28 protein-coding genes are annotated in these 48,184 nt (G+C 43.0%); 11 read left to right on the top strand and 17 right to left on the bottom strand.

All coding sequences use genetic code 11. The annotated features are described in order from the left end of the window. Nucleotides 1-182: 182 nt before the first annotated feature. Complete coding sequence (locus BXY_RS15395) at nt 183-2,708, top strand: AsmA family protein (protein WP_015532392.1); 2,526 nt, start codon at nt 183-185, stop codon at nt 2,706-2,708. 80 nt (nt 2,709-2,788) lie between these two features. Then, a complete protein-coding gene (locus BXY_RS15390) occupies nt 2,789-3,403 on the top strand; it encodes an L-threonylcarbamoyladenylate synthase (RefSeq protein ID WP_015532391.1) in 615 nt (204 codons plus the stop codon). Nucleotides 3,404-3,496: 93 nt separating this feature from the next. On the opposite strand, the gene nagB is transcribed toward BXY_RS15390, so the two are convergent. From nagB to BXY_RS15355, 7 genes are all read right to left on the bottom strand, one after another. Then, a complete protein-coding gene (nagB, locus tag BXY_RS15385; RefSeq protein WP_004301540.1) occupies nt 3,497-4,309 on the bottom strand; it encodes a glucosamine-6-phosphate deaminase in 813 nt (270 codons plus the stop codon). 51 nt (nt 4,310-4,360) lie between these two features. Beyond that, complete coding sequence (locus BXY_RS15380; RefSeq protein WP_008020770.1) at nt 4,361-5,557, bottom strand: FprA family A-type flavoprotein; 1,197 nt, start codon at nt 5,555-5,557, stop codon at nt 4,361-4,363. Between the two features lie 54 nt (nt 5,558-5,611). After that, nucleotides 5,612-6,592 (bottom strand): TIGR01212 family radical SAM protein, encoded by a 981-nt coding sequence (locus tag BXY_RS15375; protein WP_009040076.1) that lies wholly within the window; start codon nt 6,590-6,592, stop codon nt 5,612-5,614. A gap of 437 nt (nt 6,593-7,029) precedes the next feature. Beyond that, on the bottom strand, nt 7,030-7,848 hold the full coding sequence (locus BXY_RS15370; RefSeq protein ID WP_004312817.1) for a LytTR family DNA-binding domain-containing protein: 819 nt from the start codon (nt 7,846-7,848) through the stop codon (nt 7,030-7,032). A gap of 3 nt (nt 7,849-7,851) precedes the next feature. Then, nucleotides 7,852-8,646: a LiaF transmembrane domain-containing protein gene (locus tag BXY_RS15365; RefSeq protein ID WP_015532389.1), complete on the bottom strand. Its 795-nt coding sequence runs from the start codon at nt 8,644-8,646 to the stop codon at nt 7,852-7,854. A 173-nt stretch (nt 8,647-8,819) separates the two neighbouring features. After that, nucleotides 8,820-10,397, bottom strand: coding sequence for a pectate lyase (locus BXY_RS15360; protein ID WP_049702319.1), 1,578 nt, complete (start codon nt 10,395-10,397; stop codon nt 8,820-8,822). 47 nt (nt 10,398-10,444) lie between these two features. Next, a complete protein-coding gene (locus BXY_RS15355; protein ID WP_015532387.1) occupies nt 10,445-12,085 on the bottom strand; it encodes a hypothetical protein in 1,641 nt (546 codons plus the stop codon). Nucleotides 12,086-12,382: 297 nt separating this feature from the next. Here BXY_RS15355 and BXY_RS15350 point away from each other — a divergent pair, with 297 nt between their 5' ends. The 3 genes from BXY_RS15350 to BXY_RS15340 are packed head-to-tail and all read left to right on the top strand — an operon-like array spanning nt 12,383 to nt 19,259. Continuing rightward, nucleotides 12,383-15,604 (top strand): SusC/RagA family TonB-linked outer membrane protein, encoded by a 3,222-nt coding sequence (locus BXY_RS15350; protein WP_015532386.1) that lies wholly within the window; start codon nt 12,383-12,385, stop codon nt 15,602-15,604. A 13-nt stretch (nt 15,605-15,617) separates the two neighbouring features. After that, a complete protein-coding gene (locus tag BXY_RS15345) occupies nt 15,618-17,645 on the top strand; it encodes a RagB/SusD family nutrient uptake outer membrane protein (protein ID WP_055234949.1) in 2,028 nt (675 codons plus the stop codon). 18 nt (nt 17,646-17,663) lie between these two features. Next, the gene (locus tag BXY_RS15340) at nt 17,664-19,259 is read left to right on the top strand and encodes a fibronectin type III domain-containing protein (RefSeq protein ID WP_015532384.1); all 1,596 of its coding nucleotides are present in this window, start codon (nt 17,664-17,666) and stop codon (nt 19,257-19,259) included. Between the two features lie 227 nt (nt 19,260-19,486). On the opposite strand, the gene BXY_RS15335 is transcribed toward BXY_RS15340, so the two are convergent. From BXY_RS15335 to BXY_RS15315, 5 genes are all read right to left on the bottom strand, one after another. Continuing rightward, on the bottom strand, nt 19,487-24,061 hold the full coding sequence (locus BXY_RS15335; RefSeq protein ID WP_208946825.1) for a hybrid sensor histidine kinase/response regulator transcription factor: 4,575 nt from the start codon (nt 24,059-24,061) through the stop codon (nt 19,487-19,489). Nucleotides 24,062-24,151: 90 nt separating this feature from the next. Next, entirely contained in the window at nt 24,152-25,492 is a 1,341-nt protein-coding gene (locus BXY_RS15330) for an ATP-binding protein (protein ID WP_004315064.1), read from the bottom strand. A 332-nt stretch (nt 25,493-25,824) separates the two neighbouring features. After that, nucleotides 25,825-27,573, bottom strand: a complete 1,749-nt coding sequence (locus BXY_RS15325; RefSeq protein ID WP_208946824.1) for a pectinesterase family protein — start codon at nt 27,571-27,573, stop codon at nt 25,825-25,827. Nucleotides 27,574-27,932: 359 nt separating this feature from the next. Beyond that, nucleotides 27,933-28,904: a pectinesterase family protein gene (locus BXY_RS15320; RefSeq protein WP_004309409.1), complete on the bottom strand. Its 972-nt coding sequence runs from the start codon at nt 28,902-28,904 to the stop codon at nt 27,933-27,935. A 9-nt stretch (nt 28,905-28,913) separates the two neighbouring features. Continuing rightward, nucleotides 28,914-30,113: a glycoside hydrolase family 88/105 protein gene (locus BXY_RS15315; protein WP_004320969.1), complete on the bottom strand. Its 1,200-nt coding sequence runs from the start codon at nt 30,111-30,113 to the stop codon at nt 28,914-28,916. A 301-nt stretch (nt 30,114-30,414) separates the two neighbouring features. Here BXY_RS15315 and BXY_RS15310 point away from each other — a divergent pair, with 301 nt between their 5' ends. From BXY_RS15310 to BXY_RS15300, 3 genes are all read left to right on the top strand, one after another. Beyond that, nucleotides 30,415-31,821 carry a PTS galactitol transporter subunit IIC gene (locus BXY_RS15310; protein ID WP_004301502.1) on the top strand — a complete coding sequence of 469 codons (1,407 nt, stop codon included), beginning with the start codon at nt 30,415-30,417 and terminating at the stop codon, nt 31,819-31,821. A 67-nt stretch (nt 31,822-31,888) separates the two neighbouring features. Continuing rightward, entirely contained in the window at nt 31,889-32,809 is a 921-nt protein-coding gene (gene kduI, locus BXY_RS15305; protein WP_004301501.1) for a 5-dehydro-4-deoxy-D-glucuronate isomerase, read from the top strand. 327 nt (nt 32,810-33,136) lie between these two features. After that, on the top strand, nt 33,137-34,654 hold the full coding sequence (locus tag BXY_RS15300) for an MFS transporter (RefSeq protein WP_004301500.1): 1,518 nt from the start codon (nt 33,137-33,139) through the stop codon (nt 34,652-34,654). Between the two features lie 399 nt (nt 34,655-35,053). Here BXY_RS15300 and BXY_RS15295 read toward each other — a convergent pair whose 3' ends face one another. The 5 genes from BXY_RS15295 to BXY_RS15275 form a co-directional block, all read right to left on the bottom strand. Continuing rightward, the gene (locus BXY_RS15295; RefSeq protein WP_015532380.1) at nt 35,054-38,545 is read right to left on the bottom strand and encodes an AAA domain-containing protein; all 3,492 of its coding nucleotides are present in this window, start codon (nt 38,543-38,545) and stop codon (nt 35,054-35,056) included. Then, nucleotides 38,508-39,344 carry a twin-arginine translocase subunit TatC gene (gene tatC, locus BXY_RS15290; RefSeq protein WP_004324871.1) on the bottom strand — a complete coding sequence of 279 codons (837 nt, stop codon included), beginning with the start codon at nt 39,342-39,344 and terminating at the stop codon, nt 38,508-38,510. Before tatC ends, BXY_RS15295 begins: the two co-directional genes overlap by 38 nt. Nucleotides 39,345-39,361: 17 nt before the next feature. Then, nucleotides 39,362-39,583, bottom strand: coding sequence for a twin-arginine translocase TatA/TatE family subunit (gene tatA, locus BXY_RS15285; RefSeq protein WP_004301497.1), 222 nt, complete (start codon nt 39,581-39,583; stop codon nt 39,362-39,364). Nucleotides 39,584-39,740: 157 nt separating this feature from the next. After that, entirely contained in the window at nt 39,741-42,281 is a 2,541-nt protein-coding gene (locus tag BXY_RS15280) for a bifunctional UDP-N-acetylmuramoyl-tripeptide:D-alanyl-D-alanine ligase/alanine racemase (protein WP_015532379.1), read from the bottom strand. Next, nucleotides 42,257-43,276 carry a GSCFA domain-containing protein gene (locus tag BXY_RS15275; protein ID WP_015532378.1) on the bottom strand — a complete coding sequence of 340 codons (1,020 nt, stop codon included), beginning with the start codon at nt 43,274-43,276 and terminating at the stop codon, nt 42,257-42,259. The genes BXY_RS15280 and BXY_RS15275 overlap by 25 nt, the downstream gene beginning before the upstream one ends. Nucleotides 43,277-43,443: 167 nt before the next feature. Between BXY_RS15275 and dxs the strand changes: the two genes are divergently transcribed. The 3 genes from dxs to BXY_RS15260 are packed head-to-tail and all read left to right on the top strand — an operon-like array spanning nt 43,444 to nt 48,181. Next, nucleotides 43,444-45,348 carry a 1-deoxy-D-xylulose-5-phosphate synthase gene (gene dxs, locus BXY_RS15270; RefSeq protein WP_015532377.1) on the top strand — a complete coding sequence of 635 codons (1,905 nt, stop codon included), beginning with the start codon at nt 43,444-43,446 and terminating at the stop codon, nt 45,346-45,348. A 1-nt stretch (nt 45,349) separates the two neighbouring features. Then, nucleotides 45,350-46,690, top strand: coding sequence for a Trk system potassium transporter TrkA (gene trkA, locus BXY_RS15265; protein ID WP_015532376.1), 1,341 nt, complete (start codon nt 45,350-45,352; stop codon nt 46,688-46,690). A 39-nt stretch (nt 46,691-46,729) separates the two neighbouring features. Continuing rightward, on the top strand, nt 46,730-48,181 hold the full coding sequence (locus tag BXY_RS15260) for a TrkH family potassium uptake protein (protein ID WP_015532375.1): 1,452 nt from the start codon (nt 46,730-46,732) through the stop codon (nt 48,179-48,181). Nucleotides 48,182-48,184: the final 3 nt, after the last annotated feature.

Raw genomic sequence — 48,184 nt, 5'->3', positions numbered from 1 at the left:
ATCTCATTTCTGCACCGATTTGAACTAAAACCGGAAGTTCGGATTAAGCCAGAAGCCAGTCCTTTGGATTCCGCTTAATTTAAAAATAAGAATCCCTAAAAATTTCTCTTTTATCTCTTATTATCAAAAAGTTTTATTAGTTTTGCTCTTCATTATATCTCAAACTCTTAAAATAGAAGCAAATGAAAAAAGGTTTGAAAATCGCAGCTATCACCGTAGGAGTAATTATCATTCTGATGTTCCTTCTTCCTTTCGCCTTCCAAGGAAAGATAGCCGACATTGTAAAAACAGAAGGCAACAAGATGCTTAACGCACAATTTGACTTTAAGAACCTTAACATTAGTCTGTTCCGCAATTTTCCACAGGCTTCTGTCACTCTCGAAGATTTCTGGCTGAAGGGTACGGGTGAATTTGCCAATGACACCCTTGTACAAGCCGGAGAAGTTACCGCCGCAGTCAACTTATTCTCCCTTTTCGGAGATAGCGGTTACGATATTTCTAAAATATTTATCGAAGACACGAAGTTACATGCCATTATCTTGCCGGACGGACGTGCCAACTGGGATATCATGAAACCGGATACAATAGCAACAGTCGAAACGCCTGCAGAAGAAGAAGCCTCTTCTCCTTTCAAAGTCAAACTGCAACGCTTTGTTATCAAAAACATGAATCTGATTTATGACGATCAACAAGGAAAGATGTATGCTGATATCCGCGACTTCAACGCTATTTGTGCCGGAGACTTAGGAAGCGAACGTACCACTCTGAAACTGGAAGCGGAAACCAAATCACTCACCTACAAGATGAATGGAATCCCTTTCCTGGCAAATGCCAATATCTCCGCCAAGATGGACGTAGATGCTGACCTTGCCAATAACAAATACACATTAAAAGACAATACCATCCGCCTCAACGCCATTCAGGCAGGCATCGACGGCTGGGTAGCCTTGAAAGACCCGGCTATCGACATGGACTTGAAACTTAACACGAACGATATAGGCTTCAAGGAAATATTGTCATTAATTCCCGCCATTTACGCCACAGAATTCTCCAGCCTGAAAACAGACGGAACTGCAACGCTTACCGCAACGGCCAAAGGTATCCTGCAAGGAGACACCGTTCCGGCATTCAATATTGACATGCAAGTCAAGGATGCTATGTTCCGCTATCCGGCTCTACCGGCAGGAGTAGATCAAATCAACATCAGTGCCAACGTTCAAAATCCCGGAGGAAATATCGACCTGACTACGGTCAACATCAATCCGTTCAGTTTCCGCCTTGCCGGAAATCCGTTTAGCCTGACTGCTACAGTGAAAACACCGATCAGTGATCCGGATTTTAAAGCAGAAGCGAAAGGAGTACTCAACTTAGGTATGATCAAACAAGTCTACCCGCTTGGAGACATAGAGTTGAACGGTACCATCGACGCCGATATGCAAATGTCGGGACGCCTCTCATCCATCGAAAAAGAAGAATACGAACGTATACAAGCCTCGGGCACTATCGGACTGACGGGCATGAAACTCAAAATGAAAGATATGCCGGATGTAGAAATTAAAAAGTCTCTCTTCACCTTCACTCCGAAATACCTCCAGTTGAGTGAAACAACCGTCAACATCGGAAAGAACGATATCACCGCCGACAGCCGGTTTGAAAACTACATCGGTTATGTATTGAAAGGTAGCACATTGAAAGGAAACCTGAATATTCGTTCCAACTACTTCAATCTGAACGACTTCATCACCGCTTCTGCCGATGAAGCCTCCACATCAGAAGCTGCGTCCACCGACTCTGTAGCTACAGCCGCCACAGGTATTGTTGAAGTTCCCCGTAACATCGACTTCCAAATGGACGCTAACCTGAAACAGGTGTTATTCGACAAGATGTCTTTCAATAATATGAATGGCAAACTTGTTGTAAAAGATGGCAAAGTGGATATGAAAAACCTTTCCATGAACACCATGGGTGGTAATGTAGTGATGAACGGCTACTACTCCACCGCCAACATAAAGAAGCCGGAAATGAAAGCCGGATTCAAGCTCTCCAATATCGGTTTTGCACAAGCATACAAAGAACTGGATATGGTGCAGAAAATGGCTCCTATCTTCGAAAACCTGAAAGGTAATTTCTCCGGAAGCATCAATATCCTAACAGATTTGGATGCAGCCATGAGCCCCGTACTGAATACGATGCAGGGTGACGGTAGCCTTTCCACGCGCGACCTTAGTTTAAGCGGAGTAAAAGCAATCGACCAGATAGCCGATGCCGTGAAGCAACCCAGCCTGAAAGACATGAAAGTGAAAGACATGACATTGGATTTCACCATCAAAGACGGTCGCGTAGAAACCAAACCGTTTGATATCAAGATGGGAGACTACACACTGAATCTTTCCGGCAGCACAGGACTCGATCAAACCATCGACTATTCCGGTAAAGTAAAACTGCCCGCATCCGTAGGCAATATCTCTAAGTTAATGACTCTTGACTTGAAAATCGGAGGTTCGTTCACCTCTCCGAAAGTCAGCGTAGATACTAAAAGCATGGCCAACCAAGCTGTCGAAGCCGTAGCCGATGAAGCAATCAGCAAACTCGGACAGAAACTTGGCCTGGACTCTGCCGCTACCGCCAACAAAGACTCAATCAAACAAAAAGTCACAGAGAAAGCTGCGGAAAAGGCACTGGATTTCTTGAAAAAGAAACTCAAATAAAAAGAGAAGACAATAACCATTTAACCCCACTCGTCCCTCCTCCTTCTCCTTTGCGAGAGGGAAGGGATGAAGCTTTTAATATGCTACTGAAACTATATGATAAAAACAATAACCCGCAGGATTTACAACGAATCATCGATATCCTGAATGACGGCGGACTTATCATCTATCCTACCGATACGATGTACGCCATCGGCTGTCATGGTCTGAAGGAACGTGCCATAGAACGGATCTGCCGGATTAAAGAGATAGACCCTCGAAAAAACAATCTGTCTATCATCTGTTATGACTTAAGCAGTATCAGCGAATACGCAAAAGTAGACAATAACGTATTCAAACTGATGAAGCATAATCTTCCGGGACCATTTACCTTTATTTTGAACGGCACCAACCGGTTACCGAAAATCTTCCGCAACCGGAAAGAAGTAGGTATCCGTATGCCGGACAACAACATCATCCGTGAAATCGCACGCCTGCTGGACGCTCCCATTATGACCACCACACTGCCATACGAAGAGCACGAGGACTTGGAATATATGACTGATCCCGAACTTATAGATGAAAAGTTCGGCGACATCGTTGATCTGGTCATTGACGGCGGTATCGGAGGTATAGAACCTTCAACGGTAGTGAAATGTACGGACAACGAACTGGAAATCGTCCGGCAAGGAAAAGGCTGGCTGGAAGAGAATTAATTCCGCTGACAGCTATCTCTAACATACAAAATGGGCTGCAATCAATTCAACACTGATGCAGCCCATTCTCTTTTTATAGAATCAGTTTTATGCTTACTTAATCAAAGATTCCGGATCTAAATGAGCAGACTCGATATCTTTGAAGTAACGGTAAGTACCTACTTTCAATTCCGCCGTAGCAGCATCATCACAAACAATAATACCTTTTTCATGCATTTGCAATGCACTGATTGTCCACATCTGTGTGATAGCACCTTCTACTGCATGATACAAAGCACGAGCTTTGTTATGACCGTTTACAATAATCATCACTTCCTTTGCAGAAAGTACAGTACCTACTCCCACTGTCAAAGAGGTCTTAGGAACCTTATTGATGTCATTATCGAAGAAACGGGAATTAGCAATGATGGTATCCATTGTCAATGTTTTCTGACGAGTGCGTGAAGTCAATGAAGATCCCGGTTCGTTGAACGCAATATGTCCGTCAGGACCGATACCGCCCATGAACAGGTCGATACCACCGTATGACTTGATCTTTTCTTCATAACGTGCACACTCTGCATCCAAATCCGGAGCATTACCATTCAGAATATTCGTATTCTCCGGTTTGATGTCGATATGACCGAAAAAGTTATTCCACATGAAAGAATAATAGCTTTCCGGATGTTCTTTCGGCAATCCTACATATTCGTCCATGTTGAATGTTACCACATTCTGGAAGGAAACGATTCCTTTCTTATTCAGGTCGATCAAAGCTTTATACATACCCAGAGGAGAAGATCCGGTGGGACAGCCCAATACAAATGGTTTTTCGGGGGTTGGATTGGCAGCCTTTATTTTAGCAGCAACATAATGTGCAGCCCACAGAGATACGGACTGATAGTCCGGCTGAATAATAAGTCTCATAAGTCGATTGTTTTATAGGTTAGTTAATAAATTATTATCTCATTCACAGTTTTAACGATCTTTCTTCAAACGATCCGCCATGGCACGTGCCAGGTTTTCACATTGAGTATAAGTCAGGTCTTTCATTGCCTGTTTCATCTCCACCGGATCACCGACCAATTCGAATTTGCTCTTTTCCGCAAACTCTGCCAGACGTTTCACAGCAGCACCTGCCCATGTGAAAGAACCGAAGTAACCCAAATAGCGTCCCTTCACCTCACGCAACAGAATCTTTGAGAGCAGCGCTTCCACTTCCGGGAATATCTGATTACTATAAGTGGGAGAACCGATAATCAATCCCTTGTAACGGAAAATATCCGCTATAATATAAGAAGGATGGCTCTTTGTCACATTATGCATGACAATGTTCTTAACACCCTGTGCCGAAAGCTCTTCTGCAATAGCTTCCGCCATTTGCTCCGTATTTCCATACATGCTTCCATAAGCAATAACAACACCTTCGTCTGCATCATAACGACTCAAACGGTCATAGATACCAATTACCTTGGCAATATTCTCTGTCCATACCGGACCATGTGTAGAACAGATGGCAGAAATAGGTAGTCCTCCCAATTTTTGCAAAGCTTTTTGCACGGGGCTTCCGTATTTGCCTACGATGTTAGAGTAGTAACGAACCATTTCCCCCCAATACTTATCCACATTGATCCGCGTATCCAGGAATCCGCCATCTACAGTGCCAAAGCATCCGAATCCGTCGCCGGAGAAAAGAACGCCGTCCGTTTCATCAAAAGTCATCATCGTTTCCGGCCAATGCACCATCGGAGTCATATAAAAACGCAGTTTATGATGTCCCAAAGCTAAGAAATCACCTTCCTTTACCAGATACTGTTCGCCGGTTACACCGTAGAAACCTTCAATCATACCGAAGGTCTGCTTGTTACCCACGATAATAATTTCCGGATAATGTTGCTTAATCAGTCGGATAGATCCCGAATGATCCGGTTCCATGTGGTTTATAATCAAATAATTAATGGGACGTTCTCCAATCACTTGCTTGATCTTACGCAAGTAGACTTCAAAATAACAAATATCTACCGTATCCACCAATGCCACCATTTCATCATCAATCAGATAAGAGTTATATGAAACTCCATAGGGCAATGGCCACATCCCTTCAAATCTGTGCTTGTTACGGTCATTCACTCCCACATAGTGGACATTTCCTTTAATTCTTGTTTTATGTTCCATTCTTCAAATCCATTTATATTTCTTCCACCATCTATATTCCGCTCAAACAGCTATTTATTCAGTGGTAAGTTTATCGTCTGCAAAAATAATCCTTTTTTCCGAATCCCTATACTTCTTACCTTGATAAGCACCTCTTTCTTTCATTCTTTTTTGTAAACGCGCTACAAATTCATAATTTTTCAATCCCCAGTCCGGAGCTATTAATAAATCTTTAGGAGATTGGGAAACAAAACGCTCCACAACTATATCGGGACGAAGATGTTCTACATAATCAATCACCAGATCAATGTATTCCTCCACCTCGTTAAACAAATGAAAACCATCAGGAGCTTCATCATACTCATGCGCCATTCGTGTACCACGAATCAATTGTAACTGATGGATCTTGAGTGTAGCTAAAGGCAGATCGGAAAGTATTTCCGCTTGTGCCACCATCGTATCATGCGTTTCTCCCGGAAGTCCGAGGATGATATGTCCGCCTGTCAGGATACCACAGGCGGCTGTCCGCCGGACGGCTTCCACCGTATCGGCATAAGTATGCCCCCGGTTAATGCGTTTTAAGGTTTCGTCGCAAGTGCTCTCGATCCCATATTCAACCATAAGGAAAGTATGTTTGTTCAATTCTTCCAAGTAACGCAACAAACTCTCCGGCATACAATCGGGGCGTGTACCTATCACCAGTCCGACCACCCCGTCTACCGTCAACGCTTCTTCATATTTACGCTTCAAGCCTTCCAGTTCGGCATACGTATTGGTATAGGCCTGAAAGTAAGCCAAATATTTCATTTCCGGATATTTATGGGCAAAAAAGCATTTCCCTTCTTCCAATTGGGTAGTGATAGACTTCTCTGTCCGGCAGTAATCCGGATTAAAAGTCTGGTTATTGCAATATGTACATCCGCCCCATCCTTTTGTTCCGTCACGATTAGGACAAGTGAAACCTGCGTTCAATGAAATCTTTTGTACCTTGTAAGGAAAATATTTCCGCAAAAAAGTAGGAAAATCATTATATAATAGCTGCGTAGACATGTTCATTCACTTCTTTCTTTATTTTACCTACAAACATAAGCAAAATCAGCGAGTTATGGAAAGTTGACACAAAATATCTTCAATATATTAAAAATTTCATAAATTCCATAAGATAAATTAATAAACATTGCTATTCAAAAAACTATTTAATTAGCTTTGTCATGATTTTAGGCATTGGCAGGAGGATACTTGTGAAAGTCTTGTGCAATTATTCCCCAATTATGATTTCATCTCACCATACCCCATGCAACTCTTGTCAATAAAATTATCCTCTTTATATTCTGAATAAGATTATAAAGAGGATTTTTTTAACGAATATTATTCATTTCACTTTTCCAAAACAAAGAAGCGAGATCAATACTATTACCCAACCGATCTGCTAGATGAAACATTTATAACAGGGCTGTAGTGATAGTATATTACAAAATCAGAATAAACAGATTTTATATCCCCAACCGTTCTTTCAGCAACCGGTAGCCGGAAAGGCTAACCCGAAGTTTCACTCCATTCTTCAATAATAACTGATAGGTTTCTTTTCCAAAAAGCTCGACCCGGGAAATCTGCGTAACATTCACAATCGTAGAACGATGCACCCGAACAAATGTATCCGGAGAGAGATGAGTTTCAAAATACTTCATAGTCTGCTCTTTCAGGTATTCGCCTGTGGGGGTTATCAGCATCACATAATCTCCACATGCTTGTATGTAAATCAATTCGTCTGCCTTCACCAAATGAATCCGGGAGCCGTCTTTCACTGTAATACGATCTACCCATTCCATGGCTGACTCTTTCTGCTGTTCAGCCACATTCACCTGATGTACAGCCAGTTCTTTTTCCATTTCCTGATTTTGTACTTCTTCTTTTGTGACTATCAAGCGGTACCATAGAGTAATGGCAATTAAAACCGGTAGTCCGAACAATAACCGGAAAGGGATTGTCTGCGCAAAAGGAACATAGGACACTCCTACAATTCTCACCATTATGTCACAGACCATAAAACTTCCTGCCAGCCAAAGCAGACTTCCAACGATAATCATAATTACATCCGTCTGGAACAACGAGACAAGACCGACCACAAACCATGCCAGATAGGCGATAGCCGCCAACCAACCGATCGTTACTATTCCATCTACCAAAGCGGGAAGATAATCGTTTCCGGTGTATCCACAGACTAAAGCTACTTGGAATACAACCAGAATCAATGCCAGCACCAGCATCGGAATCCAACGAAAAGGAGATTCTATAATCGGATGTGCTTTCATACGCTAGCCTTTAACCTCCAAGCCTCCGAAAGAAAGTGTTCCCCGAATTACTAATACACTCTCCTTATTTATATTTCCATTCTGCCAACGTTTATCATCACATCCTCCAAAGAAAGCATTGCATTTAAACACGACTTTCCAGTCAGAAGGGACATATATCTCAACTCCTCCCCAACTGCAATCCAAATCGATGTATGTTTCTCCGGGTGCAATATGGGTATGGCGCAAATCAATCGTCGTTCCTCCAAAGGATGTGCGAATGACAGCTCCTTTAAACAATTCGTCAAGTACCACGTGACGGGCAGCTCCCCAAACATTCTCGGCACGTAGAAAACCATCTACTGACTCTGCCTGCTGTTGTTCACTTTCAAAGTTCATGCCGGGTTGTCCCTGATGCATCTTCATCCACTTCTGACGGTGCTGCATGGCATGATGGTGCGCCCAGTGCCCCCGCCTGTTCTTGCCGGATTTAAAAAAGAATAAGACACCTGCTGTTATCAGAGCGATAGGCCATACCATTGCCTGCGAATTTTCAGGCAACCATGAAAGCCCTCCAATCAAAAAATACACACCTATCAACAAAAGGATGATTCCACCGATGAAATGGCGGCGAATCATAGAATATATACCTAATATAATAAGGAGTGAATGCCAGGATACGATCATATCGAAGACTTCAGATGTAATCCATCCCATATTACGGGCAAACAGCAGAATCCCAGAAAGGATAAAAAGCGAAGCTATCAGTGTTTTACCGGAAAAGCCTGTAGCAGTGGGAAATTTTTGTTTCTCTTCCATTGTCTCTATTATTAATTGATTAATGGTTCAAAGATACATCATTTCCCACTGCTTCTACAGCCTTTTCTGTTGATTTCCGGTATAAATTCCGATGAATGCCGGATAAAAACCGGTGAAACTGACTATAAAGTATCTTACCTGATAAAGATAATTCTTAATACGATGTTTGCAGATTACTTTTTTCCACCGCTATTTTGTTTTTCAATAATGTCATGCACCAAACTATTCATATACATTTCCAGATTTGTATACTGGCCATATTTATCTATCGTTTTTCCATTGCCATCAGAAGCATCATGAGGATCTAATCCGAATTTTCTCTCCCATGCATCAGGCATACCATCATTATCAGAATCAATCAAGGTACTTCTCTGTAAAAGAACTGGCCATGCGGAAACATTTTCCGAAGTATTTAACGAGAGCAAATCATCCTGACTATCTATCAATCCTGGTTTCGGATATCCTTCACTTTTCCAAATACCTCCTTCTCCATTATGAATATTCAAACCTTTATATCCAGCTGTTCTCGTACGTGTTTCCTTCACAATACGTGCATCCACATCATCTCGATGCAATGAACACCCCGCATAATCCAACACTTGTTTATAAGCATTGAAAGCAGAATGTGTCGTTACCGATGCAAATTCATGAGGTTTGTCCAATCGAATCGAGTCTTTAGTTTTTTGCGTAACTACTTTCTTATAATTATTCGAAAATTGATTGTAAACTCCATATTCCCAATTATTAGCTGTAGCCTTTTGGCTGTTTTTATCATCTGCCCCTCCATCTACAACGTTACCATCAATATAATACTTTCCCCACAGATACCCCCCATTCCTATTTTCTGTTGCATCTATAGCAAAAATCCGTCCACGTTTAGAGCCTGTCACCGTTGCAGGACCAGGTTTATAATAATTGTTCACTATATTAATATTCATCCTTTCACCACCATACGAACTGTTCATACCCCAATTATAGATCACATTATTGCGAAAATCTACATAATCACCATCACATTCTCCATTCTTACGTACCTTAGCTCCTAATCCGAAACGGGGATTCCGGCTATCATGATGGGCTAATAAATTATGGTGATAAGAAGAGTGTTCACCTCCCCAAATTCCTCCATATCCATGAGGACCTTTGGTATGTCCACCTAATCTAAGACTTTCAGAAATAATGCACCACTGCATAGTAAAATCATCATTTTCATAAAAAGAGGCACATTCATCTGTACACCAGCTGATAGAGCAATGGTCTATAATCACATTCCTTGCCCCTTTTCCTCCTAAAGCATCTGCACCGTCAGGATGCACACATTCTTTATTACCCATACGGAAACGTAAAAAACGGAGAATTACATTACTAGCATAATTTGTCACCGGATAACCCGCTATGCAAATACCGTTTCCCGGTGCAGTTTGTCCCGCAATAGTCAAATTCCCTTTCCGTATTTTTAGGTCTTTATGCAGAAATATTGTACCGGACACTTGAAAAATGATAGTACGAGGACCATCCAACTTTTCTATACCATAACGTAAAGTGCCAGGCATCCCATCATCTGCTAAAGAAGTAACAATATACACTTCACCTCCACGTCCGCCTGTAGTCATACGTCCATATCCTTCTGCTCCGGGAAAAGCAGCCAACTCTCCAAAATCAAGAGTGTTACCAATACCAGAAAAGGCAAAAACAGCCTCATTTCCGATCAGAGTTAATAAAACGGTTAAACAACGAAAGATCAAATTCATATTCATATTTTTATTTATGGAATAATACAAAAATACACCAAATTTATTTATTGTACTCCTCCTTTATTCTGTTCCTCAACAATCTTTTGTACCAAGCTATTCATATACATCTCCAGATTTGTATATGTTCCTTCCTCATCTACTGTTTTACCATTTCGGTCAGAAGCATCATTCGGATTCAAACCATACTTTTTTTCCCATTCATCAGGCATACCATCATTATCCGAATCCTTCAGAATAACACCTTGTACCAATTCAGGCCATGCTGAAGATTCTCCAACAGGAATCACATCATCCTGACTATCAATGATACCTTTCTTTGGATACCCCACGCTTTTCCAATCAATACCTTCAACAACTCCCTGACCATTGTGCTCGTTCATTCCCTGATAGTTCGCAGTCCCGGTACGAGTCTCCTGAACAATACGTTCATCCACTCTATCCCTGTGCAAAGAACAACCTGCATAATCCATAACACGCTCAAAAGCCATACGGGCATCATGAGTGGTAACAGTACCTGTTTCTACAGGAGTAGTACGTTTAAGAGCTTTTTTTGTACTTTCATCCAACGTTCCATACTTTTTATCAAACTGATTATAAACTCCGTACTCCCAGTTATCCTTTGTAGCCTTCATACAACGATCGTAATCAGCCGCACCATTAATTTGCCCATCATCCACCACATTTCCTTGGATAAAGAAATCTCCCCAAGTGTCAAAAATGGCCGGATATGATTTCTTATCCGAATCACTCACTTTTTTGTCAATGGCAATAATACGTCCACGTTTAGAAGTGCCAGTAGGAGTGGCAGGCCCCGGCTTATAAAAATTATTCACAATATTTACATGCATGGCTTCTCCACCATAACAAGAGTTTCCACACCAGTTATAAATGACATTATTACGCATATCAACAATTTCATTCTCTTTTGTCGAATTAACTCCAGGACCTAGACGAGGATTACGGCTATCATGATGTGCCAATAGATTATGGTGAAAAGAAGCTTTCATACCTCCCCATATACCACCATAACCATGAGGACCTTTCGTATGCCCACCTAAACGCAGACTTTCAGAAATAAGACACCATTGCAGTGTAAAATTCTCATTTTGATAGAAAGAAACACATTCGTCAGTACACCAACTCATAGAACAATGATCAATCATTATATTTTTATGATACCGACCGCCAAAGGCGTCGGCTCCGTCTGCACTGACATCTTCTTTATTTCCCATTCGAAAACGCATAAAACGGACAATAACATTGTCTGCTTCCAAGAAAACCGGATAACCAGCCAAACAAATACCATCCCCCGGAGCCGTCTGTCCTGCAATGGTCAAATCTCCATTCTTAATCTTTAAATCACCGTTTAAATGAATAGTTCCGGATACCTGGAAAATAATTGTACGTTTTCCGCTTAATTTCTCAATACCATAACGTAAAGTTCCGTTCTGCAACTTGTCCTCCAATGAAGTAACAATATATACATCGCCACCACGCCCACCGGTTGTGTAGCGTCCATGTCCTTCTGCCCCAGGAAAAGCTGGTATCTTTTCATCTTGAGTTTCTCCAGTCCCTTCAGGTTCTTTAGGCAATTCATTTGCGTCACCACCATCAGTACACGCCAGAATTCCAAAAGCAAACAAAATAGCCAAACACCATTTACTTAGAATTATATCCATTTTCATACATTATTAGATTAATGAGGACAAAAGTAGACAGGATAAAGAAAAGTCTTGTTCAAATTTTGTTTTTCCAAATCATTAAAATCGATAAAACAAGGCTTTTCAAGCTAGCATGTGTATTTTTTGTTTTAAAACTATTCTAAAAATGCCTGCCGGCTATTAAAAAACAAAAAATACTAGGTGAAAAACAAATATTGCACATATCTATATTCACATTCATATACTTTTGTACCGAGGAATTAACTCTAAATGTGAGTACAGAATCAAAACAATAACCATTAATTAATAAACATGCAAAGAATGTCTAACAAAGTGAAAAACATGCGTAGTTGGCTGCTAATGCTATTTGCAGCGATATCGCTTGGCGTATCAGCGCAAACAATTACCGTAAAAGGTAATGTGAAAGACACAACAGGAGAACCGATCATCGGAGCTTCTGTAGTAGAGAAAGGTAATACTACCAATGGTACAATTACTGATTTAGATGGTAACTATTCTATCAAGGTTCCTTCAAAAGCAACCCTTACAATTTCTTATATCGGAATGAAAACTCAGGATATTGCTGTAAAAGGACAAAGTCAAATTAATGTCACTCTTTCCGATGATACACAAGCATTGGACGAAGTTGTGGTAATTGGTTACGGAACCGTTGCAAAAAAGGATCTGACTGGTTCCGTATCTTCCGTTAGTGCCAAACAGATAGCTGCCATTCCGGTATCTTCTGCATCAGAAGCATTACAGGGAAAAATGGCTGGTGTATCTATCACAACGACTGAAGGTTCTCCTGATGCAGACGTAAAAATCCGCGTACGTGGTGGCGGTTCTCTATCTCAAGATAATTCACCGCTTTATATTGTAGACGGATTTCCCGTATCAAGTATCTCTGATATTGCTCCAACAGATATTCAATCGGTAGATGTATTGAAAGATGCTTCTTCTACTGCTATTTATGGTGCCCGTGGTGCAAACGGTGTTATCATCATTACTACTAAATCCGGTCAAGAAGGTAAGGTGCAGGTAAACTTCGGTGCATCTTACGGTTTGCGCAAAGTGACCAAGATGGTCGATGTACTCAATCCGTATGAGTTTGTGATGTGGCAACAAGAATTAGACCAAAAAAGTTTTAATTATGGCACCTTTGACGATCTGGAGATTTATAAATCATACACAGACACCGACTATCAAGGAGAAATATTTGGTCGCACCGGTAATCAACAACAATACAATATTAGTGTCAGTGGTGGAAACAAAGATACCAAATTCAATATCAGTTATTCACGTAACGACGAAAAAAGTATCATGTTGAACTCAGGTTTTGCCAAAGACAACATCAATGCTAAAATAAATACAAAAATCAACAAATGGCTAACATTTGACTTCAATGCCCGTTTATCCTATCAAAAAGTAAAAGGAACCGGAAGCGGTGCAGACGACAATCAATCAAGTGCAACCACTTCTGTAAATGCACGCTCTGTAGTATTTGCTCCTGTTGAAAAATTAATCAGTGGCGGCAGTGACGATGATGAAAACGTTAATAACGCACGTTACACGCCTATCGAAATATTGAACGCGACTTACAAACGTGTTAGCCGCTTCCAGCAAAACTACAATGCCGGAGTGAACTGGGAACCCGTAAAAGGACTTAAATTCAGAAGCGAATTCGGATATGGATGGAAATACAATAATACTGACCAAGTATGGGGGGTGGAAGCTACAAACAACAGTAAATATGGAAATCCGGGAATGCCCCAAGCGTTATTAACCAAACTTATCAACAAGAACTGGAGAAACGCCAATACTGTTACATATAATAACGATAAAATGTTCAATTTGAACCACAGAATGAATGTCATGTTAGGTCATGAAGTATCCAGCAGCTACGACCACAAAACAACAATGACATCTGTAGGTTTCCCTAAAAACATGTCAATAAAAGAAGTACTTGCTAATATGGGACAAGGTCAGGCACTTCCCACAGATACATACATTGGTATCAAAGACAACTTGCTCTCTTTTTTCGGACGTATCAACTACACCATTAACGATAAATACCTGATGACTTTCACCATGCGTGCAGACGGCTCCAGCAAATTTGCCTCCGGCAATCAATGGGGATACTTCCCTTCACTGGCTTTAGCATGGCGTATATCCGACGAAGCTTTCATGAGAAACTCCCAAGAATGGCTTTCCAACTTAAAACTTCGTTTAAGCATCGGTACGGCAGGAAACAATCGGATTCCCTCCGGGTCGCTAGAAACAACTTACTCACTGGCAGGTTCGGGAGACAAACATATCTATTTCAACAATACAAGCAGCGTGGTTCTGCAAAGAGGTAAAAACTTGTCCAACCCGAACTTGAAATGGGAAACAACGCTCACTCGTAATATAGGTTTGGATTTCGGCTTCTGGAACGGACGCCTTTCCGGTAGCTTAGATGCATACTGGAACACGACCAAAGATTTGTTGATGCAAACTACCCTCCCCAAAGGAGCTGGTTATGAGTTCCAATATCAGAATTTCGGTCAAACCTCTAACAAAGGTATTGAGCTTGCTTTAGACGCTATCCTTGTCGACCAAAAAGATTTCGGTCTGAATTTCAACTTCAACATTTCTTATAATCAAGCTAAAATTGACAAACTGCCTACAAATAAAATCTGGCAAAGCAGTGGCTGGGGCGGCAGTCTAATCGCTGGTATCGATGATTTCCTAATTGAAGAAGGTGGAAGACTGGGTGAAGTATACGGTTATAAACTAGATGGTTTCTATACCACAGAAGACTTTACTTGGGATAATGGATGGAAACTTAAGGAAGGACGTGTCAATCCGACGGAATCGGGCATGAAAGTCAATAATTTCGGTCCTGGATCCCCCAAACTGAAAGCAAATGCAGATGGTAAAATCGAGAAAGAACGCCTTGGAAATACAATCCCGAAAATAACTGGCGGTTTCGGTATCAATGCACGATATAAGAGCTTTGATTTAAGTGCATTCTTTAACTATTCATTGGGAAACAAAATTATCAACGCTACCAAACTTGCTTCCGGATTCTATAGTGACACAAAAAAAGATTGGAATCTGAACAATGAATTCAACCTTAGCAAACGTTACACTTGGATTGACCCTGCCAACGGAATGGACATGACTTCCAAAAGCTATATCAACGAATTTGGAAGCGACTATGCCATCAACCGTCTAAATGAAATAAATGCCGGTGCCAGCATATTCAACCCAGCTTCCATCACACAGATTCCACTTTTGGACTGGGCTGTAGAAGACGGTGCCTTCCTGCGTGTCAACAACATTTCCATCGGTTACACATTGCCGAAAGTTTTCGTACAAAAACTACAAATGCAGAATGTGCGTATCTACTTTACAGGATACAACCTCTACTGCTTCACTAAATATTCCGGTGCCGATCCGGAAGTAGACACTTGTCGCAAAACACCTATGACTCCGGGCATAGACTATTCGGCCTATCCTAAAAGCCGTTCATTTGTAGGTGGTATAAATGTTACATTCTAAAACAGATACATATATGAAATCAATTATAAAATACATCATTGGAGGAATGGGGTTACTGAGCATCACCTCTTGCAGCGATTTCTTAGATCAAAGCTCTCCTTCCGAAATCAAAGGCGACATGGTTTTCAACTCGCTTACTTTTACAGAACAAAGTTTGAACAAAGTATATGCAGGGCTTACCCTCGACCATACTTATGGTGCCCGCATCCCTCTGAATTTCGGATTCAATACAGATATTGAACTAGTAGATGCCGACGTTAACAAACCGGCTTCTTTCACCGAATCCAGTGAGCGCGCTTTAGGTAATTACAATGGAGAAAGCATCAGCGGTTCCTGGTCAAAACTGGATGACAACTGGAAAAACTGTTTCGCCATTATTGAAGACGCCAATCTTGTCGTAGAAGGAATCCGTTCTAGCGAGTTGTTCCAAGAAGGAAATCCGGCACGCAACAAGATGGCTAATTTCTTGGGTGAGGCACTCACCATCCGTGCTATGGTCTATTTCGACCTTGTAAAAAACTATGGAGACCTGCCAATGAAATTCGAAACGACCAAGGTAGACGGTTCCAATTTATATGTAACCAAAAGCGACCGAGACGACATCATGGAACAATTGCTGAGCGACTTGGAAGAAGCTGCAAACTATCTCCCTTGGGCAGGCGAATCCGGCTATACGACCGAACATGCCACTGCAGGTTTTGCTCACGGCTTGTTCGCCCGCATCGCCCTTGCCAAAGCCGGCTACAGTATCCGCGAATCCTCCAAACCCGGCTATGAGACACTTGCCGGCTCTGACGGTACATACCCTACCCAACGCCCAGGAGAAGCAGAAAGAAAACTGTTGTATGAACGTGCACTGAAACATCTGACAGCTGTTATTGGAAGCGGTGTACACAAGTTGAATCCTTCGTATGCAGACCAATGGTTCCAAGTAAACCAGCGGAAATTGGACAATACTTATAAAGAAAACCTATACGAAGTAGCACACGGTCTGAATAAATCCGGAGAAATGGGATATACCATTGGCGTGAGAATCAGCGGTGCAAGCAGCTACTACGGTGCTAAAGGAAACTCAAGCGGAAAAGTGAAATTAACCGCTCCGTTCTTCTGGTCATTCGACCACTCTGACCTGCGTCGTGACATCACATGTGCCACTTATGAACTCAAAGAAGAAAACGGGCACATCAAAGAAAATATGCAGAAAAACGCCCCATTCGGTATCTATGTAGCAAAATGGGACATCCGCAAAATGAACGACGAATGGCTGAATGCTGTCCGTGCGAGCGATGCAAAAATTGGATATGGCATCAACTGGATTGCAATGCGTTATTCCGACATACTATTAATGTATGCTGAAGTTATGAACGAACTGTATGGAGCTGATGCAGCCAATCCATTGGGTGGAACTGCCATGACAGCCCGTACCGCACTGACAGAAGTTCACAGCCGCGCGTTCGACAACAAAGCCAATGCACAAGCGTATGTAGCTGCTATCTCATCAGGTGACGATTTCTTCAACGCCATTGTGGATGAACGCGCATGGGAATTTGCCGGAGAATGTGTCCGCAAATATGACTTGATTCGTTGGGGATTACTCTCTAAGAAGATCGACCAATTCAAAGAAGACTACCGCCAACTCACTACCATAGCTCCCAAATACATATTCTATAAGATGAAAGCCGATGATGAATATTCCATCGACATGAGTAGTATTTGCTGGTATGAATATCCCTCCTTTGTCAGCGAAATCAATAACGAATTGGATGTCAAGAATGCCATAAAGAACGCCGCAGATCCCAACTGGAAATACGTTCCGGGCTGGGGAACTTTCCCAAATGGAAAGATAGAGAAAGACGCAACTACAAAGCAAGAAGTGTTCAAAGAGGACGGAAGCACCTCCAACGACTCCAACCTTTCGGGATTAACGGACTATGTTAGCACAGGTCTGAACAAGACCGTAAAAAACAGGCATTTGATTCCACTAGGTAGTAAAACGATTTCAGAATCAAACGGAACATTAGCCAATTCATACGGATTCTAATTGATAAAAACGATTATTATGAAAATTAGTACAAATATACACACGCTATTAAGCATCATTTGCTTAACAGTTATTTCATTTTCGTCTTGCGACAAAAGTAATGACTGGAGTTCGGACGAACGATACAACCGCTTATTCCGCAGCAACAATCTTGCGGTTACTCCCCAAACATTCGAAGCAGAGGTTATTTGGAACGCAACTCCCAACACCGACTACTATATCATAGAGGTAAATAAAAACGAATTTACAAATGACGAACTGCAAGAAGGCTCTATCATCTACGGAGAAGACAAAGGCATTACAAGCAGCCCTTACAGTATCACAGGACTAGAAGAGCAAACGACGTATTACTTGCGTCTGCGTTCCTGTTCCGAATCTGCCCAACCGTCTAAATGGTGCACTTTGGAGGATGGCACTTTCACCACGAAGAGCGAACAAATTATCGAAAGCAGCAGCAACGTGACCAGCAAGAACGCCACCATCCACTGGACTGCAGGAGTGGACGTTACCCACTTCCTCATCGAATCTACCGAAGAGGAGACACGCCGCGACATCACCGCCAACGAGAAGAATGCTGGTCAAGCTACGTTGACAGGACTCAAAGCTGCCACCACTTACAAAGTTTCTATCTATAACAATCAGAAGTTGAGAGGAAACTGTAAATTTGAAACAACAGAAGACTTTCCGGAAGGATACAACATAGCCAACCTGAAAGAGGGCGATGATATTGATGCGGTTCTTGCCGAACAACAAGGAGATGTAGTACTCGTCTTCCCTGCTGGAAGCACTTTCGAACGTACGGAAAAACTCAGCATTCCCGCATCGGTAAATGCAATTATCTTCTGGGGCGCCTCCGGTGGGACACAGCCTAACTTCAAGCCCAAAGAAGTGACAGCCACAGAAAATACGACTTCTATCAAGTTTTATAACATGAACCTCTACAACAACGGTAAGAGTGGCGACTATATGATTAATCAGGATGCCATGACAACGGATGTAAACATCTCTTTCGACAAATGCAACGTATCCAAAACTCGTGGTATATTGCGTGTGCAAGGCGGCGGTGTGGATTGCTCCATCAATAGTATAGAGTTTACTAATACCACCTTCAGTGAAATCGGTTCGTATGGTGTCATCAACACTAAAGACATGACGGGAAATCTGAATTCCATTCATATCAGTAAATGTACATTCAATAATGTAGCAGCTACCGACGGACCGACATTTACACTAACAGCAAAAAATACAATGCATCCTATCACATTCAATATCGATCAATGTACATTCTATGCTTGCGATCAAAAAAGTGGAAAACACTTCATTGATGCAAACAAAGTGGAACTACATGATATCAGAATCACAAATTGCTTATTCGCCAACTGTGGTAGCAGCGATGCCAAAAACAAACTATGTAGCATAAAGGGTATCGTTAAAGAGACCTCCGACAACTGGTATACCACCGATTGCGCATGGCACAGTGAGGCACAAGCGATGTGCACCGAATATAGCAAAACATCTGCCGAACTCTTTGAAGATCCTGAAAACGGTAATTTCAAAATTAAAGACGCTTTATTCAAGAACCGTGCAGGCGACCCTCAATGGTTCAGTGAATAATATAGTTTTTAACCTAAAAACATAATAAAAAGATAGGGCGAATGTATATTTGAATATATACACTCGCCCTACTTTTTTATATACATTCCCAAGCAAATGAACGTTTACAAACAAAGCATATAAAATACACTTTGAGTTTGGAATATATGAATTGAGAAGTTCATAGGAATAGTCTCTCAAATCATTTATATCCTAAAATAGAATAACAAAAAGATTATTATTACGTATTACCGGCCTATTTTTTCCTTATACTCAGTTGGTGTCATACCCACTTGTGCCTTAAAACATTTGCTAAAATAACGCGGGTCGTTGATTCCGACCATATATGAAATCTGCGTCATATTAAACTCTCCGGTTTCAATCAGTTGCGTAGCACGCTTGATGCGTATTTCTTTGATAAACTCAATAGGTGCCAGTCCTGTCAATGTCTTCAGCTTCTTGAAGAACACGGAACGACTGACAGCCAGTTCACGTACCAAATCATCCACTACGAGGTCTCCATTATCCATGTTCTGCTCCATCAATTCCACCAGTTTATCCATAAACTTACGGTCATTTGGAGACATATCAGGAATGGTCGGTTGCTGTTGTGACTGTAATTGCGTTTGCTCTTCTTCTCGCTCCGACACTATCTTTTTTTCCTCTTCAGCCATAGCCTTTGTCGACGCAGGCAACTCGCCGGAAGTAACGGACATATTGATATGCATCAGGCTATCCCGATAGAAACTTTGCAGTTTCTTACGCTGCATCAACAGATTTTCCACACGGGCTTGCAGATAGGTAGCACTGAAAGGTTTCGTGATATAATCATCCGCACCATATTCCAATCCTTCCAGTTTACTTTCAATCGTAGTCTTGGCAGTAAGCAGGATAATAGGTATATGGCTGGTTGTCATATCCGCACGCAGTTCACGCGTCATTTCAATACCGTCTTTCTCGGGCATCATCACGTCACTGATAATAATATCCGGAAGATACTTCAATGCTTTATTCGCTCCTTCCCTACCATCGGCAGCTTCCACTACCCTGTACATCGGAGTAAATATACTACGCAAGAATTCACGTAACTCCTGATTATCTTCGACTAATAACATCAGTTCTTTGGAGTTTTCTTCTTTCGCAGCATCTTCCTCATAAACGGCTTCAATTTTCTCCGAATCATCGGGTATCAGCGTTTCAGACTGAATGGAAGAGTTGGCTATATCCACCACTTGCCCCATCCTTACCGGAGCTTCCGCATCTTCCAGGATAAACTCGGTTTCCTTATCATAATGTTCTTTCCCTTTCAGGAAATCGACTTTGAAACAACTTCCCTCTCCCAAACGACTATCCACGGAAATTGTAGCCTTGTGCATCTCCACAAGCTCTTTCACCAATGAAAGTCCGATACCCGTACTAGCCTGATTGAACAGATTCTTGTCCACCAGATTCTCAAAACGGACAAACAAGGACTTCTTTTTATTTTCCGCGATACCAATTCCCTGGTCTTGTACACCGATAGAAACTGTATTCTCATCTTCACGAATAAACATCGTTATCATCTTGCCATTCGGCGTATACTTAAATGCATTGGAAAGCAGGTTGAATACAATCTTTTCCAGCTTATCGGCGTCCACCCAAAGATAAAGATGCTCCTTTTCCGTCTGAAACAGGAAATCAATCCGATGCTCTTCGGCCACAGCTTCAAAATTATCCATCACCTTGCGCACGAAAGGAACGATGTCCACACGCTGTACTTGCATCTTCATCTTCTTGTTCTGAATCTTACGGAAGTCCAATATCTGATTGACAAGACGAAGCATACGGCTGGTGTTCCGTTCAACCACCACCAACTGTTCGCGGGCATCAGCCGGCAATCTATCATTCTTCAAGACCTGCTCTACCGGACCTGCTATCAACGTAAGCGGAGTACGCAACTCATGGGATATATTCGTAAAGAAGCGCAGTTTTATATCCGAAATCTGCTGTTCGACCGACACTTCATGCTTCAACCGGTAAATGGTGAACAGGATATAAACGGCCACAAGAATAATAATCAGAATAAAAAGTATATAAAGCACGTATGCTATCGGCGTTTCCCAGAAAGAAGGCAGAATGACAATATCCAAGATACGTTCGTTATCCACCCACACACCATCGCTATTAGTAGAACGGACGCGAAGCACATACTCTCCTTTCGGAAGATTTGTATAAGTCACGCTACGCTGTTTATCGGCAAAGGTCCACTGTTTTTCAAATCCATCGAGAATATAAGCATACTGTATATTTTGCGGATTAGTATAATCGAGTGCCGCGAAATGAACGGAGAAAATATTCTCTTGATGCGAAAGAACCAATTTATCAGCGTCGTCAATATCCACTTTCAACAATGAGTTGCCGCCGGGGGTAATGTCCTCATTAGCCACTGTCAGTTTGGAGAATACGATAGGCGGGATATAGCTGCTCTTACGAATAGAGTCAGGATTAAATATAAAGACTCCGCCGCTGGCACCGAAAAGCATGCTTCCTTTAGCAGTTAATGCCGAAGCAGCTTCACTAAAACGTACGGGGAAAGTGATACTACGCTCGTCATAACTTTCAAAACGTTCTTCAGAGGGGATGAACTTACAAATTCCATTCTCTGTACTAATCCATAGATTCTGCTTACTATCTTCACGGATGGAAAGCAGGACATCGGAAGGAAGACCATCCAATACGGAATATGACTTGAACTCTCCGTGACCGTCTTTACTGATAGATACCAGTTTGTTGAGTCCGCCGCCGAAAGTAGCCAGGTAAAGTTCCTTTTTCTTGGTGGAGATAATCCAATGGACATCATTATTACTCAAACTTTGCGTATCATTCGGCATACGGGAGAAATGATAGAACTTCACATCCTCCGGTTTCTTAAAGTTCTCATCAAAAGCAACGGCACCCGTAGTTGTTCCTACCCACAAGCGTCCGTTGTTATCGGAAGTGATGAAACGAGCTTTGTAACAAGGATCGATGGGATAACCTTTCAGGTTGTTCCGGTGATTGATAAACAATGTCTTTCCAGCTTCATTCTCCGTGATATAATTGATACCTCCGGCAAAAGTTGCCAGCCAGATACGACCATAATGATCTTCATAGACGCAATATACATTATTATCGCTCAAACTGTACATATCATCTTCACGATGAAGATAACGGGTCAACTTATAAGACATTCCGTTGGAAGAAGTCGGCTCGGCACGAACAAGGCCGTCTCCTTTTGTCGCAATCCAGATGATTCCTTTTGAATCCTGAATAACAAAATAAACGGTTCCCAACATGGGAGTACCGATGGTAGAGATCGTGCCGTTTTCGGTGAGGTATCCTTTATAAGTTTTGCCGGCATCATATATACGAAGTATACCGTCTTTCAAGCCAACCCACAAATTGCCCAGTTTATCTTCACACAGGGCACGCACCTCATTATGCAACGATTCGTGTTCATGAGGCATAGGGGTCATCATCGCAAAGGGTACATTTCGATAAGTCACCTTCTCCAATCCTTTAGAGTGGGTACAAAGCCACAGATTACCTTGTTTGTCGGAAAAGGCCGAATGAATCTTATTGGAAAAACGCCAGTCACGGCTACCCAGTCCGTTATAGAAAGGAACCAAGCATTTTTTTTGAGGATCGAAGTAAGAGAAACCTCCTCCGTAAGGATGTACCCAAAGATAACCGTTTACGTCTTCATGGATATGAAAAGCCGGACGGGAACGTTCGGGATTACTATATTCTATTGGAATTTGTTCACGGGTCACCACTCCGGTCGAGGGATTAAAATGAGCTACAACACCCGGTTCTTCCTGTTCGAACCACACTTCCGAAGAACGGTCTACGTATGCAGAAAGGATCGGCTTTGCGGGTAACGCCTTACAAGTCAGGAACGAGTAATGTGCGTTTGTTTTTGTTCGCAGGTTGTAAGTAAAGAAGCCATCCGAATCGGTAGTAATAACGGATACGTCCGGTGCAATGGGATGAATGGAGGTGATCTGTCCTTTTGTGGGAAGCTCGATCAACGTAAACTCTCCGCTTTCTTTCTGATAAGACCAGATGCGTCCATGATCCGAGGCGAAGCAAATATCTTTATCGCGTTCCTGCACAGCATAGAAAGCCTGATTCATTCCGCCAAACTTTCCTTTTGTCTCCGTAAAATAAGAATCCGGCTCTTTCTTTCCGGGATGGATCATACCGAGGCCATTATCCGTCAGCAACCAGTCATTGCCGGCTTTATCCTGATGAACTTTGAATACATGTAAAGAAGGAAACAGTTCTGTCTTGCTGGAATAAATATCCCATGTCAAGCGATTATTCTCATCCGGATGCGTCAGGATGCGGATGGCTCCGTCGTTTTCTGTCAGCAGCCAGACGGTTCCGTTCGGCATCACTTCAATGGTATGCACATTGAAAGCACTCCCCTCTTCTCCGGCAGCAGGCACTTGCTCGAATGTCTCTGTCTTCGGGTCGAAACGATGGACACGGTTGTCATAGGTCAGCAACCACAGAAAGCCGTAACGATCTTCATACATACGGTCTACGCGGTTATTGGTCAGACTGATGTAGTTTCCCTGACGGGCCTTGTATGTTTTGAAGGTATAACCGTTGAAACGGTTGATACCATCCCAGGTGGCAAACCAAAGGTTGTCTTTGTGATCCTGCAAGATGTTCATCACCGTATTTTGGGATAATCCATCTTCAGTAGAATAGTGGGTGAAAAAACAGTGCTGTTGCGCGTATGTTGAGAACACAACAGCTAACAAAAGAATTACTGAAATTAAGGTTTTCTTCATCATATCACTCGGTTCTGTGGCGTAAAGATAGAAAAATACTTGTAGTATCATGCAATCTTTAGCGGCTATTTAACAGAATCGGGCCAACATGACTTATGTCTCTATTTTTTTTAAAATATTAGGCAATGCGGCTATCATGTAAAAAGGAAGGTTGATAAGTTTGAAATGTTTTCCTTCATTAGTAGTAACTTCGTCTATAGCATAATTCCCCGACCAGATTCGAACTGCCAAATCATGCTCCGTTTCATTCATAAACTGATGAATGGATTTTAAGTGGGCGTTGTGTCCGTTTTTCACTTCAATTGGAATGATTTTCCCGCCATATATGTATACAAAGTCCACTTCTGCAGAACTCCCCCTTTTAGCCCGTACCCAAAACTTTTGCTTCTTACCTACTTCGTTGGAAAGAGCTTTTAATTCCTGCGCAACGATTTGTTCGGCAGCCATACCTCTCCATGTATCCGTCAAATCTTTACTAAGAAGATATTCTTTTTGTATTTCAGCCGCATAATTTACTAGTCCTGTATCCAGCCAGATCAATTTAGGAGCGCGTTTCAAATCTGTGGTAGCTGGCATTATCGTATGAGTGGTAGGATATACCAACTCCAGCAACAATGCTTTTTCCAGAGTACGGAAAGCCTCGCCCGTTTCACGGGCTTTGTAAGCGGACTGTGCAAATCCTCCTAAAGTGACAGCTTGCCCTGCATATCCCCAACCTTCTTCCAGTATGTAACGAATCACCGCAGCTTGCGTGTTTGTCTCCGCATACTTTTCCACATCATTCTTGTAGGCATTTAGCAGTTGATTGTAAGTATCGGACAAGGATACAACATCCCGGTTGGCAGCATACCTCGCTACAATTTCGGGCATCCCGCCTATCAGTGCATAACTATTAAAAAGTAGCATTAATTGTTGATGGAAAGCCTCCGGCAAGCGTGCTTCCAAAATCCAATCTACAAACCGTCCCTCTCCTATTGCCTGAAGAAACTCAATAAAGGAACACGGATGCAAAGCCATATACTCCACCCGTCCTACAGGCAACGAGATGTGTTTGTCCAACATATTTTCCAGAAGAGAACCTGCTGCAATAACATACAACTCCGGCAATTCCTCGTAAAAGTACCGCAACAATGCAACAGCTTGTGGCGACGACTGTATCTCGTCGATAAAAAGCAGGGTTCGTCCCGGCCTCTGCGGCTTATTATCATACAAAAACAATAAAGGCAGCAGCATCTTTACATCATCAGTAGACTCAAACAAATCCTTTGCCTCTTTCTTTTCAAGATTTAAAGACAGGAAATTATCAAATTCTTTGCCAAACTGCTCAACAATAGTGGTCTTCCCTACTTGGCGGGCTCCTCTCAATATCAGAGGTTTTCTATTATTTTTCTCTGCCCACTCATGCAACTGATTCTGTATCCTTCGTTCAAACATATCGTAATTTGTTTATTTACAGTTACAAATATACAAATTTGTTTCATTGCAGGGGTGAATTTACTCATTTTTTGTTTCATTGCAGAGGTGAATTAGCTTAATTTTTGTTCCATTGTAGGGGCATATTGACTATCAGTTGTACCAGATCGATAAAGTTGTACCAGCTCAATAAAGCAGTGTACCAGTTGAGCATATGCAGTTCCGCCCTTTCAGGGCTTATGTTTGGTGTATACCTATCACGTAGGGCAATGCCCTACGCTATATAATAGAAGGCTTTCAGCCTATTAAACTACTTCCGAAACTTGAGTAAACAATCATATCTGTTCGTCAGATCAACGCTTTACCGTTATCAGTTTATTTCCGTTCTCTATCGGATTCCATCCGTCTTCTCCTGCCAAAACTGCATTTATCTCATATCCTTTCAGATTCTTCAATTGTTGGGAAAAACCAGCGCGCGCTTTCGGATGGGCTCCTTCGCCCCGACTTTCATATTCGGCATAAAAGACAGTTTTCTCGTTTTCCTTCTTGCCCCAGTTGTTCCAGCCAACGGGAAGAATGTGTTTCCCCAATTCGCAACGGATGAATACAGCTTGTGCATACGGACGCCAGGGACGGGACAGATACACTTTTGTGGCTTCCGGTTCCGCAGTCAGTTTGCAATTATAGAATACATAGCCATATTTTTTACCTTTATCAGTAGAGGGAGCGGTGACATAACCATCCCGTTTGCTATGAATGTGGCAACGGTTGAAAACAGCCGTAGACCAACCGAAGATAAAATCTACCGTTCCTTCGATGTAGCAGTCTTCATAATATTGGCGGCTTTGCTTGCTGTATGTATAGAGGGTATCCTGGAAGCCGAGGAAACGACAGTTCTTAAAATAGACACGATCGGCAGATACGAAACAGGCAACTGCTTGTCCTACGGGACCTGATGAGTTCTCGAATGTGATATTCTCCGCATAAAAATCGGGGGCATAGATGTAACAGCTGGACGAACCGGAAGTTCCCATGTTCTCACCGAATACATTTTTTTTGTTTGCAAAACCGTCATAAGTCAGTATCGCACCGTCTTCTCCAATCAAAGAGATATTAATCTTGGATTCGGGGATGATGAGTTTCTCTTTATAAGTTCCTTTACGAATCAGGATAGTGGTACGAACGTCTTTGCGAAAATCGGGAACAGCATTGATAGCTTCCTGCACGGTAAAGAAATCACCGCTACCGTCTTGGGCCACTACATAATCGAATTGACGGATATATTTCGCCAGTTCCGGAATTTCCTTGCCGATGGCATCTACTGCCAGTCCGGCAATTGTTCGTGCTCCGTATACGTTTAAGTGAGTATTGTCTTCACGACCTTTCGGGAAAGCCGGCACCTGATTGGGTTCGACAAACATAAATAGTTTCTTTGATTCTACTGGTCCAAGTCCCTGCACCAGGTCATGAGTAATCTTGTTCATGTCGATAAAAGTCACTCCCAGTTCTTTTGCCACATTGCGGGGAGCATCCAGATAGGCACCATGCGTATCGAATAAAACGGTTCCCTCTTTCGGTTGTTCCTTTTCCCCCGGTGTGCGGCGGACATCTTTTGCGATGGCATCATCCTTCGGCTGTACGAAGTTTCGACGGACGATAGAGTTGAACAACACCGGAATTCCACCTTTGGCGCGGGTTTCATTCACATACCGACGAAGATTTTCATCAAAAGTACTGCCCGGATCGGTGTGACGGGTAGAGTCTGCTTTCTCATCATTATGGCCGAACTGGATAAAGACATAATCTCCTTTTTTCACTTTAGAAATTACTTTTTCCCAGCGTCCTTCGCTGATAAAGCTCTTGGAACTTCGACCGTTGGCGGCATGATTGTCTATCCGTATGTCTTCGGAGAAGAATCCGGGAAGTACCATTCCCCAACCACGTTCGGGATTTCCTCCGTCTATTTTCTTGTTAGCCATTGTCGAATCACCTATCATAAAGATAGTGATGACCGGTTTGTCTGCACGAAATGCAGAAAAAAGAATAAGAGCCGTTGCAAGTAGCCCTACCATTTTAACCCTAAGTGTTTTCATATTCTTCATCCCCTCCTACGAGTTTTATTTTTTGTTTTTATCTGCCACCTGCAACGTTTTGCTTGTATCTTACTTGCAATCAACTGATTGCAGCGTTGCAGATACTGTTGCAGATACCGTTGCAGATGTTTATCTGCAACACCTTATATAATCCTGTTTTGCACACAGGCAAATTCAGTTTCCACGCATAGGAACTACAGTTTCCCCGGGAAGAAACGCTAGTTTCCACGTAGAGAAACGACAGTTCCCACATAGGGAAACTGCAGTTTCCTGCCTTGGAACAGGAGTTTTAAGCTAGGGAAAGCAAAGAGCCAAGCCCGGAAACAAAAATTTCAAGCTGCATAAACAGTCGGAAAACCTACGTATTTTTATTTATAGGGATACCAATTACTGCTTTCCTTAAAGATATTTTGCGGAGTATACTTCATTGCCTCCTTATTTGTCAACTGTTTAGCCCATGCCACACGCCCGGAAGTATCTGCGCCCGCACCCGTATTTCCGAATTCGGCATAACGGGCTGTCTTTTCGTTCTCCGGATTCTTCCAATTGTGCCATCCTTCGGGACGGATATGATTACCAAACTCACAATTGATAAAGACCGTTGCCGCATAAGGACGCCACGGACGACCCAAATATACTTTTTTCACTCCCGGAGCGGCTGTCAACTTACAGTTTTTGAAAACATAACCGAATTCTTCACTTTGAGGAGTGGAAGCGGCAGTGATATACGAATCACGTTTACTATGCAGTTCACAATATTCGAATAGAGCGGTGGAAGGGCCAAAAATAAAATCGGTAGTTCCCTCGATATAGCAATTCGTGAATAGAAGGCGCGCTCCTTCGGTTCCTGTATAAATAGTATCCTGATTTCCCAAGAAACGACAGTTGACAAACATCAGTCTGTCACCTTCGGTGTGAAGAGCTACCGCTTGCCCCAGTGGAGCCGCATTATTTTCAATCGTCAGGTCTTTGAAAGTGATGTCATTCCCTTCCACTTTGACCGTATAGGTGCGGAAGGTACCCATCTTATTTATATTAGCATGGTCATCGTAAGTGATAATCGTTTTTTCTGCGCTTTCGCCCACTAATTGCACATTCTTCACCCAGGAAGGAATGACCAGCTTTTCTTTGTATATACCATTCTTGATATAGATCGTCACCGTATAATCCATAAAAGCGCGGACAGCTTCCACGGCTTCCTGAATGTTACGATACTCCCCTGTCCCGTCGCGTGCCACGACTAATGTGTCTTTGCGTTGCTGTTGCTGTGCATAAACAGATGTTGCTCCCACACCCAGTAGAAGCAAACACATCATTCCTTTAAAAATACTCCTTTTCATTGTCGGAAATTACTTTTGTAAACGTTCGTATTCCAAGCTAGCCATAATAAAAGGTCCTACGGCTTTAGGATCGTTATTGCGGATAGTTTCATTAATATAATAGTCATAATCGCCGGAACGATAGACCTTTCCTCCCAATCCTGCCACTGCACAAGCCTTGGTGATGGTTACCAATCCGTTCTTGTCCACTTCGATAAAATTATCCAGGAATCCTTTGTAGCCTTTCAATGCCACATCCAGATAAGACTTATCAATATATCCCAAACGAACCGCCTTAAAGAGCGAATAAATGAACATAGCGGAACAGGAAGATTCTACGTAATTACCCTTATCACCACTCCGGTCCATCACCTGATACCATCCTCCGGTCTTCGGGTCCTGAAGTTTCTTCACCTGCACAGCTACATTATTCAATATATCAAGCAGGGAATCTCTTCCGGCTTCATGCTGCGGAATAAATTCGAGCACATCCACCAATGCCATCGCATACCATCCCATCGCACGTCCCCACGTATGTTTCGACTGTCCGGTCACCGGGTCCGCCCAACGTTGAGTGCGGCTTACATCGCACGCATGACGATAAAGACCGTTTTTAGGATCGTACGTATGACGGGCACAAGTGACAAACTGGTTGATTACATCTGCATAGTCCTGCGGAAGATTATTACGGAATGCATACTCTGCGTAGAAAGGAGCTCCCATGTAAATTCCGTCCAGCCACATCTGGTGGGGATAAATCTTTTTATGCCAAAAACCACCGTCCTCATTACGCGGTTGTCCTTCAAACTGGCTATAAAGCAGGTCGAGCGCTTTCTTATATTTAGGATTCTTGGTCTGCTCATAGATACGGAAAAGGATTTTTCCGGAGTTGATACGGTCGAGGCTATAATCGGTTAATTTATAAGCGGTAATGCTTCCGTCCTCGTGCACCATTGTATCCGCATACGCGATGGCGTAATCGCGAATTTTCTTGTCGCCATAAGCGTCGTACACATCGAGCATGGCTCCCAGTTCAAGTCCGTGGCAATAATCCCATTTCAGTTTCGGCTGAAAGTCGAGCTGCCAGGATTCGGGGTAACGGATCATTTCCGATTCAGTCAGTCGCACAGACCAGGGAAGCTTGCTGTCTACCTGTTGTGCCGATACAGAAGCGGTCATTGTAACCAATAAAGCCACTATAAAAAAATTATAAAAAGGAGTTCGTCTCATGGTTTGTTATTTTAAGGATTCAACATAGTCTTTTTTCACGGTACGAAAGTAGTGTTTTTTCTCCAAACCCAGTGGGATTTTTTAGTCAAGTAGGTGCATTTTTTGTTTTTCGTGCACGGAAACGACTAATTTTGTGCACGCAAACGTCAAAAATGTCCATTTTTGATGCAATATCTCATAAATTAAGAGTTTCGTTTTGGAAGAAAGCAAAAAAGGTCTTACTTTTGGCACGGTTTACAACTAATACCCTCTGGGGAAACACAGGTAATTTATCATTAAAACAGAGAAAAAATAGAACAGAATGGAAGAAGTATTTAAGTACATTATCGGTCTTGGAGCGGCAGTAATGATGCCAATCATTTTCACGATTTTAGGAGTATGTATCGGTATTAAACTTCCCAAAGCGCTGAAGAGCGGTTTGTTGGTTGGTGTCGGTTTCGTTGGTTTATCAGTAGTGACGGCATTGCTCACCAGCAGTCTGGGTCCGGCATTAAGTAAAATGGTTGAAATCTACGGATTGGAATTGGGAATTTTCGACATGGGTTGGCCTTCTGCTGCGGCGGTAGCTTACAACACTTCAGTCGGTGCTTTCATTATCCCTGTTTGCTTGGGAGTCAATTTATTAATGTTGCTTACCAAAACAACCCGTACCGTCAATATCGACCTTTGGAACTATTGGCACTTCGCATTTATCGGTGCTATCGTGTACTTCGCTTCCGACAATATCTATTGGGGATTCTTCGCTGCCATCATCTGTTACATCATTACACTGGTAATGGCTGATATGACTGCTCCTGCTTTTCAAAAGTTCTATGATAAAATGGACGGTATCTCTATTCCTCAACCGTTCTGCCAAAGTTTCGTTCCGTTTGCTATTGTAATCAATAAACTATTGGATAAAATTCCGGGATTCGACAAGCTGAATATCGATTCTGAAGGTATGAAAAAGAAATTCGGATTGATGGGTGAACCGCTGTTCTTGGGTATCGTAATCGGTTGCGGTATCGGCGCATTGGGTTGTGCCAGCTGGAAAGAAGTATTGGATAATATTCCGGGCATTTTAGGACTGGGTATCAAGATGGGTGCGGTGATGGAATTGATTCCACGTATCACCAGCCTCTTTATCGAAGGTTTGAAACCGATCTCTGACGCTACCCGCGAACTGATCGCTAAGAAATATAAGAATAACACCGGTTTGAGCATCGGTATGAGCCCTGCACTGGTTATCGGTCACCCGACTACCCTGGTGGTATCTCTGCTGTTGATCCCTGTCACTATTTTCCTGGCTGTTATCCTTCCGGGCAACCGTTTCTTACCGCTGGCTTCTCTGGCAGGTATGTTCTACCTGTTCCCGATGATTCTGCCTATTACAAAAGGTAACGTAGTGAAATCATTTATTATCGGCCTGGTAGCATTGATTGTAGGTCTGTATTTCGTAACAGGACTGGCAGGCTTCTTCACACTGGCTGCTAAAGATGTATACGAAGCAACAGGTGACCCGACAGTAAACATCCCCGCCGGTTTTGAAGGCGGCGCACTTGACTTTGCTTCCAGTCTCTTCTGCTGGGGTATCTTCCACCTTACTTACAGTCTGAAGATTATCGGCCCTGCCATCCTCGTGGCACTGGCACTCGGAATGGCTATCTACAACCGTATCCGCATGACTAGAAACGACGCAAAGAACGCATTGAACAGTAATAAGGAATAAGTAGAAAAGCCTTTAACTGATTATAATAAGTGGTATATAATATATAACTCAATAAAAAACTCGAAAGATGAAAAAATTAGCAATTGCAATGATGTTGGGTATCGCAGCAATGTCTGCCTCCGCCCAGGTGAATTACAAGATGCAAGTGGCTTGCAGTCCGCAAGACGTGAAAACGTATGATACTAACCGCTTGCGCAGTAGCTTCCTGATGGAAAAAGTAATGGTTCCAAACGAAATCAACGTTACTTATTCTATGTACGACCGTCTGATCTTCGGTGGCGCAGTGCCTGCAACAAAAGAATTGGTACTTGAAACAATCGACCCGTTGAAATCTAAATTCTTCCTCGAACGCCGCGAACTGGGTGTCATCAACATTGGTGGCGAAGGTATCGTAACCGTAGACGGTAAAGAATATACGCTGAAATTCAAAGATGCCCTGTACGTAGGTAGAGGCAAGCAGAAAGTGACTTTCAAGAGCAAAGATTCCAGCAATCCTGCCAAATTCTACATCAACTCGGCTACTGCCCACAAAGAATACAAGACTCAATTGATTACTATCGACGGACGTAAAGGTTCTCTGAAAGCAAACTCATTTGCTGCCGGAAAGCTGGAAGAAAGCAACGACCGCGTTATCAACCAGTTGATTGTTAACAACGTACTTGAAGAAGGCCCCTGCCAACTGCAAATGGGATTGACTGAACTGAAACCGGGTAGCGTATGGAACACCATGCCGGCACACACTCACTCTCGTCGTGTAGAAGCATACTTCTACTTCAATGTACCGGCAGGAAATGCTATTTGCCACTTCATGGGCGAACCTCAAGAAGAACGCGTCGTATGGATGCAGAACGAGCAGGCTATCATGTCACCGGAATGGTCTATCCACGCTGCTGCCGGAACAAGCAACTACATGTTTATCTGGGGTATGGCAGGTGAAAACCTCGATTACGGAGACATGGACAAGATCAAATATACAGAAATGCGCTAACCGTTGCGTATTCCTGTATGACATATAATTTTTCAGACGCAGATAACGCGGATAGCACGGATCAAAAATAAGAATCCGCATTATCCGCGTCATCTGCGTCTAAAAGATAAGACTCATTTGCTCTTGATTCACAAACTCGTTTATCTTCTTTCTGTATTACCCCCAACGTTGCAAATGATAATGCTATGAGACATTTTTATATCCTTTGAAACAAATAGCATATATAATGCAACGAATAATACATGATTTTGACCAATTTTTACAAATAAAATTCAGTCGAAATACCGACCTTTGTCAACGAAACAAAATCTATTTAAATCCATTATCATGAATGCATTTCAAAAAACAGGCGAAAAGATGACAAACTACAGATGGACCATCTGTGCTATGCTATTTTTTGCTACTACAGTTAACTATCTCGACCGTCAGGTTCTCTCATTGACGTGGGATGAATTTATCAAACCGGAATTCCACTGGGACGAATCTCACTACGGTACTATTACTTCTGTTTTCTCCATTGTATACGCTATATGTATGCTGTTTGCCGGTCGTTTTGTCGACTGGATGGGAACTAAAAAAGGATTTTTATGGGCTATCGGTGTCTGGTCGGCAGGTGCTTGTCTTCATGCCGTTTGTGGTATTGTCACAGAAGCACAAGTTGGACTTCATAGTGCAGCAGAACTGGCAGGTGCCACAGGAGATGTGGTAGTGACTATTGCTACGGTCAGTATGTACTGCTTCCTCGCCGCCCGCTGTATCCTCGCTTTAGGAGAAGCCGGTAACTTCCCTGCCGCTATTAAAGTAACCGCAGAGTACTTCCCTAAAAAAGACCGTGCTTATGCTACTTCTATCTTTAATGCCGGTGCATCTATCGGAGCATTGATCGCTCCTCTTACCATTCCTATTCTGGCAAAAATGTTCGGTTGGGAAATGGCATTTATCGTAATTGGTGGACTTGGCTTTATCTGGATGGGATTCTGGGTGTTTATGTATGATGCCCCGTCGAAAAGCAAACATGTCAATCAGGCAGAGCTTGATTACATCGAGCAAGATAATCGCGAAGCAGGCAGTGCTCCAATGACAGATGAAAAAGATGAAAAGAGAATGAAGTTCTGGCAATGTTTCAGCTACAAACAAACATGGGCCTTTGTCTTCGGTAAGTTCATGACTGACGGCGTATGGTGGTTCTTCCTTTTCTGGACTCCGTCTTATCTGAATACACAATTCGGTATCAAAACCTCCGACCCGCTGGGTATGGCGTTGATCTTTACGCTTTATGCAGTGACAATGTTATCTATCTATGGTGGTAAATTACCTACTATCTTCATCAACAGAACAGGTATGAATCCGTATGCAGCCCGTATGAAAGCGATGCTAATCTTCGCCTTCTTCCCGCTGGTTGTACTGTTAGCACAACCGTTAGGTACTGTTTCTCCATGGTTCCCGGTTATCTTAATCGGTATTGGTGGAGCTGCTCATCAATCCTGGTCGGCCAATATATTCTCTACCGTAGGCGATATGTTCCCAAGAACAGCTATTGCAAGTATCACCGGTATAGGTGGTATGGCAGGAGGCGTAGGCTCTATGATTCTTCAGAAAGTGGCAGGTAACTTGTTCGTATATGCTTCCGGAACAACGATGATCGACGGCAAAGAGGTGGAAATGACAAAAGAATTACTCGAACAAGGAGCACAATTCGTACACCCAGCCATGACATTCATGGGATTCGAAGGCAAACCAGCCGGATATTTCGTTATCTTCTGCGTATGTGCAGTAGCTTATCTGTTGGGTTGGGTTATCATGAAGGCATTAGTTCCGAAATACAAACCTATCGTATTAGAGTAAATCTATTCGAACAGATAGAATCGTTAAAAACAAAAGAGTAACTCGTCGCCGAGTTACTCTTTTGTTTTAACCAATTATTCAAAAAAATGAAAAATGAAAAAATAAAAAAGCCTCTTCTCACGAAGAAGGCTTTTTAGGTTTACTTATCCTGCATCATCCTCCTGCAAAATTTTTAACCGAAACACTAGAAACAGTGTTTTTGCATTCCTATAATGAAGTATAGTAAACGTTAAGATGAAAAAAAGGGAAGTCTCACGACTTCCACAATTCTTCTAACCTTAAATCTAAATCTCTATGAAAAAAACGTGTTGCAAATATAGGCGTTTGTTCAACATAGAGGTGTTAATGAATTGCATAAAGAGAGAATAAAAACTAACATCTGCAAAATGATGCAATTTTTCAGAAGCTTTCTATTAATTTTAATAAACTTTTATAGAGTGGATTGCGTTCGAGGAGCTCGGGAACTCCTGTAATGAACATCTGTTTTCTTGCACGGGTCAAGGCAACATTCAGTTTCCGGTCGATCAAAACACCCTCTTCTTCCGTCAGATTGGATAGAAATTTTAGTTGGTAAGGGTAGTTGACACAGAAGGAATAGATTATTACATCACGCTCGCTTCCCTGGAACCGTTCTACTGTGTCAACTAGAATTCGGTTCAGAGCTGGAATACCTAATGATTCTATTTCTTTTTTTATCAATGCTATCTGACTCCGGTAAGGGGTAATGATTCCTAAAGTACGGGATTCGTCAAAATCTGTCTGATGATCTTCATAAATGCGAGCAGCTAAGTCGGCAACAATACGTGCTTCCGAATAGTTGATCTTTGCAGATGCTCCGGCCTTCTCCGGCACAGAGGGATAAAAAGCCAAACGACAGATAGTATCGGATGATTCTATTTGGTGAGGCAAGCCGACAGGGATCAGACGCCCTCCATAAAAGGCACGATTAGCAAACAAAGCAACTTCCGGATGCATTCGCCCTTGACGGCATAGCATATCGTAGGAGCGATGAACTGTTGCAGTACAGTTCCGGTAGAGGCGTTCAAACAAGGAATCTTTCAGATTGGTCAACCCGATAGACAGTAAAGATTCATCATAAATGGCCGATTGCTCCGTATTTTGCTGTACCACAGCAGGCAGTTGTTTATGATCTCCGATCAACACAAACTTATCTATTGCATCTTTTCCGTCTTCTCCACGTGCACAGAGAATGCCTAACAACTGCGGTTCCAATATTTGGGTAGCTTCATCAATAATAGCTACATCAAAATGTTTCAGACAAAACAGTTCCGGTTTGCCGGAAATAGCCACTACCGTTCCCACAATAATCCGACAATTCCGGATGCGTTCGTACACTTCCGAACGACGGTTACAAGAGGATAATTCATTTTCAATCAGATGCCCGCGGTAGGCTTCATCACATGATAATTCACTTCCCACACGTATAAAATCAACAGCCGGAGCAATGGAAGCCAGCGACTTGCATATCTCATCGACAGCCCGGTTGGTGTATGAAAGCAAAAGAATCTGCGCATCTTTATCTGCATGAAAAGTCTCCACCATTTTCTTCAGGGCACATGAAGTTTTGCCTGTTCCCGGAGGTCCGATAAGAAGGAAATAATCCTGTGCGGCTTTTGCTTTCAGGGCGATTCGCGTAAAATCGTCTTCCGAACGGGAAATCATGGAATCCAATGATTCATCAAACCGAGGAGGACGCTGTGACAGCAACAAGTCACGACGTTCCTTCCTTGCAGAAAGATAAATATATAACCCCTGATACATCGAGCGGAATGTTGTATCCATTGTATCATGTTCTATCGCATAAAGGCTTTCGGCAGGAAGTACGGATGGGTTCTGCTGGGTAGCACGTAAGCGAATACTTATTTCGTTTTCTGTCAGGTACTCGATATTGCCCTTGAAAACCATTTTATTGGTAACGTTATCTGTATCGCGGTTACGTTCATAAAGGATAATGGCGTCGCCTTGACGGAAATTAGGAAGAGAAGTCTCTGTTTCAAGAGCTTCACTGCTGACAGTCTTACTTGCAGAGGCTTCATTTCCGGTAATATCATTTCCAATAGCTTTATCTCCGGTAATGTCATTTACGGCAGACTCATTCAACAAAGTTTCCCCAAGCTTTTCCTTTTTAAAGAAAGAAAAAGTAAGTCCGGCTTTATGTTCATCGGCAGCATGATTCTCCTTTATTCTCAAATTATAGATGATTTCTCCGGCCTCGCATTTCTCCGCTAATGTAGAAAGCCATAAAGAAGCTGCCCCGGTACGTCCTTCATAATCCACATCACCGGATTTTGAAGTATAAAGTTCCTTTGTAATGAAGTTGTACACCGCATAGAAGTAATTCTTTTCCAGTGGAGAAAGAGCTTTCAGTTTCGATTGAAAGTTATCAATAGAGGGACGCAGGTATGTTTCCCAAAAACGTCCTTTCAATCCTCTTTCATTCAAGGTGGAGGCATTGATTTCTTCCAGTTTTTGTGCCGTATATTCCAGACTGTTGCGTAGTTGGACGCCATATTCATCGGCCACAATGCGGTTACGCAAGTCAATCACCCGACGTACCATCGCCCACGAAGGACGGGAGGGATAAAGGAGCGGATAACGGGTATAAAGCAAATAGGCTTTCACTTTCCGGTGATCCATTCCCATTGAATATTGCAAGACTGCTTGATAAAGTAACATCTGTACTTTATTATTCTCCTTCGGCTCTACCTTGCCTCGGATAGCGTATTCATCCGCCTTGCCGGATTTCATTTCTATGAAAGAAGACATATCCCGCTGCATATAGTCGAGACGTCCCTGAAGTCCGAGTGCTTCACAGATATAAGACGGTTCGAGCACGGCATCCGTCTTGTCCAGTTCATAACCGGCTGCATGAAAGGTATCATTGACCGTTTCACGAATATGATCGAAGTGCAGTTTGCAGTCCTCAAAGAATTGGCGTTCTTTCTCTTTGTCGCGCAAATCGGAACAGGCAGCCAGCTCAATAGGATAACGCCGGAAGGCTTTCTGCATACAGGTACGATAATCTATGTCTTCACTCTTCGCATGAATCCATTCGTCCAGAAAAAGATTGGCTATATTTCCCAGTAACAGAGGCCGGGCATTTTCGATCGGTTGAAGACGGGAAAGAAAATAATTGGCCGGATGATGCCCGTAATCACGGAAACACTCTGCCAAAGAACTGATGTCAAGTAAATAATCCGGTTCGAGTACAATGAAAGAAGGAGTCAGGATTCCTGTCTCATCCACTGCAACATCCAATAAATTGACCTGGGCATGACGCCAAAGCAATTTGCACGTTTCTGCAAACTCTTCATTTATTTGAGGGATATTATAACGAACTAAATATGGTTTCTCCGAGACTTCGTCCAAGGGAGTCACATACAAATATTGCTCGTCAGCATACTGGAAGCAGACACGCATCCGCTGCACTCGTTCGCGGGCAGGAGGCGCAACCAGGTAGGTGGCATCCACACGCGGAAGTAGCCGGTATAGTTCCATGGGAATATCCTCTTCCAGGAGTTTACGAATAAAGAAAGCTAACGTTTTCGCATCGCGCAAGAGTTGTTCCCGGTTGGGCTCCTGCTGGCGGTTCAAGATAGCATTCGAAGTGAGCCGGAAAGTATGCAGCCGGTTCTGCTCTGCAACAGAAAGACCGACCTTAGCCGCCACGAAACTGATTCGTGCGGAAAGGTCGGTCATCTGTAAACTTTCGTTTTGCATTTGCGCGCGACAAATACGCTCCAGCAAGTCGCGCATTTGCTTATATCCTACGGCAAGATAAGCATCTTCCGCCCGGCAAACTGCTAAAAGGATTTCATAAGATTCTATCGCTTCACTCTTCGGACAGGGCAACTTCATCTCCAGCTTCATCTTCAACTTCCTCTTCTGTTTTCTTCTTGTCCTTTATCATCAAAATACTCATCTCGTACAACAGATAAAGCGGAATAGCGACAACACTCAAGGTGAACGGATCTCCCGTCGGAGTAATAATAGCAGCAGCTATCACTATGATGACAACCGCATGACGGCGGTATTTCCGCAGGAAGGACTTGTTGACCACTCCCATTAAAGAAAGCAACCATGTAACCAATGGAAGTTCAAAAGCCAATCCCATGCAGAGAATCAGCATCATAAAATTGTCGATATAAGAATTGAGCGACAGGATATTCTCCACTTCCGAACTCAACTGATAAGTAGAAAGGAAACGGAGAGTCAACGGATAAACCATAAAGTAGCCCAACAGTACACCGATGAAGAACATCAGTGTTCCGATAGTCAATGCTTTACGCACGCCCTTTCTCTCATTCGGATAAAGGGCGGGATTGATGAAACGCCATATTTCAAAAAAGATATAAGGCATAGCCGTCACCACCGACATCCAAAATGCTGTCGACATGTGAATAAAGAAAGGAGCAGCCAAGTTGATATTGACCAGCTTCACATAAAATTGTTGCGTGAAGAAGTCATCGGTCAAATCAAATGTTTTACCGATATGCCGTAATAAATCGTAGAATATGAAATCATTGTGGCAAGGCGCAAGTATTACATGGTCGAAGAGGTAGGGCATAGCAATAAAATAGCCTATTGCCAATACAAACCAAACTCCAACTACCCGAAAAAGTACCTTACGCAGTTCGTCCAAATGATCCCAAAAGGTCATTTCTGCCATCCGTATGTTGTGCTCTTTTAGTTCTTAGAAGGATCTACAGGTTTGTCCAACTCGTCTTTAGCCTTGTTTATTTCATCTTTCGCTTCGTTTACACCGTCTTTGAAGCTCTTTACGCCTTTGCCTAACCCGCGCATCAGTTCAGGAATTTTCTTTCCACCAAAAAGAAGAAGGATAACCAAAGCGATAATAATCCATTCGGAACCACTGGGCAAAAAGCCTAACAATAATAAGTTTGTCATAAGTTTATTTGATATAAGAGGTTTTTAATAGTTGCTGCAAATATAATCATTTTCACCACAGATTACACGGATTCACACAGATTTATAGCTTATCTTTCGATTTATTGCTACTATATATTCTCTTCAATCTGTGTGAATCCGTGTAATCTGTGGTGAATTAATCCTGATAATATACCCGTTTCACCCGTGTCGATATACTTGTCAACACTTCATAAGGAATCGTTTCCAGCTTATCGGACAACACCGTAATCGGCAGATCATCACCGAAGATGATAGCCTGATCGCCTTCCCGACAATCAATATCCGTCACATCGATCATGCAAACGTCCATACAGATATTCCCTACATAAGGAGCTTTCTTTCCGTTCACCAGGCAATAGGCGTTGCCGCGTCCCAAGTGGCGGTTCAGTCCATCCGCATAACCGATAGGAATAGCTGCAATGCGTGAAGGGCGTACCAAATGCCCCATCCGGCTATATCCTACCGTATCTTCTTGAGGAACATCCCGGATCTGAAGGATGGTAGTCTTGAGCGTACTTACATTATGTATTATCGAATTGTCTATCGGGCTGACTCCATAAAGTCCGATTCCCAAGCGCACCATATCGTACTGTGCTTCGGGGAAACGTTCGATTCCTGCCGTATTACAGATATGACGGAGAATCTTATGAGAGAAGGCGGCCTGCAATTCTTGCGAACCTTTCTCGAACAATTCAATCTGTCCGCGGGTGAAAGCGTCGAACTGTGACGAATCACTTCCTACAAAATGAGAGAATACCGAACGGGGAATCACCGCGCTCTGATTCTTCAGTCGACGGATAAGCAATGGAATATCCTCTACCGCAAAGCCCAAACGGTGCATACCTGTATCAAGTTTCACATGAATGGGGAAGTTGGTGATTCCTTCTTTCTCCGCAGCTTTGATAAGTGCGTCGAGCAGATGGAAATTATAGACTTCCGGTTCCAGTTTATAATCAAACATGGTTTTGAATGCGGTAAGTTCCGGGTCCATAATGATAATAGAGGCGGTAATGCCTGCCTTGCGGAGTTCGGAACCTTCGTCAGCAACGGCTACAGCCAGATAATCGACATGGTGTTCCTGCAAACTCTTGGCAATTTCATACGAACCGGCTCCGTAAGCTGATGCTTTCACCATACAGATCATCTTTGTTTCCGGATGGCGAAGCATAGAACGGTAATGGTTCAAGTTGGCTACCATCGCCCCGAGATTTACTTCAAGAATGGTTTCATGCACCTTCAATTCGAGGGCTTCGGATACCAAATCAAAGTTGAACACGCGGGAACCTTTCACCAAAATCACTTCCGAATGAAGCGATTTGAGTATATTGGATGCAAGGAGTGCTTCTGTGTTAGGAAAGAAATAGCGTTCGAGATCATCATTAAAACGGGCGGAACAAGAAGATATCTCCTGCCCTACTCCAATCAGTTTATTAATCCCTTTGCTCTGTACCAATTGTGCTACACGCCGATAAAGCGTAGCGGTACTTTGTCCGGTTTCCAGTATATCCGACAGGATAAGCGTCCGTTTCAAGCCTTTCTTTTCCGAGCGGCGTACAAGGAAATCGAGAGCAATATCCAATGATGCCAGGTCTGAATTGTAGCTATCATTAATCAGTACACAGTTATTCTTCCCTTCTTTCACCTCCAGACGCATGGCAATCGGTTCGAGACGGGCCATCCGCTCGGTTATCTGGTCGGCAGGTGTCATCAGGTAAAGACAAGCTGCCAGACAATTCAGTGCATTTTCAATGGAAGCGTCATCGATGAAAGGAATACAGAAAGTATTATCCATCTCCAGATAACGATAAGATATAACGGTATGATCTTCTTTCTTGGTCACACGGCTAATATACAACGGGCGTTCAATGTCGGTACGGCTCCAGGCAATCTCACGCGCCGTCAGCATTGATTTTGCGACACAATTACTGATTAACTCGTTATCACCGTTGTAAATCACGACATCACAGTCTTTGAAAAGCGTCAGCTTTTCCATGCATTTCTCCTGCAAGGAGAAGAAGTTTTCCTGATGGGCACCACCGATATTGGTCAGAATACCAATGGTAGGCTTAATCATTCGTTTCAAAGCTCCCATCTCCCCCATCTCGGAAATGCCGGCTTCGAAAATACCCAGTTCGGCTTCTTCAGAAAGTTGCCACACAGAAAGTGGGACTCCGATCTGCGAATTATAACTGCGTGGAGAACGAACGATGCAACGATCCGGGCTAAGTAACTGATGCAACCACTCCTTCACAATGGTTTTTCCATTACTGCCGGTGATACCAATCACAGGGATTTTAAATTTATCACGATGTGTTTCAGCAAGCTTCTGCAAAGCTTTCAGAGGATTGGGAACGATGAGGAAGTTGAGAGTTGAGAGTTGAGAATTGAGAGTGGGCTGCGCACCATCATGCTGCATAGAACTCTCAACTCTCAACTCTCCATTCTCAACTTCTTTAAAGTCTTCTTCCGTAATTACAAAATTACGTACGCCCCGGTCATATAAATCGGGGATATAACGGGCTCCGCTGTTTCGTTTGGTAGTTAAAGCAAAAAAAAGAGTTTCTTCCGGAAAACTCAAAGAGCGGCTGTCTGTTAGCAGCCAATCAATAGTCGCTTTATGTTTGCCCACACGGCGGGCACCGATACTTTTGGCTATGGATTCAATCGCATATGACATAGTTCTGTTTCTTTTTGAAAATCTAAGTACGGGTATTTTCCGATAAGTCGTTCTATTTTTAACACTATTTGTCCTAAAAAGCGTTGATACGCCTCTGACTCGGGATGAAAGGGTTTGTGCGCCAAGTCCCGGCGGATGTCTTGCACAGATACGATAACCTGCTTTGTTTCAGAAGAAAAGAAGGTTTCGGAGAAGCGTTCCCACAGGTAACGAATCGCCAAAGGAGACGGATGCAACATGTCGTCGGCATAGAAGCGATAATCACGTAATTCGTCCAATATGATTTCATAAGAGGGGAAATAGAACACTCGCTCCGGGAACAGTTGTTGCAATCGGTCGATGGCGAGCAGCAGAGTCGATTTGCTTAACTGGTTGGCGTGCATCCCGTCGCGTATATGACGGATCGGGCTGACTGTAAACAGCCATTTCAGATCCGGATTCAGGGCTGACATTTCGGTGATGAGTGCTGTATAATCTTCTACAATTTCTTCAACAGACAGCCGGTAACGCAAAAAGTGACTCTCCGGCAATTGATGGCAATTAGCTACCACTTGTCCACTCTCCTTTTGTTTATAAACGTAAGCAGTTCCCATTGTCACCATCAGCCAGTTCAATTCCGGCAGTTTTTTATAAGCATGGTGAAGACGTGAATTTATGGTATGCAATGTCTCTTCGGGCGTAAAAGCAGAAAAAGAGCCATGATGCATCGGGCTATGCCATAAATCTTTGTAGGCAAACAGATCTTGTTTATTGTATTCCTTATTTCTTATAATCTCCCTCAAAGCAGATGAGACGGATAAAGGATTATAAAGAATACCAAAAGGATTCAGGTCCAGTTGAAATCCGGCATCCATTAATTGTCGCCCGATATTTTCCGCAAAACAGGACCCCATCAGAAGAATATGATCTGCATGACTGACCGACGGCATCCCGGCAGGTAATTCTACAGATGTTTGAAAGTTCATACGATTTTCCATCATTTCATTACGTTTCATGTGCAAAAGTAATCAAAAAACTATTTCCGCCCTCTTTTTCCTCACGATTCAATAATCTTAAGAAGCATAGAAAAACAGATACGGCTTTATACCGGATAAGATTTTATAAAAAAAAGGAGGTCGAATATACTTTCTTTTCGTATTTTTGCACTAAATTTCCTAGAATCATGAATAGTGAACCAACATATAACTTGTTAAACTCCATCAATTACCCCGAAGACCTACGTAAACTAACCGTAGAGCAACTGCCGGAAGTATGCGGTGAACTAAGGCAAGACATTATTAAAGAACTCTGCTGCAACCCCGGACACTTCGCCGCCAGCCTGGGAACCGTGGAACTAACCGTAGCTCTGCACTACGTCTACAATACACCATACGACCGTATTGTATGGGACGTGGGACATCAGGCATACGGCCACAAAATTCTGACAGGACGCCGTGAAGCATTTTCCACAAACAGGAAACTCGGAGGAATCCGCCCTTTCCCGTCTCCGGAAGAAAGTGAATATGATACTTTCACGTGCGGGCACGCTTCCAATTCGATTTCTGCCGCTCTCGGTATGGCTGTCGCAGCCGCCCGGAAAGGAGACGCCAAACGCCATGTAGTAGCCATTATCGGCGACGGATCAATGAGTGGCGGACTGGCTTTTGAAGGACTGAACAACGCATCTGCCACGTCGAACAACCTGCTCATTATCCTGAATGACAATGATATGGCAATCGACCGCAGCGTAGGAGGCATGAAGCAGTATCTTTTCAACCTGACAACTTCTAACCGCTATAATCAGCTACGTTTCAAGCTCTCGCGTATGTTGTTCAAGCTTGGCATTTTAAACGAAGAACGCCGCAAAGCGCTCATCCGTTTCGGAAATAGCCTGAAATCAATGGCGGCCCAGCAACAAAATATTTTTGAAGGGATGAATATCCGTTACTTCGGTCCGATAGACGGACACGACGTAAAGAACCTGGCAAGAGTATTACGTGACATCAAAGATATGCAAGGACCTAAAATCCTGCATCTGCATACTATCAAAGGAAAAGGATTCGGACCGGCAGAGAAGCACGCCACCGAATGGCATGCTCCCGGCAAATTCGATCCCGTCACCGGCGAACGTTTCATTGCCAACACCGAAGGAATGCCCCCGCTTTTCCAGGACGTATTCGGAAATACACTGGTGGAACTTGCCGAAGCCAACCCGAAGATTGTCGGTGTCACTCCCGCCATGCCCAGCGGCTGTTCGATGAATATATTGATGGAAAAAATGCCGAAACGTGCTTTCGATGTCGGTATTGCCGAAGGACATGCAGTTACCTTCTCCGGAGGAATGGCAAAAGACGGGCTGCAACCGTTCTGCAATATCTATTCTTCTTTTATGCAACGGGCACATGACAATATCATCCACGACGTAGCGATTCAGAATCTTCCTGTTGTTTTGTGTCTCGACCGCGCCGGACTGGTTGGCGAAGACGGTCCCACTCATCACGGAGCTTTTGACATGGCATGTTTACGTCCGATCCCTAATCTGACTATCAGCTCCCCCATGGACGAACAGGAATTACGTCGCCTGATGTATACGGCACAATTGCCGGACAAGGGACCGTTCGTGATCCGTTACCCCCGTGGACGCGGTGTATTGGTGAACTGGAAATGTCCGTTGGAAGAAATTCCGGTAGGAAAAGGACGGAAACTGAAAGAAGGTAATGACCTTGCAGTGATTACTATCGGACCGATAGGAAACATAGCTGCCCGCGCCATCACCCGGGCAGAAGCTGATTTAAATCTGTCTATCGCCCATTACGACCTACGATTCCTGAAACCGCTGGATGAAGAACTGCTACATGAAATAGGACAGAAATTCCAACATGTCCTGACTATTGAAGACGGGATTATCAAAGGCGGGATGGGTAGTGCTATCCTTGAATTTATGGCAGACAACGAATACAAACCGACCGTGAAGCGTATCGGTATCCCTAACCTATTTGTAGAGCATGGATCAGTTGCCGAACTGTATCAACTGTGCGGCATGGATGAAGAAGGGATTCTGACTAAAATAAAAGAATTTATCAATTGACATGAAGATTATTATTGCCGGTGCCGGCAACGTGGGCACCCATTTGGCCAAGCTGTTATCGCGCGAGAAGCAAGACATTATCTTGATGGATGATAACGAAGAGAAACTAAGTGCTCTTAGCGCCAATTTTGACTTGCTGACTGTTGCCGCTTCTCCTTCTTCCATCTCCGGATTGAAAGAAGTAGGCGTCAAAGAAGCCGACCTTTTTATCGCAGTCACACCGGACGAAAGTCGCAACATGACTGCCTGTATGCTGGCCACCAACCTGGGAGCTAAAAAAACAGTGGCGCGTATCGACAACTATGAATATCTTCTGCCTAAAAATAAAGAGTTTTTCCAGAAACTGGGAGTAGATTCTCTGATTTACCCGGAAATGCTGGCTGCTAAAGAAATCGTATCCTCCATGCGTATGAGCTGGGTACGCCAATGGTGGGAGTTCTGTGGAGGTTCTCTGGTTCTGATTGGTACGAAGATGCGCGAAAAGGCTGAAATCCTGAATATACCGCTGCATCAGCTAGGCGGTCCCAACATTCCTTATCACGTAGTAGCCATCAAACGCGGAACGGAAACGATTATCCCTCGTGGAGACGATGTTATTAAATTGCATGACATTGTTTATTTCACCACTACCCGCAAATACATTCCTTACATACGTAAGATAGCCGGCAAAGAAGACTATGCCGACGTACGCAATGTAATGATTATGGGAGGTAGCCGTATCGCAGTCCGTACCGCACAATATGTGCCGGACTATATGCAGGTGAAAATAGTGGATAATGACCTGAACCGTTGCAACCGTCTGACAGAACTACTGGATGATAAGACAATGATTATCAACGGAGACGGTCGTGACATGGATCTGCTTATCGAAGAAGGGCTAAAAAATACCGAAGCATTTGTAGCCTTGACCGGCAACTCGGAAACGAATATCCTGGCCTGTCTCGCCGCCAAACGTATGGGAGTGGAAAAAACGGTAGCAGAAGTGGAGAACATCGACTATATCGGTATGGCAGAGAGTCTCGACATCGGCACGGTTATCAATAAAAAAATGATTGCTGCCAGCCACATCTACCAAATGATGCTGGATGCCGACGTTTCTAATGTGAAATGCCTGACTTTTGCCAATGCGGACGTTGCAGAATTCACCGTACCGGAAGGAGCTAAAATAACCAAACACCTGATTAAAGACCTAGGACTTCCAAAAGGTACTACCATCGGAGGAATGATCCGTAACGGAGAAGGTATCCTGGTGACAGGTGATACGCAAATCCTCCCCGGCGACCATGTAGTCGTATTCTGCCTAAGCATGATGATTAAAAAGATTGAGAAGTTCTTTAACTAAGTATTAAGTATCAAGTATTATTTAATAAATTACTTGTCTATGATTAACTCGAAGATGATATTCCGGATTCTGGGTTTTCTGCTTCTGATAGAAACAGCCATGCTGTTATGTTGTGGAGGGGTCTCTCTTTTCTATAAAGAAAACGACTTGCAAAGCTTCCTGATTTCATCAGCCGTCACTGCCTGCATCGGGGTTCTGCTGCTCGCTATTGGAAAAGATGCAGTAAACTCCCTGAATCGCCGTGATGGATATGTCATAGTCAGTGCAGCATGGGTCACCTTTTCCCTTTTCGGAATGTTGCCTTATTATATAGGAGGGTATATCCCAAGTGTCACGGATGCATTTTTTGAAACGATGTCCGGGTTCAGCAGTACTGGTGCCACTATCTTGAATAATATAGAGTCAATGCCTCATGGAATACTTTTCTGGCGAGCTATGACGCAATGGATAGGTGGTCTGGGTATTGTATTCTTCACCATTGCCGTTCTACCGATTTTCGGTGTGGGTGGGATTCAGGTGTTTGCAGCAGAAGCCAGTGGACCTACTCATGATAAAGTGCATCCCCGCATTGGCATCACCGCTAAATGGATTTGGGGTATTTATGCCGGAATGACGGGAACATTAATTGTCCTATTAGTACTCGGCGGTATGAGCGTATTCGATAGTATATGTCATGCTTTCACAACTACCAGCACCGGTGGATTTTCTACCAAACAAGCGAGTATTGAATATTATCACTCACCCTATATCGATTATGTAATCTCTACTTTCATGTTTCTTTCGGGCATCAACTTCACGCTATTACTGTTGATGTTCAATGGAAAAATAAAAAAGTTCATTCATGATGCAGAGTTGAAATTCTATTTCTTGTGTGTTTCTTTTTTTACTATATTTATTGCCGTCTGGCTCCATCAGACTTCTTCTATCTCCATAGAAGAAGCGTTCCGCAAATCACTATTCCAAGTGATCTCCTTGCAAACTTCTACGGGATTTGCTACTGCCGATTATATGCTATGGCCTTCTATCCTTTGGGGATGTCTTGTAATAGTAATGATCATCGGAGCTTGTGCCGGCAGTACAACCGGAGGTATCAAATGTATTCGTATGGTTATTCTGCTTCAGGTTGCAAAAAACGAATTCAAGCATATTCTTCACCCTAATGCCGTGCTCCCGGTACGAGTAAATAAGCAAGTGATTTCCCCTTCAATACAATCTACCGTACTAGCTTTCACCTTTTTGTATGCAGTCATTGTGATTATCAGTGTACTTGTCATGATGGGCTTAGGAGTAGGTTTTTTGGAATCAATCGGAACAGTGATCTCAAGTATAGGCAATATGGGACCGGGACTCGGCACATGTGGCCCGGCCTTTTCATGGAGTGAACTGCCGGATGCTGCCAAATGGCTACTCTCTTTCTTAATGCTCTTGGGACGTTTGGAATTGTTTACAGTATTATTGCTTTTCACTTCCGGTTTCTGGAAAAAGAATTAAGAA

Origin of the sequence: Bacteroides xylanisolvens XB1A (genome assembly GCF_000210075.1) — a bacterium.
Classification (GTDB): Bacteria; Bacteroidota; Bacteroidia; order Bacteroidales; family Bacteroidaceae; genus Bacteroides; species Bacteroides xylanisolvens.
This window is presented reverse-complemented; position numbering and strand designations above follow the sequence as displayed.

Coding starts and splice junctions, on each gene's coding strand:
- BXY_RS15295 (WP_015532380.1), bottom strand. CDS start 38,545: ATGAAGCTGGAGATGAAGTTGCCCTGTCCGAAGAGTGAAGCGATAGAA.
- BXY_RS15275 (WP_015532378.1), bottom strand. CDS start 43,276: ATGAAACGTAATGAAATGATGGAAAATCGTATGAACTTTCAAACATCT.
- BXY_RS15380 (WP_008020770.1), bottom strand. CDS start 5,557: ATGGAACATAAAACAAGAATTAAAGGAAATGTCCACTATGTGGGAGTG.
- trkA (WP_015532376.1), top strand. CDS start 45,350: ATGAAGATTATTATTGCCGGTGCCGGCAACGTGGGCACCCATTTGGCC.
- BXY_RS15260 (WP_015532375.1), top strand. CDS start 46,730: ATGATTAACTCGAAGATGATATTCCGGATTCTGGGTTTTCTGCTTCTG.
- tatA (WP_004301497.1), bottom strand. CDS start 39,583: ATGACAAACTTATTATTGTTAGGCTTTTTGCCCAGTGGTTCCGAATGG.
- BXY_RS15345 (WP_055234949.1), top strand. CDS start 15,618: ATGAAATCAATTATAAAATACATCATTGGAGGAATGGGGTTACTGAGC.
- BXY_RS15320 (WP_004309409.1), bottom strand. CDS start 28,904: ATGAAAAGGAGTATTTTTAAAGGAATGATGTGTTTGCTTCTACTGGGT.
- BXY_RS15325 (WP_208946824.1), bottom strand. CDS start 27,573: ATGAAGAATATGAAAACACTTAGGGTTAAAATGGTAGGGCTACTTGCA.
- BXY_RS15310 (WP_004301502.1), top strand. CDS start 30,415: ATGGAAGAAGTATTTAAGTACATTATCGGTCTTGGAGCGGCAGTAATG.
- BXY_RS15350 (WP_015532386.1), top strand. CDS start 12,383: ATGTCTAACAAAGTGAAAAACATGCGTAGTTGGCTGCTAATGCTATTT.
- nagB (WP_004301540.1), bottom strand. CDS start 4,309: ATGAGACTTATTATTCAGCCGGACTATCAGTCCGTATCTCTGTGGGCT.
- BXY_RS15360 (WP_049702319.1), bottom strand. CDS start 10,397: ATGAATTTGATCTTTCGTTGTTTAACCGTTTTATTAACTCTGATCGGA.
- BXY_RS15315 (WP_004320969.1), bottom strand. CDS start 30,113: ATGAGACGAACTCCTTTTTATAATTTTTTTATAGTGGCTTTATTGGTT.
- BXY_RS15330 (WP_004315064.1), bottom strand. CDS start 25,492: ATGTTTGAACGAAGGATACAGAATCAGTTGCATGAGTGGGCAGAGAAA.
- dxs (WP_015532377.1), top strand. CDS start 43,444: ATGAATAGTGAACCAACATATAACTTGTTAAACTCCATCAATTACCCC.
- BXY_RS15280 (WP_015532379.1), bottom strand. CDS start 42,281: ATGTCATATGCGATTGAATCCATAGCCAAAAGTATCGGTGCCCGCCGT.
- BXY_RS15390 (WP_015532391.1), top strand. CDS start 2,789: ATGCTACTGAAACTATATGATAAAAACAATAACCCGCAGGATTTACAA.
- BXY_RS15395 (WP_015532392.1), top strand. CDS start 183: ATGAAAAAAGGTTTGAAAATCGCAGCTATCACCGTAGGAGTAATTATC.
- BXY_RS15335 (WP_208946825.1), bottom strand. CDS start 24,061: ATGATGAAGAAAACCTTAATTTCAGTAATTCTTTTGTTAGCTGTTGTG.
- BXY_RS15355 (WP_015532387.1), bottom strand. CDS start 12,085: ATGAAAATGGATATAATTCTAAGTAAATGGTGTTTGGCTATTTTGTTT.
- BXY_RS15365 (WP_015532389.1), bottom strand. CDS start 8,646: ATGGAAGAGAAACAAAAATTTCCCACTGCTACAGGCTTTTCCGGTAAA.
- BXY_RS15370 (WP_004312817.1), bottom strand. CDS start 7,848: ATGAAAGCACATCCGATTATAGAATCTCCTTTTCGTTGGATTCCGATG.
- tatC (WP_004324871.1), bottom strand. CDS start 39,344: ATGGCAGAAATGACCTTTTGGGATCATTTGGACGAACTGCGTAAGGTA.
- BXY_RS15340 (WP_015532384.1), top strand. CDS start 17,664: ATGAAAATTAGTACAAATATACACACGCTATTAAGCATCATTTGCTTA.
- BXY_RS15375 (WP_009040076.1), bottom strand. CDS start 6,592: ATGAACATGTCTACGCAGCTATTATATAATGATTTTCCTACTTTTTTG.
- BXY_RS15300 (WP_004301500.1), top strand. CDS start 33,137: ATGAATGCATTTCAAAAAACAGGCGAAAAGATGACAAACTACAGATGG.
- kduI (WP_004301501.1), top strand. CDS start 31,889: ATGAAAAAATTAGCAATTGCAATGATGTTGGGTATCGCAGCAATGTCT.